Below are 56,014 nucleotides of genomic sequence, written 5' to 3' on the forward strand. Positions count from 1 at the left end.
GACGCAGAAGACGAAGTTGCCAAGGCCGAGGCGCGCGCCGAGGCGGCTCGGCAACGCCTTTTACGGCTGCGCGGGGCAGCCGAAACCGGGGACGCGGACGACGACGCCCAAGATGTAGAGCAGCGCCCGGCGAAGTGGACACGGAAACGGCTACGGTTGCGGCGTCCTGAGCGACCACGGTGGCTTCGCCGCCCCGGGCGGAAAACAGTAGCCGCCGGCGTCGGCATCGTGCTCTTCTCCGCTTCCATCGGAGCCACCGGTTACATGCTGTGGCAGCACCACACCGCCGTGCACAATCGCCAACTCGCCACGGAGTTCAGTGCAGCCGCCCGACAAGCGGTCACGGCGCTGATGTCGATCGATCCCGATCATGCCAAGGAGGATGTCCAGCGCTCGATCGATGCCTCCACGGGCGACCAGAAGAACCAGCTATCCGTGCTGTCGACCCTGATAGTCAACAAAGCCGAGGAGACGAAGGTCGGCAACAAGGTCACCATCGAAGCCGTCGCCGTCGAGTCGTTGAGCGACAATTCGGGAGTCGTGCTCGTGGCGGCCAAAACCGATCCCTTTGGGCCGGATAACGCCAAACCGCCACCCGCCCTGTTTCGGCTCAGCGTCAATATGGACCGCGACGGCGGCCAGCTCAAGATGTCGAAAGTTGATTTCCTGCAATGACTGTCGAGCATGGCTCGTCACCGGACGGCACGGAAAAGGGGATTGACGACGTGGAGACTTCACCCGCCGACGAGGACGGGAGGCCACCCGCTACCGAGGGACCGGCACGCTTGCGCCGGCTGGCAGCGATTCGGCGTCGGGGCCGCCGGTATTCGGCAAGGTGGCGTTCGATCGTCGCGACCACGTTGGTTATCGTCGCCGTCGGAGTCGTTGCCGGCGTGTACTTCATCCTGTATCGGCCGGATCAGCAGGTCGGCGACGCGGCGGCGCAGCGGGCGATCCGGGCGGCGTCAGATGGAGCCGTGGCGACGTTGTCGTATTCCTATGTCCATTTAAACCGCGATTTCGACACCGCGAGATCACATCTCACCGGCGACTTTCTGGCCTATTACAGCAAATTCTCCGACGAGGTCGTCGCGCCGGTGGCGCAGAAGGGACAACTGACGGCATCCGCCAAGGTGATTCGGGCCGCAGTCTCGCAATTGCATCCCGATTCGGCCGTCGTGCTGGTTTTCGTCGACCAGACCACGGCAAGCGTGCAAAAGAAAGATCCGGAGAAGACGCAGAGCAGCATCCTGGTCACGCTGAAAAAAGTCAACGGTTCCTGGCTGATCGCGAAATTCGACCCATCCGGATGAGCGTGGCAGATCTTGTCCCAACCATTACCTGGCGGGCCGAAGCGGTGTAACGTCATCGCTCGAGAACGCCGCAATCGACGGCGAAAAGGTGCCATAGGCACCCTCGGATTACGCGCTTCGAGGAGCACCTGATGCGTTCAGTCAAAATACTCACCACCGCAACGCTGGTGGCTGCCACCGCATTCGGCGGTTTGAGCACAGCATCCACGGCCCAGGCGATAACCAAGGAAGACGTGGCACTCAACGGGACTTTCCGCGCCACGTCCATTGGCGATTGGGCCCAGAGAAATGATCAGTACTTCGGCGAACCGACGGTCTACCAAGTATGGACCATCAGCTCGTCGTGCGACTCGACCTTGGAATGCCATGGCACGGTGACGAGCGACCAGGGATGGAGCGCACCCCTATACATGAATGATGGGGAGATGTGGAAGGTGAGACGCGAAGTGCCGAACTGGGAGCGGTGTGAGGACGGTACTGCGTTCCCGGGGCAGCAGCAATTCTTTTTCTACCCGGTGAACGACAATGGTGGGTTTCAAACCGGGTCGCGGGTCCTCTCGGGCAAGGACAAGACAGTCGGCCCGAGCGGTGCCTGCGGGCAAAACAATTGGCTCGATATCACGATGCCGTTGCGCCTGGACCAGCTCTCCTGACCGGGCGGCCATAGCTTCATTGACCCGTCCCCCGGCCAGCTACGGCCCAGGGCGAATTCAGGTGGGAAGCATGTCCTTCCACGTCCTGTGCGCCTTCGGGGCGACGAGATCCGACTGCTGATACAACTTCCCGTCCGGACCGACATAACGACCGGTACGCGGATCGTACTTTGCCACCACGACCGACGGCGCGGGCTTAGATGCGTTGGCTCCGAACGAGCTTGGCGCCGCCTGCGGTCCGCCGCCGCCGGCCGGGTCGGCCGGTGCAGGGTCGACCGGTGCAGGCCCGGCCGGTGCGGGATCGGGAGGAACGAGCGGGGCTAACGGCAGCGCTGGCGGCGCGGCGGGCGGCGGGGGAAGTTCACCCGCCACAGGGACGTCGAGCGGCGCTATGGGCGGCAGGTCCGCCGACATTCTCGACATCGGCGCCAGCGCTGGTCCCGACGATGGCGCGGGAGGCACAGCGGCTCCAGGCGTGCCAAATGGTGGATTCTCTCCCCGGGGGCCCGCCGGTGAGCCGCGTGGCACCGCTCCCGGCGGCAGCGGCGTCCCCTGCACCGGGCCGAAGATCCTGTCATTGGTGGTGATCCGGTCATCGGGCGGCACACCCTGGGCTAGCAGATTCGGATCCAGTGGGTAGGGACCGAGGGTGTGCTGGCGCATCGCCAGCGGCATGTACGGCTTATCGCTGTTGCAGATTTCGACGGTCGGCGCGCGCTTACCCGGGTGACCCATGCAGGGATAGTTGCGGGCACCGCGAACCGCGATCGGTGAATCCTGCGGGAGTTTGCAATACAACCCGTCCGGTGTGTCGATGTCGCTGAGGTCGTCCGGGGATCGCCAGGTGTTAGGTGGCATGAAGCCGACCGTACAAATAGGCGGATCGTCGACCGTGGCTGCGAAGTCGCCGTAAGCCTTACCGTCGGGATGGTTTTCACCCTGAGCGGCCTGCTCGATAGCAACCCCCGACGGCAGCAACACCAGCAGCTGCTCGATCGATGGGTGGTAGGTGACGCCGATCTGTCCGATGGTGGTCAGGTTGGCAAGCAACACCGGCAGCGTCGGCTTGATTTGCTCGAGAAGCCGGGATGCTTCGTTCGCGGCGTCGGGACCTTTCTCCAGGATGGTGCGGAAGTGAGAGTCGTTGTTCACCAACGTATCCGAGATGCCGGCGAAGCTGTGTGCCCATGTTCTGATCGAATCGGTGGTGCGCGCCTGGGTATCCAGCAGCGGCCCGGTGTCTTCGGTGAGGGCTCGGGTGCGATCGACGACGCCGTTTGCGTCGCGGGACAGCGTCTTCGAGGAATCGATCAGTGACCCCAGGTCGTATCCGCTGCCGTTGAAGCCCTGGAACGACTCGTCAAGCAATTGGCCGAGTTTGGTCTTCGGGATGCTTTGGACCAAGGCATTGACTTGCTCGAGCATTGGTCCGACCGGCTGCGGAATTGTCGTGTCACGCACGGCGATTACCGAGCCGTTGTGCAGATAGGGCGGCGAATTGGTCTTGGGCCGCAGGTCCACGTACTGTTCACCCACCGCGGAGACACTGAGCACCTGCGCTGTCAGGTCCGCGGGGACCTTGGGTGAAGTGCTAAGCGACAGCGTCGCTTTCGCGCCGGTCGGCGTCAAACCCACCGAGGTGACCTTGCCGAGCTGAACCCCACGGTAGGTCACATTGGAAAACTGGTACAGGCCGCCGGTGGCCGGTAGCTCCAGCGTCACCGTCATCCGGCCGATGCCCAGCAGGGTCGGCGCTTGGATGTAGAAGAGGATCATCGCGATCACGCCAATGGTTCCGGCGATCGCGAAAATCGCCAGCTGGATCCGAACGAAGCGAGTCAGCATCTATCCACCCGCTCCCGTCGAAGGCGCCTCTGCGGGCACCGGCGTTTGACCAAGACCCGCGTCAGGCACCGGGGCCGCACCAGGCGGAGGTCCGGGCAGCGGCGCCGCACCAGGCGCAGGTCCGGGCAGCGGGGCCGCATTCGGCGCAGGCCCGGGCAGCGGTCCATAATTCGCCGGGCCCGGTGCCGGCACCGCACCCGGCGGTGGTGGGGGCAGCGGCAACGCGTTGGGATCGATCCACGGTGGCCTCAGCGGGTTATGCAGAGGATCGAGTGTGTAGTTGAAGCGATATGGGTCCCCGGGCACCGGTGGAACGGGCATATCCAGCTGCCCCCAGTGGGTTCCCAGGAACAAACCCTTCTTGAGCCGCGGAATCGTCAGGTCGAAATCGAGATGCAGGTTGAAGAAGTCGCCTCGGACGGCTCGGTCGACGAAGTTCTGGGTGAACGGGAACACGAACGAGGCCGCGATGGCCGCGCCGAAGTCCGGTCCGACGTCGGCGAGCGCTTTGATGGTCGGCTCCAGGTTTTTGAGGTTCGTGACCAGGTCGGCCTGGGCGTCGTTGACCAGCCGGGTGGCGGTGTTGCTGAACACGCGAAGATGGTCCAGGGCGGCCGTCAGACGCGGCCGCTCCTTGATCAACACCTCGAGCGCCGGCGGTATCTTGCGCAGCGCTTCGGTGACCACGTCGCGTTGGTCGGCGAATGTGCCGGCAAGCCGATTCAGCGCCTGGATGGAGGCGACGAGGTTGTCCCGCTGGTCGTCCAGTGTCCCCACGAACGTGTCCAGGCGGGTAATCAGATCGCGCACCGCACCCTCACGTCCGGACAGGGCGGCCGAGAAATTGTGGATGACCTCCCCGATCTGTCCCAGCCCCCCGCCGTTGACGACGGCTCCCAACGACGACAGCGTCTGCTCCGTCGAGGGGTAGGCCGATGACCGGCTGAGCGGGATGGTGGCGCCCGGCTGCAGCCGTCCGCTTCCCTGTTGGCCCAGCGGCGTATTGAGCTCCACATGCATCGAGCCCAGCAGGCTGGTCTGACCGACGGTGGCTACCACGTTGGCCGGGACCACCACATCGCGCTTCACCGAGATGTCGACGTCGGCGTGCCAGCCTTTCACCCGCATCGTGCCGACACTGCCGACGACGACGTCGTCGATCATCACCGGCGAATTCGACTCCATCGTGCCGACATTCGGGAGTTCGACGTGGTAGATGTTGGCCCCCGGCCCGCGTCCGACCGCACCGGGCAGGGGTAGTGAATTCAGACCGTGGAATGCGCATCCCGTCGACGTCAACACCACACAACAGCCGGTGGCGAATATCCGCTTCGCCGCAACGCGCGCGCTCATTGTTGTGGCCCTTCGTCTGGCAGCAGCATGCCCGACACGGTCGGCGCCGGTGGTGGTGGCATCGGTGTCGACGGTGGCGGCGGCAGCGGCATCGCCGCGCCCGGTATCCGCTCCGGCGGCACCGCCCCCGGCGGTCCCACCGGGTCACCCGGCAGGCCGGTGTAGGCCGACACTGCGGGCGGGATCTCGGGCGCTCCGGGCTTCGGGCCCTCGCCGCCGGGCGCAAGACGCGGTTCGGTGTAGAGAATCTTGGACGGGTCAACCGACTTGGCTATGAACAGGTTGATCGGAATTGGCGAGTTATTCCAGCTTGTCTGCCGCAGCCCGGGTCCGAGGAACAGAGAGCACAGCTTGCCCGATTCGACCGCGGTGATGTTCTCGATGGCGCCGATCTGCGTGCAGCCCGGAGTGGACAGCAGAACCTGACCGCCCCACGTGGGATTCGCCATATTCATCAGCCCGAACCCTCCGACGATGGTTCCGGTGTCGGCGTTGTAGTCGTTGAAGAAGTTGCCGAAGGCATTCGGCGCACCGTGCAGAATGTTCTCCAGGGCCATGTGGTGATCGACCAGGTTCTGCGTGACATCGGCCAACCGGGCGATCTGCTCGCTGGTCTGGTTGCGAGTCTCGGCGATGAACCGCCGCACCTCGCCGACCGCCGTCGACAGATCGGTCAGGGCCGCGTCCAGATCGGATTTGCTGTCGTTGACCACGCTGGTGAGCGTGGCCAGGCGACCGTTGAACTGCTCGATCTGCACGTTGCTGTCGCGCAGCGCGCCGACGAAGGTCTGCAGGTTTTTGATGATGTCGACGATGTTGCCGCTGCCGTTGGCGAGGATCCGGCCCACCCCTGACAATTGGCCGAGTGTTTGCCGCAGCTTGTCGCCGTTGCCGTCGAGCGCGTTGGCGGCGCTGTCGATGAACCGGCCCACCGACGTGCCCGATACACCGCTCTTGGGTCCCAAATCCGTTGCCAGCCGCATCAACTGCGTCTTGACCTCGTCCCACTCGACCGGCACCGCGGTGCGCTCAACCGGAATGACTGCCCCGTCTCGCATGACCGGCCCACTGTCGCGGTAGGCGGGTGAGAGCTGGACGTAGCGGGCGGCCACCAGATTCGGGGCGACGATAACCGCTTTCGCGTCGGCCGGAATGGGCACGTCGCGGTCGACCTTGAAGACCATCTTGGCCTGTGTGCCCTGCGGCTGAATGGATTTGATGCTGCCGACTTTGACGCCCGATACCCGCACCTCGTCATGGGGATAGATCGCGGTGGCGGTTGTGAAATAGGCGGTAATCGTCCGTGGGCCGAAGAACGTGTTGCGGACGACCATGGCGGCGCCGGCAACGATCAGCCCGACCAGGACGACCGCCGTCACTGCCGTCAGCCGCTTGCGGGGAATCCGGGAGATCATTGTGACCCTCCGATCCGTCCGCCCAACGTGCAGCCAGGGCACTGGGGAATGGCGTTGTAGGGCCAGGGGGTCAGCGCCCGCGGTACCGGCGACGGGAAGCCGGGACCCTTAGAAGTATCGAAGGTGCGGAAGCCCCAGAGGTAGTCGAACAATTCCTGGAAGAGTTGCGGGAGAAGGAAGTTCGGGGCGAACGCCTGGTAGGCGTACATACCGGAGATGGCCTCACCGACCGTGATCTGGAATTTGGCGAGACCCGGCAGCGCTTTGCCGATGTTGTCGCGGTTCTTCTCCAAGACCCCGAGGACCCTGTTCAGCCTCTCCAGCGTTGGCGCCAATGTGGCTTCGTTGTCATGCACCAAGCCCGTCAACTGCTTGGCCACCACCGAGGTGTTGGCCAGCAGGTCCACGATCTCTTGTCGCCGCGCCACCAGCACTTCGAGCAGAGAATCGGAGTTGAGGATGAGCTTGTTGACCTGCATGCTGCGTTCGGAAAGTATCCCGGTGACATCGCCGGCGCTCTTGAACAACTCGCCCAGGTTCTTGTTGCGACTGTTGAGGGTTCGCGATAACCGGGTGAGCGCGTCGAAGGCCGGCCCCATCTGGGGTGCGATCTGGTCGAGCGTCGCCGCCAGCGTGTCCAACGACTGATTCAGCGCCGTGGTGTTGGTGCCGGCCGTGTCCGACGTCAGATCACTGACCGCCTCGGTCAACGAATAAGGCGAAGACGTGCGCGAGACGGGTATCAGAGTCATCGGATGCATCGTGCCGCTGCCGGCTGACTCCACCGTCAGCATCCGCTCGCCCAGCAGCGTGCCGGTGCGGATGTGCGCGGAAGTCTCCGAGCCGAGCAGGATGTTGCCCTTCATCGCGAACGTCACCAGAGCATCGCCGTGGCTCAGCTTCACATCCGACACGGTGCCGACCTTCATCCCCGACACGACCACGGGGTTGCCGGTCGCGAGGCCGCCGGCCTCCGTGAACAGCGCCTGGTAGCGGACCATCGTCGCCCACGTGATGAATCGGTCGGGCGACAGGCCCACCAGGATGACCATCACCGCCAGGACGACGCCGATGAGTCCGGCCTTGACCAGCCCAGCTCCGCGATACTTGAGCATTAGGGTTCCGTGCACCTTCCTGCATCTGACCTGTAGATGTTGGCGCGCACGGTCTTGCCTGAAAGATCCGTGCCGCGGATCCCGAACTGGCAGATGTAGTACGGGATGGTGGCGCCGTTCACGCCGAGTCGGACCAGCTTGCGGTAGTTCCTCGGTGCCCTTTGGAGGGCGGCGTCCAGGCGGTCCTTATCGCCATCGAGTAACGGCGCCAGCCGATTCAACTGAGCTATGGTGCCCGACAGCGGCGGGCGGGCCTCGGCCAGCAGATCCGCCAGCGAGGCGGTTCCCTTGTCCAGGGCGTCAATGGCGGATCCGATTGTGTCGCGGTCACCCGACAGGCCGCTGACAAGCTGCTCGAGGCGATCGATCGCGCCGGAGAACTGTTTGCCGTCCTTGGCCACCGTCCCGATCACGATGTTGAGGTTGTCGATCAGTTGCTGCACGGTTTGGTCATTGTCGGCCAAGGCATTTGAAAACGAGGTCGTCTTGGCGAAGAGCGATTCGAGCGTCCCGCCCTGACCCTGAAAGACCTGCAACAACCCGGAAGTCAGTTCGTTGACATCGCGCGCATTCAGGCCCTGGGTAACGGGTTTCAGCCCGCCGAGCAGCAGATCGAGGTCAAGCGCAGGCGCGGTGCGGCTGACCGGAATTTGAGCGCCGGCCGGCAGCCGCTTGGGCGAGCCCGGACCGTCGACGAGTTCAAGGTAGCGATCGCCCACCAGGTTGAGATAGCGGACCGCCGCCCTGCTGCCCTCGGTGAGCACGACGTTGCGGTCCGCGTCGAACTTCACCACAACCTTCTTGTCCGGCTGCAGCGAAACACTATTGACCGTGCCCACCCGGATCCCGGCGACCCGCACCGACTGGCCCGGCTTGAGACGCGACACGTCGGTGAACACCGCCGAATAGTCGCTCGTCGAACCCGTCCGGTATTGGCCGAAGATGAAGAACAGGAAGGCGGTAAGCATCGCCATCACGACCGCGAAGATGCCGAACTTGACCAGCGTTGCGCGCGTCCTCATCCGGGTTGTCCGATCTGCGCGGAGTTGCGTGGTGGGCCGGCGATCGGCCCGTACAACAGCTGTTTGAGGAGATCGGAGTTGATCAGCACCTGTGGGTTTCCGTAGTTCACGGGGTTCGCGCCGGTATCGGCAATCAGCTGCGGTGGGGCCGTGTTGAACGGCAGCTTCGGCAGACCCACGCACTGCGGGCCGCCCGTCGCCGCGACCTTGGGCAGGTTCGTCGGGTATCGATAACGCTCGGCGCCCCACGTGAGGCTCGCCGCGATGTTGATGCTCGGTTCCGACAACGGCGCCCCGTGCGTTATCTGTACAAGCCCGGCCAAAGCGCAGTTGAGCGCCGGTGCGTAAACATTGGTCAGATCGGTCGTCGGCACCAGCAGATGCAATACATTCGTCAGCGGTTGGCGGTTCGTCGACAGGACGTCGTTGCCGATGTCGGCCAAGCCGATCGCGCTGATCAGCAACGCATCCAGGTTGTGCTGCTCATCGACAAGTGTCTTGCTGATCCGGGTCGCGTTGGCCGCGGTCTTCACCAAGTCGGGTGCCGCGTCGGCATAAGCGTTGGACACCGCCGGCAGGACCGCGAGGTCATGCCGGAATGCGGGGAGGCTCGGCTCCAGCCTGGCCAGGAACGAATCCAGATCGCTCAGCGACTGGCCGAGCTGTGGGCCCCGCCCACTGAACGCCTGTGCCAGCGCACCCAGTGACTCGTTGAGCTTCGGCGGATCGATGTGGCTCAGAACCGACACCAATTGCTGGAATACCGTGTTGATTTCGACCATGACGTGCTGGCCCTGCAGCGTCTGGCCGGCGTGGAGCCGCTGCGCCGAGGGTTGGTCGGGTTCGACCAGCAGGACGGATTTGGCGCCGAACACCGTCGATGATGCGATGTCGACGAGCACGTTGCCGGGGATGAAGTGCAACTGCGACGGGTCCATCGCCAAGTGAATTGCCGCCTGACCGTTCGGCAGCGGTTCGATCGAGTCGACCTTGCCCACCTGCACGCCGCGCATCTTGACCTTGGCGTCCGGGTTCATGACCAGGCCGGCTCGTTGCGAAATCACGGTCACCGGCACGGTTTTGGTGAAGGAGCCCTGAAACAGACCCACCGCCACGGCGAAAATCAGACAAATGATGAGCACGGTGGCCAGTCCGAGGAGGGGTGGCAGGTAATTCCGCTCGGGCGGCCGCGCATGGCCGGTGCGCGCGGGTCGGCCGGCGACCGCGCCGCGACCCGCTGGAACATTCTGCGTCATTGCTGTTTCACCTCCTGAAGCTAACCGGACAGGTTGAAGTTGCCGTTCGTACCGTAAATAGAAAGCGAGACCAACAACGTCACGGACACCACGACGATGAGCGATGTGCGCACCGCGTTGCCGGTGGCGTTGCCGACACCGGCCGGCCCGCCCGAGGCGAAATAGCCGTAGTAGGTATGGATCAGCAGGATGGTGAGCGCCATCAGAAGGGCCTGCAGGAAAGACCACAACAAGTCGATCGGGTTCAGGAACGTGTTGAAGTAGTGCTGGTACAGACCCTGCGACTGTCCGAGCAGGAACGTCGTGGTGAACTGGCTGGCCACGAACGACAGGATCACGGCGATGCTGTACAACGGCGTGATCGCCATCATTCCCGCCAAAATCCTGGTGCTCACCAAATAGGCAACCGGCCGAATGGCCATGCTCTCCAATGCATCGACTTCTTCGTTGATCCGCATGGCACCCAGCTGAGCGGTCACCCCGGCGCCGAAGGTGGCCGCCAGGCCGATGCCGGCGACCACCGGTGCCGCGATACGCACGTTGATGAACGCGGACAGGAAGCCCGTCAGCGCCTCGATGCCGATATTGCCCAACGAGGTGTAGCCCTGGATGGCCAGTGTGCCGCCCGCCGCCAGCGTCAGGAAGCCGACGATCACAACGGTTCCGCCGATCATCGCCAGAGTGCCCGCGCCCATGCTGATCTCGGCGATCAATCGAACCACTTCGCGGGTGTAATGGGTGGCCGCAAACGGCACCCCGGCGAGCGCCTTACCGTAAAACATTGTGTGGTCGCCGATCCGCCCCATCAGGGCGACCGGCCTCTCGAGTTGGCGGGTTAATCGCGGATATGCAGCCCTCAGCGCCATTGTTGTCCTACTTCGCCGTCATCTTGATGCCGATCGCGGTGACGACCACGTTGACGACGAACAGGGACATGAAGGCATAAACCACGGTTTCGTTCACCGCGTTGCCGACAGCCTTGGCGCCACCACCGGTGATCGACAGGCCCCGATAGCAGGCGACCAGGCCGGCGATGAGGCCGAAAAGGGCTGCCTTGACACAGGAAATGACCACCTCGGGCACCCCGGTGAGCAAGGTGATGCCCGCGGCGAACGCGCCGGGATTGACGTCTTGTACAAACACCGAAAAGACGTAGCCGCCAAGGACGCCGATGATGACGACGAGGCTGTTGAGCAGGAAGGCGACCAATCCGGAGGCCAGCATGCGTGGGGTGACCAACCGCTGGACCGGGTTGATGCCCAGGACCTCCATCGCGTCGATCTCCTCGCGAATCGTTCGCGACCCGAGGTCCGCACACATAGCCGTGGCACCCGCACCCGCCACGATCAACACCGTGACCAGAGGACCGAGCTGGGTGACCGCACCGAACGCGGCACCGGCACCGGATAGGTCCGCCGCGCCCAGTTCACGCAAGAGGATGTTGAGCGTGAAACTGACCAGGACGGTGAACGGGATCGCGACCAACAAAGTTGGAGCCAGCGACACCCGCGCGACGAACCAGGACTGCTCCAAGAACTCCCGCCATTGGAACGGCCGGCGGAACACGAATTTGACCGCGTCAGCCGACATTGCGAATAAGGCTCCGACGGCCTGCATCGGGCCCGAGAGGTCGAACTTGAGCCTGAGCGCGGGCAATCCCGTCGACCAGTGGTCAGCTCCCTTGGTTGCCATCGGCGGCAGCCCCTTCCCAAGCTACGAGACCGACAGTCTTGTTGTGGCGCAACGAGTGCGGTACATTCGACATATTTGACAGCTGTAAAGGCGCGCTGACGAGCACGAAATGCTCAGCGGGCAGCCATTTTCCGGCGTCGCTGTGCGATGTGACAGTCGCTAGTCCGCGCACGCCGGTCCTCCGTTCGGTCGCGTGACTGGGCGCTGCGAAACGAGGTGCTCCCCGTCTTGAAGCGTCCGGCGATTATGACTCATGCCGCGCCCAGGCGGAGCGAAAAATGCATAACCGTTATCGCGCAGTTCGCGGCCGGTGCAAAGGCGCAAGGTAACTGCGTCCCAACGAAAGCGGCGATCGGCTCAAGCATGTCAGGGCTGACTCCGGTCCCAGTAGTACTCACGTGACGGCGCCGGCCGTCTTGAGTTCGATGATGCGGTCCCAGTCGAGGCCGAGCTCCATCAGGATCTCATCGGTCTGCTCGGCGAATCCGGGGGCCGGCCCGGTCTGTGGCGCTGCGACGTCGAACTGTACCGGGTTGGCCACCAGTTCGAGTTCGCCCGCCTTGACCATGTACTCGTTCGAGCGGATCTGCGCGTCGTCGGCGGCCTGCAGGGTGTCCTGCACGGGAGCCCACGGCCCGGAGAGCGTGGCGAAACGTTCGCTCCACTCGGCCAGCGTGCGGGTGGCGATGGCTTTGGTCAGCAATTCCACCGCATCGGCCGTATTGGCCGCGATGTTCTCCACCGTGTCGAAGCGCGGGTCATCGGCCAACTCCGGCAGATCGACATGGCGGCACACGTCGGCCCAGAACTTGGTGGGCTGCATCATCACGAACGAGATGTAACGGCCGTCGGATGTCGTGTACAGCCCCACCAATGGGTTGTTGGGAGCGCCGTGCACGCCGGGCGGCGGCGCTTCCAGCCGCTGGTTCAAGTGCTTCGTCAGCGCGACGGTGTGTCCCATCGACCACAGGCCACTGCCCAGCAGCGACACGTCGACGACGGATGGCTCGCCGGTGCGCTCGCGCTTGAGCAACGCCGCCGCGATGCCACCCGCGAGGTTGGTGCCCGAGATGGTGTCGCCGTACGCCGGCCCAGGCGGCGCGATCATGCCCGGCATGCCGGCGGGCGTGATGGTGGCCGCGGTACCGGCCCGGCACCAGAAGGCCGTCATGTCGTAGCCGCCCTTGGTCGACTCCTCGCCGCGCGGGCCGAGCGCGCTCCCCCGCGCGTAGACGATCTTGGGGTTCACCGCCCGGATGTCGTCGACGTCGATGCCGAACTTCTGCCGGTGGCCGGGCAGAAAGCTGGTCAGGAAGACATCGGCGCGACGGGCCAGCTCGTACAGCACTTCCTTGCCCTCGGGCACCGACATGTCCAGCCCGATGCTGCGCTTGCCGCGGTTAGCGTGTTCGATGTTGGGGTTGGGGTCGCCCTCGACGCGCAGCATCCCGGTCTGCCGCAGCCCGCGCTGCGGATCACCGGTCACCGCGTGCTCGACCTTGACCACGTCGGCGCCCCATTCGGCGAGCACCGCACCCGCGGACGGAACGAATCCGTACATGGCGACTTCGAGCACGCGGATGCCTTCGAGCGGCCTCATGCGCCGGCTCCTTTCGCTGAGACGGCCGGCACGGCAAAGGTCTTGCTCTCCAGGAACTCCTCGAGCCCGGCCGTCCCCATCTCGCGGCCCACGCCGGACTGCTTGAAACCCCCGAACGGGGTGTCGGCGCCGAAGTAGTTGCCACCGTTGATGGAGAACGACCCGGTCCGGATGCGGCGCGCCACGGCGAGCGCCCGGTCCTGATCGCGGCTGAACACCGCGCCCGCCAGCCCGTAGATCGAGTTGTTGGCGATGCCCACGGCGTCGTCGTCATCGTCGAACGCGATCACCACGAGCACCGGCCCGAAGACCTCGTCCTGCGCGATCTCGCTGTCGGGGTCGACGTTGGTCAGCAGCGTCGGCGCATAGAAGTAGCCCGGATTCAGTCGCTTGCCGCCGGTGACCAGGGTGGCCCCGGCGGCCACGGCGCGCTGGACCATAGCGTCGACCTTCTCCCGCTGCTGCTCGTTGATCAGCGGCCCCATATAAGTTGTCGGGTCGGCCGGGTCGCCGTGTCGCACCTTGGCGAAGTTCTGCGCGACCAGTTCGACGATTTCGTCGTGGTGCGACTTGGGCACCAGCAGCCGGGACGTGAGCGCACAACCCTGGCCGGCGTGGGTGACCATGCTGAAGGCCGCGAACAGCGCGGCGTTGGCGAAGTCCGCGTCATCGAGCATGATCGCCGCCGACTTACCGCCCAGCTCCAAGAAGACGCGCATAACGGTGTCGCTCGCGGCGGCCATGATCTTGCGCCCGACCGCAGTCGATCCGGTGAAGGTGATGACGTCGACGTCCGGGCTGGTGGTCAGCGCGACTCCCGACGCGGGATCCGACGAACTCAGCACGTTCACCACCCCGGCCGGGATGTCGGTGTGGTTGGCGATCAGCTCGCCGAGCGCCAAGGTGACCAGTGGTGTGTCCGGTGCTCCCTTGAGCACGACGGTGCATCCGGCGGCCAGCGCGGGCGCGAGCTTGGCCAGCGCGAGCTGGTTCGGATAGTTATAGGCGATGATGGCGCCGACCACGCCGGCGGCCTCCTTCTCGACCCAGCGGTGGTGGCGCATGCCCCGCACTTCTCGTTCGCCGAGGTCTTCGGAGAACTCATAGGTGCGCAGCAGGTCCGCGTAGAAGCGCACGATGCCGATCGGCTCGTCGAGCTGAGCCCCCTGGGTAAGCGCGCGGGTGGCGCCGACTTCCGCGATGGTGAGTTCCCGCAACTCGTCGGCATGCTCGAGGAGCGCCCGGTGCAACTGGTCGAGGCAGCGGATCCGCAACTCGACGTCGGTGGGCCAGCTGGTGGTGTCGAACGCACGCCGGGCCGCCGCGATCGCGGTTTGGGCCTCGGCGCTGCCGGCGTCCGGCGCGTGCCCGATGACGGCACCCGTCGCCGGATTGATCGAGGGGAATGTCCTGTCGGCGCTGACCAGCCGGCCGTCGATCAGCAGACGGCGGTCGACGTGCGACTCAGACGCGGCATCCGCGATGGTCACCGTGGTTCCGGTGGCGGGCTCTGCCGTGTTCTGGGCAGGCATTCCGTACTCCCTAGTGTGGTGGCGATCACGATAATTTCATTCTCTTCCCCGGCGAATCTTACATTCGAGTTTCGATAATTCAAGAAAGTCTCAGGAACGGGATCGAGGTGCTGACCAGCGCCGCAAAGAGCCGTACTCTGTCGGCCTGGGCCTCTCCATGCAGGCTGGACGCGGTGTTGTGCGCGTGTTGCACGGCGCTCCGCGTGGAGAGTAAGGTTCTCATAATTGTAAGGGAGATTCTTTGTGACTGAAATGGCCCCCTTTGGAGTCGAGGCCTCAACATGAAGACCGCGGTAGTCACCGGTGGCGGGTCCGGCATCGGTCTCGCCGTCGCGCAACGGCTGCGCGCCGACGGTCTGAACGTCGCTTCTGTCGACCTGCGTCCGTCAGAAGCCGATTTCGCTTTCACCGCCGACGTCACCGACCGGGCGCAAGTAGATGCGGCGCTGTCGGCCATCCGCGCCCAGCTCGGGCCGGTGACGGTCCTGGTCAATGCCGCCGGCCTCGACGGGTTCAAGAAGTTCAACAACATCAGCTTCGAGGACTGGCACCGCGTGATCGACGTCAACCTCAATGGCGTCTTCCATACCGTCCAAGCGGTGCTGCCCGACATGGTCGAGGCGGGGTGGGGACGCATCGTCAACATCTCGTCGTCGAGCACGCATTCGGGTGCGCCGTACATGAGTCACTACGTGGCGGCCAAATCGGCGGTCAACGGCCTGACGAAGTCGCTCGCACTCGAGTACGGGCCCAAGGGAATCACGGTCAACGCGGTGCCGCCCGGCTTCATCGACACCCCGATGCTGCGCGCGGCCGAGAAGAACGGATTCCTCGGCGACATCGACGAGACCATCGCGCGAACCCCGGTACGCCGCATGGGCACCCCCGAGGACATCGCGGCGGCATGCGCTTTTCTGGTGTCCGAGGAGGCCGGCTACATCACCGGTCAGATCTTGGGCGTCAACGGCGGTCGAAACACCTGAGCGGTGGCGATTCGTCAGCGGCGCCCGGCAACCAGTGTGAGAGGAGAAAGCCCGTGAAGGTCTGGGTGGATTCAGAACGGTGCCAGGGCCACACCCTGTGCGCGATGATCGCTCCGGAATCGTTCCAGCTCAGCGACATCGACGGTAGTTCGTCGGCGATCGACGAGGTGGTGCCCGCCGACCGCGAGGACCAGGTGCGTGAAGCCGCGCAGTCCTGTCCGGAGCAGGCCATCATGATCACCGACGACGCCTGAGCCGGCACAATCCTCAGCCAACGAAACACGTAGGGAGACCAGAGCGTTGAGTGCTGACGACGTCGTCAATGACAGCGACCGCAAGAAGAACCGGTACCACTTCGACCGCCATTCTTCCGAGTACCGGTCGAATTTCAAGACGATCACCGAAGAGATGCACGCCAAGTGCCCCATGGCCTGGACGGAAACCTATGGCGGGCACTGGGTTGCGGCCGGCAGCCACGAGGTCTTCGAGCTGGCCCGCTGCCCCGCAGTCTCCAACGATCACGACATCCACGGCGAACGCCGCGGCTACAAAGGCATCTCGATCCCCACGGCCAGCCGGGTCAGCGCGGTGCGGGGCGGCATCCTGGAGATGGACGACCCCGAGCACCGCACCTACCGAACCGTGCTCAACCCCTATCTGTCACCGGCGGCGATCAAGCGTTGGGAACCGTTCATCGACGACGTGACGCGCGCCTGCCTCGACGAGAAGATCGAGAGCGGCTGCATCGACTTCGTCGACGACCTGGCCAACATCGTGCCCGCCGTCTTCACGCTGGCAATGCTGGGCATCCCGCTGAAGAAGTGGAACATGTACAGCGAGCCGGTGCACGCCGCGGTGTACACGCCCGAGCACTCCCCCGACATCGAGCGCGTCACCGCGATGCACCGGGAGATGGGCCTCGACATGGTCAACAACATGCTGGAGGTCCGCGAGAACCCACGGCCGGGAATCATTAATGGTCTGCTGCAGATGCGCATTGACGGCGAGCCCGCTCCGGATCTGGAAATCCTCGGCAACCTGGGCCTGGTGATCGGCGGTGGCTTCGACACCACGACCGCGCTGACCGCCCATTCGCTGGAATGGCTTTCCGAACACCCCGAGCAGCGCCAGCTGCTCAGCAATGAGCGCAAAACCCTGCTCGACCCCGCGACCGAAGAGTTCCTGCGCTACTTCACCCCGGCGCCCGGGGATGGCAGGACCTTTGCCGACGACACCGAGCTCGACGGCACCCAGTTCAAAGAGGGTGAGCGGCTCTGGATTTCGTGGGCGATGGCCAACCGCGACCCCTCGGTGTTCCATGACCCGGACCAGATCATCCTCGACCGTAAAGGTAACCGGCACTTCAGCTTCGGGCTGGGCGTTCACCGGTGCATCGGCTCGAACGTGGCGCGCACCGTGTTCAAGTCCATGTTGACCGCGGTCCTCGACCGGATGCCCGACTATCAGTGCGACCCGGAGGGCACCGTCCACTACGAGACCATCGGCGTCATCCAGGGCATGCGTAAGCTGCCGGCCACGTTCACGCCCGGCCGCAAGGTCGGGGCGGGCCTGGAGCAGACCCTGGACAAGCTGCAGCGCATCTGCGACGAGCAGGAACTCGCCAGGCCGATCACGGAACGCAAGGAAGCCGCGGTCATCGACTGACCGTCGCAATTTCTACGACTGGACCTGTTCAGGGTCACAGCGCCCTATATTTGGGGCAATAGTGCGAGCAGAGATGGGAGACGCAACGGTGAAGACTTTCGCAATGAGCCTTGCGCTTGCCTTGGCCGCACTGACTGTCACGCCGAGCGCCCACGCGGACATGCTCTTTGCCAACTATCACGTGGACACCAACCGGGATCCCGGCCACTTCTGGCTTTGGTCGATTAACCCGTGCGTCCAGCCAACGCCGGGATGCTTGCAGGTGTACGCAACTCCGCAGCCCAACGGGCAAGCGGCGCCGTGGAGGGGAGAGGCCCACCTGGCCGACGGCCGCTACACCATGGCCGCTGACGACCCCTTCGGTGTGCGCTGCGTGGTCCAGTTCTTTCCCTCGCATGACGTCTACTCGTGGGATGCGGTGACGCTGGCGGGTCAGGTCGACTCGACGTTCGACACGGGCTGCGGTGGCGGACCGGGGGGCAGCAACAGTTACCCGTTCTCGCTCGTGCGATTCTAGCCGCGTGAGACGTACCGGGGTCAGTCGATCATTGAAAGTGATAGGCAGTAAGCACGATGACTGACGCAAAGAAGCCGCAGGATTCGGCCACCTCCAAAGCCGACATGCAGGCCTTGCTCGAAGAAGCAGAAGCGGAAGCCGCCGAAGCCGAAGCGCTGGCCGCCGCGGCGCGCGCCCGCGCCCGTGCGGCTCGCCTCCGGCGTGAAGCGCTGGCCCAGGCAGAGGCTGAGGCAGAGGCCGCGACCGAGACCGAGACCGTGACCGTGACCGCCGAAGAAGACACCGCCGAGGACGGAACCGACACCGCGGAGCCGGAGACTGACGACGAGATAGACGACGTCAGCGACACCTCCGAGGCGACCGTCGAAGGCGAGACAAAGGCCGAAGAAGACTCCGACGAAACCGCCGAAGAGGCGCAAGCGGAAGACGAGTCAGCTCGCTCCCGGCGACGCCTGCGGCTGCCCTCGTGGTCCGTGGCATGGAAAGCGGCTGTCATCGTCCTCATCTGTGCGTTCATCGGGGCCAGCGGATACATGATGTGGCAGCGCCATGAAACCGTCGAGCGCAACCAGCGTGCCGCGAACTTCATCGCGGGAGCCAGACAAGGCGTCGTCAATCTGACTTCCATGGACTTCAATAAGGCCAAGGAGGACGTCCAGCGGGTGATCGACAGCTCGACCGGCCAGTTCCGGGACGACTTCCAGGCGCGTGCAAAAGATTTCACGACCGTCGTTGAGCAGTCCAAAGTGGTCACCCAAGGAACCGTGAATGCGGCGGCCGTGCAATCCGTAAACGGGGATGCCGCGTTGGTTCTCGTCGCGGCGACGTCGCACATCACCAACGCCGCGGGCGCCAAAGACGAACCACGCAATTGGCGGCTCAAGGTGACCGTCAAAAACGACGGCGGGCAATACAAGATGTCCAACGTGGAGTTCATTCCATGAGCGAGGACAAGCCCGGCATCGACACGGCCGACGACTCTGCCGAATTAACCGACCGCAGTGAAAGTAGCGCTCCACCTGCGCGGCGCACGGTGAAACTCGTGCCCTTGATTCTGATTGTGCTGCTGCTGCTTTCCGGTGGCGCGGCGACATGGCTGTACTTCACGCAGTACCGGCCGGACAAACAGACCGACCCCCGCGTCGCGAGCGCGGTCGCCAATGCGGCGTCCGACGGAACGGTCGCGTTGCTGTCGTACTCGCCCGACTCACTCGACAAAGACTTCGCCAACGCCAAGACTCACCTGTCCGGCGACTTCTTGTCCTACTACAACCAGTTCACCGAACAGATCGTGGCTCCGGCAGCCAAACAGAAGTCACTGAAAACCAACGCCCGGGTGCTGGGGGCCGCGGTTCAGGAGTTACATCCGAATTCCGCCGTCGTGCTGGTGCTGGTCGACCAGAGCACCACGAGCAAGGACAATCCCGACCCGGCGATGGCATCCAGCAGCGTGCTGGTGAGTCTGACCCGGGTCAACGGCGCCTGGCTGATCACCAAATTCGACCCGGTCTAGGCCGTTTCAGCTGTTCTCGAGTGTGAACCCTCGGCATTGATTGTGAACTCAGGGCGACGACCCACCGACGGCGGCCTCCGTGGCTTCACACTCGACGCCGTGGATTCACACGCGACGTTGGGGCCCTGCGCCGACCAGCAAGACCACGCCCAAGAATCCACCAAGAATTCGCCGAGGTCGGCATTCGATCCTTTGTTCATGCAGCTGGCTCGCCGGCAGCTGAGAGGAGGAATCGCCATGTCGCTTCTGGGCAACCACATATCTCTTATCCACGGCTGGGTGCCGATCACGGCCCAGATCGTCACACCGATCACGCTGGGGCTCGCCGCCGGGTGGCGCTCGCGGCGTTGGCGTCTGCTGTGGCTGCCCGCCGCCGCGGTCGCCGGAGTAATGACGGCCCTCGGGGCGCATTCCTACATCGCCGACGGCGCCAGCAAGTCGGCACCGGACGCACTGTACGTGTGGATCGCGCTGGTCGGCATGGCCACGGCGGTGCTGATGCTCGGCTGGCGCGGCGCGCGGTGGTGGCGGCGCGCACTATCGATCCTGGCGGTGCCGCTGTGCCTGCTCTGCTCGCTGCTCGAGCTCAACCAATGGGTCGGCTACTTCCAGACCGTGCAGAGCGCGTGGAATCAGTTCACCTCGGTTCCGCTGCCCGACCAGGCCGACAAGGCCACCGTCACCACGCTGGCGGCGAAGGGCTCCAAGCCGCCGCACGGCAGCCTGGTGCCGGTCGTGATCCCCGAAGACGCATCGCAATTCAAGCACCGCGAGGAACTCGTCTACCTGCCCCCGGCCTGGTTCGCCAGCTACCCGCCGCCGCAGCTGCCGACGGTGATGATGATCGGCGGCATGGTCAACACGCCCGCCGACTGGGTGCGCGCCGGCGGCGCGGTGGACACCGTCGACGCGTTCGCGGCCGCGCACGGCGGCAACGCTCCGGTGCTGGTGTTCGTGGACCCGGGCGGGGCGTTCGACAACGACACCGAATGCGTCAATGGAAGCCACGGCAACGCCGCCGACCACCTGACCAAAGACGTTGTGCCCTACATGGTCTCGAACTTCGGGGTGAGCCCCAACCCGTCCCGCTGGGGCATCGTCGGCTGGTCGATGGGCGGAACGTGCGCGGTGGACCTGACCGTCATGCACCCCAACATGTTCAGCTCGTTCGTCGACATCGAGGGCGACCTGACCCCCAACACCGGAACCAAGGAACAAACCATCGCCAACCTCTTCGACGGCGACGCCGGCGCGTGGGCGCAATTCGACCCGACCACGGTGATCAACCGTCACGGCCGATACACCGGAGTATCCGGCTGGTTCGCCATCTCGTCGGGTGGTGCGCCGCGTCGCGACATCACGACCGTCGATACCGCCGCGATGGCTGTCGCCGGCCGCGCCGCCGCCGCCGACCCCGGTAACCAGGCCGCGGCCGCCTCGTCCCTGTGCGGGCTGGGCCGGGCGAACGGCATCGACTGCGCGGTAATCGCCCAGACCGGAAAGCACGATTGGCCGACCGCCGGCATGGCCTTTTCCACCGCACTGCCGTGGCTGGCCGGCCAGGTACACACCCCGGGCGTGCCGCGGATCACGTTGCCCAGCAACGTGTCTCAGCAGGCCCTCTGATCGCGCTAGCCGCGCGGCAGGCCGAGCACCCGCTGGGCGATGATGTTGCGCTGGATCTCGGAGGTGCCGCCGGCGATGGTCCCGGAGAAGCTGCGGGCGTAGCGCTCGAACCAGCTGGCGAAGTAATGGTCGAGGTTCATGTGCGCATACGGCCCCGTCAGCCCGGGGTGCACGAGCCCCTCGGATCCCGCGGACGTCAACGCCAATTCCATGCCCCGCAACTCCGCTTCGGAACCGAGCAGCTTGAGCACCGAGATCGCGGCCACGTCATCTTCGCCGCGCGCGGCGCGGGCCAGCGCCGCCGAACCCAGCAGGCGCAGCGCCTGTCGGTCCATGATCGTGCTGGCATATTGGTCGCGCTCGACCTCGGTGCTGGGATGGAAGTCGTCGATCATGTTCTCGAGACGATCGGCGAAACCCAGCCACATCATCGTGCGTTCGTGCCCCAACGATCCGTTGGCTACCCGCCAACCCTGGTCGAGCTCGCCGACCAGGTTCTCGGCCGGCACCCGCACGTCGGTGAAGAACACCTCGTTGAAATCCAAATCGTCGACGCCACAGATCGACGGGAACGGCCGCCGCACCAGGCCCGGGGTGTCGGTGGGGATGACGAGCGCACTGATTCCCTTGTGCTTCGGCGCATCTGGATTGGTACGGACGAACGTCAACAGGACGTCCGCGTCGTGGGCACCCGAAGTCCACACCTTCTGCCCATTGACCACGAAGTGATCGCCGTCGAGCACCGCGCGGGTCCGCAGCGACGCCAGGTCGGAACCGGCACTGGGTTCGCTCATTCCGAGTGACGCGGTGATCTCGGCCCGCAGGATCGGCACCGCCCAGCGCCGCTTCTGTTCGTCGCTGCCGAACGACAACAGCGACGCCCCAACGATGTTCACACCTTGCGGGTTGAAGCTGTGGTAGATCCGGCGTCGACTGAGTTCCTCGAGGTAGACGAACTGCTGAATGACCGTCGCGTTGCGGCCACCGAATTCCGGTGGCTGGCTGGGCAGCAGCCAGCCGTTGTCGAACAACGTCCGCTGCCAGTCGCGCGCCCACTGCGGCATGTGCGAGACCGACCGGGGCCGCTCGAGCGTTTCGCTTGCGGGGGGCAGGTTTTCGTCGAGGAACGCCGAGAACTCCGCGCGGAACTCCTCGACGTCGGAATCAAAAGTCAGCTGCACGGTATTCCTCCGCGATCCGCGCCCGGTGCTCCGCCGCGCCGCCGAGCATCAGCTCACCCGCCTTGGCTCGTTTCAGCGCGAACTGCAAGTCGTTCTCCCACGTGAATCCCATTGCGCCGTGCAACTGCAGGCCGTGCCGGAACACCAGCGACTGGCACTCCCCCGCCGATGCCTTGGCCATCGCGGCCGCCAGCCGGCGGCGCGGATCGTCCGCCGCGATCGTCAACGCGGCGAAATACGCCAGCGCCCGCGCCCGCTGCACGGCGACGTGCATGTCGGCGGCCTTGTGCTGGACGGCCTGGAACGAACCGATCGCCACACCGAACTGCTGGCGGCTGCTCACGTGCTCGAGAACCAGGTCGAGGATGCGTTGGCAGGCACCGACCATCGTGATCGCCATGCCGGTCAGCGCGAAATGGTGGGCGCGCTCGGCGTCGACCGTCAGCCGCTCGCTGTCGGGCACCCGGACCTCCGCGAACGACAGGTCGGCGACGTGCAGCACCGGGTCGAACACCGCCGATCGCCGGGCCGACACCTGATCGGATCCCACGAGGAACACCCCCGCGTCGGTCACCACGGCCAGCCGATCCGCGCGATCACCGTCGAGCACATGGCGGGCCGTGCCGTGCAGCACCCAGCCCTCGGCGTCGCGGTGCGCCGCGACCCCGCCGTAGACCGCGGTGCCCGATTGGTGCGGGTCGAATCGGTCGCCGGCGAGCGGTGCGAACTGGCTCATCGTCGCCAGGAACGGGGTGGGGTCGGTGGCGCGGCCGAGCTCCTCGAGCACGATGGCCAGCTCGACTGCGCTGTCCGCATCGCTGAGCTCGGTCCAGCCCTGGTCTACATACGATTTCCACAACGGGCTCGGGTCGACGCCCTCTTCGGCCACGCTGCGCACCAGCGACGGCGGGCACTGCTTCGCGACGGCGTCGCGCACGGTGTCCTGCCACAGTCGCTGATCAGCATCGAACTCCAACAGCATCCGCGCCGCCTCTCGTCGTGACTGTCAGGCGAGAATAACATTCTCGGTTGCGGAAGTAATAATCTCTGAATCCGGGCATGAGGTCACCGGATGGCCGCTGACGAGCGGAATTCCTCCAGTGACCTAACTGCTGGTCACGAGGCCGTCGGCGGCGTTGTCCCAGCGGTCGAGGTTCACGAATTCGGCAAGCGGGCGCCGGCGCAGCGGCCCGTGATTGCCCTTCGGCCACCCGACCACGATGTGGCCGGCGACTATCCAGCCCTCCGGTATGCCGACGGCTTCCCTCAGCAGCCGTTCACCGCCATACGACGCCCAGCTGGTCAGGCAGGCGCCCAACCCCTGGGCGCGGGCGGCCAGCAGAAAATTCTGCATGGCGGGAAAAATCGAACCACCGAGCAGCAGTTCCGATGCGGTCGGGTAGTGCGCCTGGGCGAACAGCACCGAGGTGAATTCACCGGCCCGGTCGTGCAATTCGTACGTCGCACGGTACGTGCGGGCCCGGCGGCTGTTGTCGTCGGCGGCGGGCCGGCTCATTCCGTAGACCGGCTCGATCACTTCCAGCGCGTGGGCCGCGGCCTTGGCCACCACGGCCCGCTGCTCGGGCGACCGCAACACCACGAAACGCCAGCCCTGCGCGTTGGCGCCCGAGGGGGCCCACCTGGCCGCCTCGAGGCAGCGCGCCAGAGTCGCGTCGTCCACCGGTTCGTCGGTGAAGCGCCGGATCGTTCGGGCCGTCGACATCACTTCCCAGATGTCCGCGCTTGCTCCGGTCACTGCCTCTCCTCTACGTCCAGAGTCGCCTAGACCTGCACCGCACCTCGTATTACCAACCGCTGCAGGATGATTGGGCGGCGACCGAGTTCCGGCGTCCTCGCAACGAAAACGAGGCACTAGCGGCCAGGTCCATTTGAACTTCGACTGTAGACCCCGCCCAGCGGCCACGGTGCAAGACTGCGCTCAGGCGATCGGCACCTCGGCAGCACACGCACGACAAAATCGAGGGCCGCTGCCCCCGAACCGAAGGGAGAAGTGCATTGGATCGCGAAACCTACCAGCGAGGGCTCCACATCCGCTCCGAAGTGCTGGGCGAGGAGTACGTCAATCGCGCATTGGCCAACGCGGACGACTTCACCGGGCCATTGCAAGACCTCGTCACCGAATATTGCTGGGGTGCCGTCTGGGGCCGTGAGGAATTGCCGCGAAAAACCCGCAGCATGCTCAACCTGGCGATGATCTCGGTGCTCAACCGGCCCAACGAATTACGCACACACGTCAAGGCGGCACTGACCAACGGTGTCACCCGGGAGGAGATCCGCGAGGTTTTCCTGCAGGTGGCCATCTACGCCGGCGTGCCTGCCGCCGTCGACAGCTTTCGCATCGCCAATGAGGCGTTCGCCGAACTGGACCGGGACTAGGGGCGCAACGTGGACGTCGGGTTCATCGGGCTGGGAAACATGGGCTTTCCCATGGCATGTCGCCTCATTGCGGAAAAACATGATGTCGTCGCCTTCGACACGCGCAGCGAGGCCCTCGAGCGCGTCGTCGCCTTGGGGGCACGTCGGGTTTCATCGCCCAAAGAGGTAGCCGATCGCGCCGACACGGTGCTGGCCAGCCTGCCCACACCGGGCGCGTCGCGCGAGGTGGCCACCGGTCCGGCGGGAGTGATCGAAGGCGCGAGGGTGAAGCGCTATGTCGACTTGTCCACTGTCGGTAGCCAAATGGCGGTGCAGATCCACGCCATGCTGGCCGGGCAAGACATCGTGGCGATGGACAGCCCGGTCAGCGGCGGTGTCGGCGGGGCCGAGAAGGGCACTCTGGCGCTGATGGTGTCCGGTCCGCGCCGCGAATTCGACGCTGTGCGAACCGCGCTCGAGGCGCTGGGCCGGCCGGTGTATGTCGGCGACAAGCCCGGCTCGGCGCAGACGATGAAGCTGGCGAACAACATTCTCGCGGCGAACGTCTTGACCGCGACAGCGGAAGTCGTCGTGATGGGCGTCAAAGCCGGCCTGGATCCCGCCGTGATGATCGAGGTGCTCAATGCGGGGTCGGGTGCGACGAGCGCGAGCCGCGACAAGTTCCCCCGGGCGATCCTGCCGCGCACCTTCGACTACGGCTTTACCACCGGGCTGATGCTCAAAGATGTGCGCCTTTATCTCGACGAAGCCAGAGCGCTTGGTGTGCCCGCCGAGGTTGCCGAGACGGTCGGCCGGCTGTGGGAGGAGCTCGCCCGCGTTGAAGGGCCCGACTCCGATTTCACGTCGGTGATCAAACCGTTCGAGCGAGCCGCCGGTGTCACGGTGGGCGGGTCTTCGGACTAACCCGTCGCGGCAGGCCGTCGCGGTGACCAAACCGCCGGGATCACATCCGTCCCGCAACCCGGAGAATGGTATTATCCGGAAAGAAGAACCCGACTTGCCCAAGGGGTCGTAAAAAGCCCGCTACCAGGGATGATGATTAAACGAAATGCTTACCGGAAACCCATTGATGGACCGTGGGAGAAAATGTTAGATTGGCTATCATATGACCTCGCACGGCCGGCTTCGGCCGCCGGAGTCGAAGGGTGGCTCTCGTGATCAAACACGCTGACGGAACCAGCACCCCGTTGATCGACGCGAGCGTGCACATCTTCTTCCCCTCCAACAAAGCGCTCCGGAATACCCTCCGCGAGCCGTTCAAGAGCCGCGGGTTCCCCGACTACGAGATGGACTGGTACGGCGCCCCCGGCGGTGAGTACGCCCCCAACACCGAGGGCCCAGACCGCCAGTATCCGGGTTCGGATCCGGATTTCGTTGCCAATGAACTGTTTTCGAAGCGCGGCGTCGATGTTGCGGTCCTGCATCCGATGGCGCGTGGCATCATGCCGGACCGGCACCTGGGCAGCGCCCTGCACGCCGCGCACAACGAGATGATGGTGTCGAACTGGCTGGAGTCCAGCGAGTTCGGCGAGCGATTCCGCGGCACCATCCGGGTCAACCCCGACGACATCCCCGGCGCGCTGCGCGAGATCGAGAGATGGCGTGGGCACCCGCGGGTGGTCCAGATCGGTGTCCCGCTGCAATCCCGCGAGCTCTACGGCAAACCGCAGTTCTGGCCGATCTGGGAGGCCGCTGTCGACGCCGGGCTGCCCGTTGCCGCGCACATCGAAGTGGGCTCGGGTATTGCGTTTCCGCCGACGCCGAACGGGAACACCCGCACCTACGAGCAGTACGTGAGTTTCATGGCGCTGAACTACCTGTACCACCAGATGAACATGATCGCCGAGGGAGTGTTCGAGCGGTTCGACGGCCTCAAGTTCGTGTGGGGCGACGGTGCCGCCGACTTCATCACGCCGTTCATCTGGCGGATGGACACCTTCGGCCGGCCGCACCTGGAGCAGACGCCATGGGCCCCGCGGATTCCGAGCGACTACCTGCCCGGTCACGTGTATTTCGTCCAGGGCAGTCTCGACGGCCCCGGCGATGTCGAGTTCGCCGGCGAATGGTTCGGCTTCACCGGAAAAGACGACATGGTGATGTTCGGATCGAGCTATCCACACTGGCAGTGCGGGGACATCACGAAGTTGCCCAGAGCGTTGTCCGCCAAGCAGCGCGAGAAGCTGTGCTGGCGCAACGCGGCGCAGCTCTACGGCATAGACATTGCCGCCGGGGTGGGCGCAGAGTAGAAGTATCGCGAAAGACTGAGGAGAGCCAGATGACGTTGACCCATTCGCAGGAGCGGGTTCCCGCTACCGAGCGCATAGCCGTCCACTGCGTCGACTCGGATGTCCACCCGGCGCCCAAGCGCGGAGAGCTACTCCCGTACATCCCCGAGCCGTGGCGCAGCAAGTACTTCCTGACTCGCTCCGTTGGCGAGCAAATCTACTACGACGCCCCGGACTACGCACACTCCTACGCCATGCGCGTGGACTCCTTCCCCGCCAACGGCGAGTTTCCCTGCAGCGACCCCGATTTGGCGTTCCGCCAGCTGATCATGGAGGCCGGCTCAGACATCGCGATCCTGGAACCCGCCGCCTATCCGGCGCGCATTGCCGAAGCGCAGCATGCGATGTCGGCCGCCCTGAACGACTGGCAGGCCAATCACTGGCTGGACAGCCACAACAACTGGCACGAACGGTGGCGCGGGTCGATCTGCATCGCCATCGAGGAGCCGGAAGAGTCGGTGCGCGAGATCGAACGCTGGGCCGGACACCCCTTCATGGCGCAGATTCTGATCAAGGCCGAGCCCCGGCCGTCCTGGGGCCACCCGAAATATGACCCGATCTGGGCGGCGGCCACCAAGCACGACATCACCGTGAGCTGCCACCTGTCACGCAGCCAATACGATGAGCTGCCGATCCCGCCGGTGGGCTTCCCCAGCTACAACCACGACTTCATGGTGACCTACTCCCTGCTGGCGGCCAATCAGGTGATGAGCCTGATCTTCGACGGTGTCTTCGACCGGTTCCCGACGCTGCGGATCGTCTTCGTCGAACACGCATTCAGCTGGATCCTGCCGCTGATGTGGCGCATGGACGCCATCTACGACGCACGCAAGTCCTGGCTCGACATCAAGCGCAAGCCGTCCGAGTACGTCAAGGACCACATCAAATTCACCACCCAGCCGCTGGACTACCCGGAGGACAAGACCCAACTGACCCGCGCGCTGGAATGGATGGAGTGCGAAAAGATTCTGCTGTTCTCCTCGGACTACCCGCACTGGACGTTCGATGACCCACGCTGGTTGGTCAAGCACCTGCCCAAGCACGCCCGCGACGCGGTCATGTACAAGAACGGCATCGCGACCTATCACCTGCCCGAGACCGTTCCGGTCCTCGAGGGTCAGACCCGGGTGCTCTGAGTTGACGGAGGAAACCAAACGGCCCGAGCCACGTCTTGCCCAGGGCCGCGAGCATGTAGTCGCAACCGTAGACGAAATCCCGCCGGGCACACACAAACTGGTACCGATCGGGCGGCACGGGGTCGGCGTCTACAACGTCAACGGCACCTTCTACGCCATTGCGAACTACTGCCCCCACCAAGGCGGACCGCTGTGTTCGGGACGAGCCCGGGGACGCACGATCGTGGACGAGAGCGCGCCGGGTGACTCCGTGATGGTGCGCGATCTGGAATACATCTACTGCCCATGGCACCAATGGGGTTTCGAGCTGGCGACGGGCACCACCGCGGTCAAGCCCGAATGGAGTATCCGTACCTACCCGGTGCGCGTCGTCGGCAACGACGTTTTGGTTCAGGCCTAACTACAGGAGATTCGGGTGCCTTCTATCGAGATCAACGGGGGAAATGTTGTCTACGAAATCCTCGGTGACTCTGGCGATCTCATTGCCCTGACTCCGGGCGGCCGGTTCAGCAAGGAGATCCCCGGCCTACGTCCGCTGGCCGATGCGCTGGCCGCCGGTGGCTACCGGGTGCTGCTGTGGGACCGGCCCAACTGTGGCGCCTCCGATGTGCAGTTCTACGGGCAGAGCGAGTCGCACATGCGCGCCGAGACGCTGCACAAGCTGGTGACCGGCCTTGGCTTCGAGCGGTGCATTCTGGCCGGAGGCTCCGGCGGGGCAAGGGATTCCATGCTGACCACGATGCTCTACCCCGAGATGGTCACCAAGCTCGTGGTGTGGAACATCGTCGGCGGCACCTACGGCACCTTCGTGCTCGGCTCCTTCTACATCATCCCCAGCATCCTCGCGGTACGCGGCACCGGCATGGACGGCGTGATGAAGGTGGCCGAATGGCGCGAGCGCATCGAGGAGAACCCGAACAACAAGCAGCGCTTCCTCGACTTCGACTCCGGCGAGTTCCTCAAGCTGATGTTGCGCTGGCTCAACGCCTTCGTCTCCAAGCCGGGGCAGACGATTCCGGGCGTCGAGGACGAGATGTTCGACCGGATCACGGTTCCCACGTTGATCATTCGCGGCGGCGAGAACGACATGGACCACCCGAAGCGGACGTCGCTGGAAGTCAGCTGCCTGATCAAGGGATCAAAGCTCATCGATCCGCCGTGGCCCGAGGACGCCTGGGAGCGCGCGTCCGAAGACCGCGCCGCGGGCCGAGTGCAACACTTCAACATGTTCGACACCTGGGTGCAGGCGGCACCCGCGATTCTCGAATTCCTGGGCTCGTGATGGCGCTACACGGTGTGAATGTGAACCTCACAGTTGAGCGACGCCTCCAGCGCCGTGTGTACCCGGCTCTCCGGAATCCGCTCGAGGTCGGACTCCCGCAGCGTCACATGGACGACGTCGAATCCGTCATCGCCGGGCGTGCGCTCGATGTCACCGGTCAACCCGAATGCGGACAAGACCCCGTGCGCGTCGTCGTCGGTCCCCCTGCTGACAAACGTGATCACGCCCGGAACGGGAGCACCGCCGAACGCGCTGGCGCACAATCCGATCGCCGTGTCTTTGGCCGTGTCGCCGTCGTCGGCCGCGATGAGCAGTTCGACTTCGCGGCGGCTTGCGGGCATGGACACCAAGTCGTTCTCGACCACGTCCGCACCTGCCGGCGCCACGAGTTCGAGGAGAGCCGCCATGCCGTCACGTAGTTGTGCGGGCGTGAGCACGCTGTCCGGGTCGACGTTCACACGCACCACCGCAGTTCGCATGGGCGCAAGCTTAACTAAGACGATGACAGGCCAGCTTTGAACACCACCGAGTCCACAACCATCACCACCGCGACCATCCCCGGATGCACGCCGCGGCTGTTGACTGAGCACACCGGCAACGCCCGGGAAGATCTGGCAACCTATCGCAAGCTCGGCGGCTACCGGCCGCTGGCCGACCCCGACGAATTCCTGAGAGAAATCGATTCCAGTGGCCTGGTCGGGCGCGGAGGTGCGGCGTTTCCCCTTGCGGTGAAGCTGCGGACGGTGCGCGACAACGGACGCTCGCTAGGCGTTCCCGTCGTCGTCGCGAATGGTGAAGAGGGAGAGCCGGCTTCGGTCAAAGACCGCTGGCTGCTGCGCAATCGCCCACACCTGGTCCTGGACGGACTGCGGCTCGCCGCGACGATCGTCGCCGCTGACCGCGCCTTCATCTACGTGTCCGACCCGGAATCGGCGCACAGCGTCCAATCCGCGCTCGGCGAGCCGGATCCCGACGCGCTCGGCGTCACGATCGACATGCTCACCGTGCAGCCCGGATACGTCGCCGGCGAGGAGACCGCCGCCGTTCGGGCGATCAACGGCGGCCCGGCCAAGCCGACCGACAAACCGCCGCGGCCCTTCGAAGCGGGAGTCGACGACCGGCCCACCCTGGTGAGCAATGTCGAGACGCTGGCGAACCTGCCCTACCTGCAGGGCCACGGCACGGCCGATTACCGGTCGCAAGGCACGACGTTGTCGCCCGGCACCTTCCTGGCCACCATCACCGGGGCCGGTAAGCCGCCGGTCCTCTACGAACTCCCCCACGGCTTGGCGTTCACCGATTTGCTTGCTTTGCACGGTGTTTCAGCCGACCAGGTGCGCGGGGCGTTGATGGGCGGCTACTTCGCCGGTCTGCTCAACCGCTCCGTGTTGGAGACAACCCTGGACCACGAGACGATGCGACGTATCGGCAGCGGTTTGGGCTGCGGCGCGATCTCGGTGATCACCGACGACTGCCCCGTTGCGGTGGCGGCATCGGTGCTCGCATACTTCGACCGCGAAAACGCCGGGCAATGCGGATCGTGCTTCAACGGAACGGCGGCCATGGCCGCGGCCGCTGGGGCGCTGCGCGACGGCGTCGCGACGATCGAAGATGTCGAACGGTTGCGCCGTTGGTCGGTGCTGCTGCGTGGACGCGGCGCGTGCGCGACGCTCGATGCCGCCACCAACGTTGCCGCCAGCCTGCTCGATCAGTTCCCGGACGAAGTCGGTGCGCATCTCGACGGCACGTGCCCGGACTGCACGCCGGGCCCGTTCCGCGCGGACCGTCCCTATGAGGCGGAACCTGTGAGGCAAGCATGAAAATCCGTCTAGACCGCACCATTTGCGACGGCTTCGGCATCTGCGCCAAGCACGCGCCGGGATACTTCTCGCTGGATGACTGGGGCTACGCATCCCTCATCGGGGACGGCACGGTGGCCGAGCCTGATCACGACGCGGTCATGCGGGCGCTGCTCGACTGCCCCGTGCACGCCATCACCGAAATCGGTCAGCGCACCTCGCGCGCGTCCGCGCCGCCACTCGCCGACACCGAGGATCCGGCCGAGCACCTCAAAACCGAAGAGAACGAGGCGGAGTGGGGATTCACGCGCTGAGCGCGTCCTCGCCCGGAAAAGCAGCGCCGTGCAACTCACCTTTGACAGCGACGTAGAGGCATTCCGCGCGGAGTTCGTCAGCTTCCTCACCGAACACCTGCCGACGCAAGCTCAAGCCGCGGAGCGTCCTTCGTCGACCTCGCACGTTCCCGAGTGGTCGCGCCGGTGGCAGCGGCTTCAGTTCGACCACGGGTGGCTACTGCCGGGTAACCCACCGGAATTCGGCGGCCGCAACGCTAACATCTTGCAGCAGTTCGTGCATCGCGAGGAGCTGTCACGGCGCCGGATCTATCACTGCTTCAATCCCCAAGGTGTCGGCATCATCGCGGCGTCGCTGCTGTCCTTCGGCACCGAGGAGCAAAAGCGGCGTTGGGCCGTCCCGATCCTGCGAGCCGAGAAGACCGCATCGCTGGGAATGAGCGAACCCGGAGCCGGCTCCGACCTCGCCGGGCTGCGCACGAAGGCGGAGTTGGTCGGCGATGAGTTCGTGGTCAACGGGCAGAAGGTATGGACTTCCGGCGCCCATGACGCCGACGTCATTCTGACCTTCGTTCGGACGGACCCAAACGTGCCTCGGCACAAGGGAATCAGCGCGCTCCTCATTCCGACCGACACTCCCGGGGTGGTGCGTCGCCCCTTCCCCTCGGTCTATGACCGCGACGAGCTGGACTTCAACGAGGTGTTCTTCACCGATGTCCGGGTGCCCGCGGGGAATCTGGTCGGCCCGCTCAATGGCGGGTGGCAGGTAGCCAACGGTTCGCTCGGCCACGAGCGCACCCTGATGTGGATGACCTTCGCGAACCGGCTAGAGCAATTGCTCGAGGACTACCGGCCGGCCGATGAGGTGAACGCGGACCATTACGCCACCATCGTGATGGACTACTACGCGCTGCGGCTGCTCGGCTCGGCCGCGCTGGGCCGAGCGGCCCGCGGTGAAGTAGACGTGGCCGCGTTGTCCGTGCTGAAGGTATTCGGTTCGGAGGCCGAGCAGAGCGCGCTGCGGCACGCGCTGGACGCGGCCGGGGTCGACGGATTACCCGACAATATGCTCACGGCCCGGCATAACCCTTACGCGCCTGACCTTTTCACCGCCAGTTGGTTCGCGCGCTATATCAGCAGCTACGCGGGCACCATCGCGGGCGGCACGTCGGAGATCCAGCGCAACATCATCGCCCAGCGTGTGCTGGGGCTTCCCTCGCGCTGATCACAGAGCGGGACACAGGGACGACAGGAACTCCTGGGTCCGGCGTCGCGATTTGGTCCGCTCGCTGATGTCGTTGCCCAGCGGCACGATTCGCACCGCCAGGTCGGTGACGCCCGCGTCGCGATACCGGCTCAGCCGCGCCAGGACGGCCGTCTCGTCGCCGGCCGCCATGGTGTCGCCGACGTCTTCGGCGTCACCGTGCTGCAGCAGCCGCACATAGTTCGGCGAGAAGTCCGCGTGGCCGAGCACCTCATTGGCGTAGCCGCGAACATCGTCTGTCTCGCCGTTCGAGCAGAGCGCAACGGGAACGCCGGCGACGATCTGCGGCGCGGGCCGCTCGGCCCGGTCGGCCGCCGCAGTGATGCGCGGAACGACGTGGTCTCCGATTGCACGCTCGTCCGCCATCCAGAGAATGGTGCCCCCGCATCGCTCGCCCGCGAGTTGCAGCATTGTCGGCCCGAGCGCCGACAACAGCACCGGCATTTCGAAGGAGTCCGTGACGTCGACGGGTGAATGAACACAATAGTTTTCGTTGTCGACGTCGACATTCCCCGGCCCGGCGAAGGCCGCGTCGAGCACCGCGAGGTAGTCACCCATCAGGCGTGCCGGACGATCATAGGGCAATCCCAGTTGCGAGTTGACGATCCAGTGATGCGAGGGTCCGATGCCGAGCGTGAACCGTCCGCCGCACACCACTTGGGTGGTCAAGGCTTGTTGCGCCATGATCATCGGATGGCGAGTCTGAATCGGAACGACGGCCGTTCCGATCTCGATGTGACCGGTCGCCTGCCCGATCAGGGCCACCGCGGTCATGGCGTCGAGGTAGCCGGGGACCTGCGGCATCCAGAACGCGGTGAATCCGTCGCCTTCGGCGGCGACACCGTCGTCGATCAGCCCGGCAAGCCGATCGGCGCGCGAGCGCTCCTTATCGGAACCAACCATCAAGCCGATGCGCACGCGACCCCTTCCCTATGGCACATATCGATCCCACTCGTATGGCACGACCGCGAAAAACGGTGCGGCGAATAATGCTTCGATGTCCGGCTCGGCCCAGCGGGCCTTGAGCACCGGGCGCAGCCGTTCGGCGGTGGCGATGGGATCGTCATCGAGGAAGCAATAGGTGATCGTCTGGTTCTCTCGGGCACTCGCCAGGCTGGCGTCGACCCGGCGCGACAACGCGGACCAGACACCGGCGACACCGTCGACCTCCAGCAGCGGGTTCGGCGACGCCGATCCCCGCTCGACCAATACGAACGCGCCCCGCACGGGCAGCCAGGGCAAGACGTCCGACCCGACCCGCACGCGCGGCGCGGCGGCTTTGCGTTGCACCTCGTACACGCCACGCTCCACCGGTGGCAGCAGCGGGAGTTTACGGTCGGCATTCCCCAATGCCGTTGACAGTTCATTGAAGTCCTGCAATCCGGCCGTGCCGGTGAAGAAGTACGTCATCACGTGGTCGACCGCGTCCAACGGCCCGTCGCTGAGCGCGCGTGCGGCACGGCAGGCCGGGGTGGACACCAGGCGCAAGGAGGCGCGCACCGCTGCCAGCCGGTGTTGCTCCGGGCGGTGGTCCAGGCTGTGCCAGCGCAGGTACTCGACGTCCTTCCCGTCGGGGTGGCGGAGCGCCATGGAGACGAACAGCGTGGTGATCTGGCCACCCCCGGTGGCAAGAATCTCGGGGACCTCGTCCGATGGCGTGCCGGGAAGATGCATAGTGTTGGTCCTCAGGATCTCGTCGAATCGTGCTCGGGCAGAGCGATTTCGGGATGGCGGGCCGCGACCATGCGCCGGAATCCCTCACGCCAGGGCACCTTTGTCCGGCCGAGCACGTCGTGCATGTGGGTGACGTCCGGCCACAGCGGGGTGTGCGCCTGGGGCGTGTACTCGAAGATCGGCTCGACACCGACCAGCTCACCCATGAAGGCGCAGTACTCCTCCACGCTGACGGTTTCGCTGCCCGCCCAGTTCACCACGACGGGCGGTGTCGTGGCGACTTCCATCGCGCGGATGCCCAGCTCCACATAGTCGTCTTCATAGATGGGGTTGTAATTGTTCGGCTTGTCGGGATGCAGCCGAATGGGCTTGCCCGCCAACATCGCATCGAGACGGTCGGCGGGCGCACCGCCCTGGGGGCCGTACGTCGAACAGATCCGGATGATGGTCAGCGGAACCCGGTAGCGCCTGGCGACCCAGGTACACACCGCTTCCGCGGCAACCTTGGAGAAGCTGTAGTTCGCCCGCAGCGGCGCCCCCGGCGGATCGGTCTCGGTCAGCGGTCGCCGGCCCTGGTAAGCGTAAATCGAGCCGGTGGAGCAGAAGACGAAACCCCTTGCGGCGCGGCAATGGTAGAGCAATTCGCCGGATGCCTGCGCGTTCGTTTCAACGCAGCGGCTCCAGTCGTCGGTGCCCGGGTCTACGGCCGCATGGAAGACGTAGGTGAAATCGTCCGGGAGGGCTGAGAAGTCGCCGGCGCCGACGTCCAGCGCCACGGGCGTGATCCCGGCGTCCACAAGTTTTTCCCGGCCTGCGGGATCTTTCAGGCGAGCGGCGCCCCACACCTCGTTTCCCGCTGCCAGCGCACGCGCGATGGGAAATGCGATCTTGCCCGTCGCCCCGGTGATCAGGATCTTCTCCGCGTCGAGCAACCAGCCCTCCGAATGTTAAGTACTTGATACCGCCCATGGAGCATAACTCCCGCTTGCAGGGGAATGCCACGAAGCCAGACGCCGTGCGGCGTCGCTTCTGGATGTTCGTCACTAGTCGTGGCGGTAGCAGCGGAATAAGCTGAGACAGCCAAGGTCACGATGGCCCCAACGGGAGGCCCACCATGAGGTGGTTTGTACGTCGTCTGACAGTCGTCATCGGGTGTGCCTTCGTTGGGATGGCGACGGCGGTGATCTCCACGCCGGGAATCAGCTCGGCGGAATGCGATCGCAACATGTCGTGGAATGTGTCGACGTTTGAATGCAAACCACGACCGGCGCCGCCGCCGTGGTACACCGCTCCACCGGCATACGCCCCGCCATTCGCCGCACAGGACGTGCCGCCGCCGCCTCCGCCGCGGCCTTGGTGGTCACCGAACGAACCGATGTGGAATGCCGGCTTTCACCAATGGGGTACCTATATCGTCGGCACCTGGGTGCCGTACTGACGGCGCTCGCACGGCAGGCGCGGTCTAGATCGCGCCTGCTCGAAAGTGATAACGTGATTCTCCGATTCGTATAACGGCCCTACCGTATTGGCCGCGCGACGCACCGGAGGTGACGTGTCAGCAGCACCCGGCCGCCCATTGCCCCTGGTCACGCAGGAGAACGAATTCTTCTGGACTTCGGGTGCCGACGGAAAACTACGGCTGCAGGAATGTAAATCCTGCGAATCCCTGATCCATCCGCCGGCGCCCGTGTGTCGATACTGCCGGTCCCGCGGCATCGGTGTGCGCGCCGTCTCGGGCCGGGCGACGCTCGCCGGATTCACCATCAACGAGCGATTCAGCCTGCCGGGGCTGCCGGCGCCCTACGTGATCGCGCAGGTGGCGATCGCCGAGGACCCCCGGGTTCGGTTGACCACCAACATCGTCGAAAGCGATCCCGATCAGCTCGAACTCGGCCAACAGGTCGAAGTCGTCTTCGAGCACGTCGAGGACGTGTGGTTTCCGCTGTTTCGGCCCGTCCCGGACGCCGAGCCCGCCGCTCTGCCTGCCGACGAGATCGCGCCGGAACGGTTCGGCGAGCACGTGCGACCCATGCTGACCGTCGAGAAATTCGAGGACAAGGTCGCCCTGACCGGGATCGGCGCGTCGCCGATCGGTCGCCGGTTGATGCAGCTGCCGCTGGCGCTGACGGTGCAGGCGTGCGAAGCGGCCATCGCCGACGCCGGCCTGACCTACGCCGACATCGACGGCCTGTCCACCTACCCCGGCGCGATCAATGTCGGCGGCTTCGGGGAGGGCGGCACCACCGCCCTCGAGGGCGCGCTCGGCATTCGGCCGACTTGGCACAACGGCGCCATGGAGACGTTCGGCCCGGGCGGCTCGGTGATCGCCGCGATGCTCGCGGTCGCCTGCGGGCTGGCGCGTCACGTGCTGTGCTTCCGCACGCTGTGGGAAGCCACCAACGGCGAGCTGATGAAGCAGGGCAAGATCACCCCGTCGATGGGCCGAATGTCGGGCTGGCAGATGCCATTCGGCGCGACGTCAGCGGCACACACGTTGGCGATGAACGCGCAGCGGCACTTTCACCGGTACGGCACCACCAAGGAAACGTTGGGCTGGATCGCGTTGAACCAGCGCGCCAACGCCGAACTCAACCCGACCGCCATCTACCGGACGCCGATGACGATGGAGGACTACCTCAACGCGCGGCCCATCACCACGCCGTTCGGGCTGTACGACTGCGACGTGCCGTGCGACGGCGCCATCGCCGTCATCGTCTCGGCCGTCGACGCCGCCCGCGACCTGGCCAAGCCGCCGGTGCTGGTGGAAGCGGTGGGCACCCAGATCGTCGAGCGACTCGACTGGGACCAAAGCACTCTCACCCACGAGCCGCAGGTGCTGGGCCAAGCGGCACATGTGTGGACGCGCACCTCGCTGCGGCCGGCGGATGTCGACGTGGCCGAGCTCTATGACGGCTTTTCCTTCAACTGCCTGTCCTGGATCGAGGCGCTGGGTTTCTGCGGAATCGGTGAGGCCAAGGAATTCCTGGACGGCGGCAAGAACATTGCGCGCGACGGCCTGTTGCCCCTCAACACCCACGGCGGCCAACTCTCGCACGGCCGCACCCACGGCATGGGACTGCTGCACGAGGCGATCACCCAGCTGCGCGGCGAAGCCGGTGACCGCCAGGTCGCCGACGCCCGCGTCGGTGTGGTCAGCAGCGGCGGCCTCACTCCCAGCGGCGTGCTCCTGCTGCGGGCTCCGGAATGAGGCAAGGATGAGCAGTGCGGCACCCCGCCCCCGGCTGGTGATCGTGGACGGGGTACCGATGTCGGCGTTGGTCGCCGAAGCCGAAGACCCCAAGGCCGTCATCGTGGCGATTCACGGGGGCGGCACCACCGCAATGTATTTCGACTGCCCCGGCCATCCGTCGTATTCCCTCGCCCGGACCGGCGCGGCGGCCGGATTCAGCGTGGTGGCCCTGGATCGGCCCGGCTATGGCAGCTCGGCGCCCTATCCGGAAGCCATGGCCTCCGGCGAGCAGCGCGTCAACCTGGCTTACGGTGCTGTCGACCGCATCCTCGGCGAACGACCCCGTGGTGCAGGCATATTCGTGTGGGGCCATTCGGGTGGTTGTGAGCTGACGATACGGTTGGCCGCCGATGCTCGGGGTGCCGACCTGCTCGGCATCGAACTCGCGGGCACCGGCCGGCACTACCATCCCGCGGCCAAGGAAATACTGAAAACCGCTACTCGCGAACGCCGCCCGTCGGGCATGCGCGAATTGCTGTGGAGCCCAGAGGAGCTCTATCCGCCCGAGGTCCTCGGCGGTGCTACGGTGTCGCCTTCGGCTCCGTCTTACGAAGACCAGATGGTCTCGGACTGGGCGCGACAGACTTTTCCGGAGCTCGCGCCCACCGTGCGCGTCCCAGTGCACTTCAGCATCGCAGAGCACGAAAAGGTCTGGCAGACCGACGATGCGGCGGTGAGCGAGATCGGCGCCCTATTCACCGGGGCGCCGCGGTTCGTCGTACATCGACAACCGGACGCCGGGCACAACATCAGCCTCAGCCACGCCGCCCCCGACTACCACTCGAAAGTTCTTGAGTTCGTACAGGAATGCGTGGCTGAGCGCGCAGCGAACGCAGAATCCGATCTGGAGGCAGGGTAATGCGCGTCGGATTCATCGGGTTGGGCAGCCAGGGCGGGCCCATGGCGCGGCGAATCGCCGAGGGCGGGTACCCCACCACGCTGTGGGCGCGCAGACCGGAGGCCCTCGACGCGTTCGCCGACACCCCGGCGAAAGTCGCCGGGTCTCTGGCCGAACTGGCCGCGGCCAGTGATCTGGTCTGCCTCTGCGTGATCGGCGATGCCGACATCGACGATCTCGCCTGCGGCGAAAACGGATTATTGACGACGATGCAAACCGGCAGCGTCATCGCCGTGCACAGCACGGTGCACCCGAGCACCTGCCGAGAGCTTGCGAACAAGGCCGCCCCGCAAGGCGTTTCCGTCATCGACGCGCCGGTCAGCGGAGGGGGAGTCGCGGCGGCCGAGGGCCGGCTACTAGTGATGGTCGGCGGTGATACCGACGTCGTCGAGCGCTGCCGGCCGGTCTTTGAAACCTATGCCGATCCGGTCGTTCACCTGGGTGAGCTGGGTTCCGGACAAACCACGAAGCTGCTCAACAACTTGTTGTTCACCGCCAACGTGGCCACGGCGGCCGCCGCCTTGTCGTTGGCCAAGGAGCTGGGCGTCGAGCCGGACCGTCTCACCGAGGTGGTCTCGCGCAGTAGTGGAAACAGCTTCGCGCTCAACGCCCTCGGCGGTATCGGCGGGCTGGATCGGCTGGCCGGTGTCGCGGGAGGGCTGCTGCAGAAGGATGTCCGGCTGGTGGTCGACCTCGCCAGTCAGGTCGGGGCGAGCGGCGGCGCCGTGCTCGAAGCGGCCGACGCGGCGCTGGCCATGATGGACCATCCCCGATGAGAGTCCGGTGAGGGTCGGATTCATCGGCGCGGGGCGGATGGGTCGCCCCATGGTGGGCCGTCTGGTGGCGGCCGGTCACGACGTCCACGTGTTGGGCCGGACCGTCGAAAAGCGCCGCGAACTCGAGCAACTGGGCGCGCGGGCGGTCGACGACGCGGCCGAGGCCGGTGCGTACGCCGATGTGGTGGTGCTCTGTGTCTTCACCGACCAGCAGCTGCGGCAAGTCTGTCTGGACAGCGGATTGCTGCCGACCATGCCACCCGGTTCGGTACTGGTGGTACACACCACCGCGAATCCGAACACCATCGAGGCCATCGCCGAGCGCGCCGACGGCGTTGACGTCGTCGACGCCGCGGTCAGCGGCGGCCCACACGACATCGAGGCCGGCCGGCTCACGCTGTTCGTGGGCGGCACCGACCAAGCGGTTGACCGGTTGCGACCGCTGCTGGGTTGCTACGGAGATCCCGTCCTGCACGTCGGGCCGACCGGCGCCGGCCAGAAGGTCAAGCTCGTCAACAATGCGCTGTTCGCCGCGCAGATCGGGATGCTTGCCGAGTCAATCCGACTGGGAGAGCGGCTCGGCGTTCCGGAATCGACATTGCTGACCGCCCTGCAGCACGGCAGCGCGACCAGCCGCGTGCTGGCCCTCGTCGCGGCAGGCGGTTCCGTCGCGTCGTTCATCGAGGTCGCCGGCGACTTCGTCGGTAAAGACGTGGCCGTCGTCCGCGGTATCGCCGCGGAGCTGGGCGGCGGCCTGGGTGCGCTGGATGAGGCCATCGAGAAGATCGACATCGCGAAGAGGGTTTGAAATACCAGCGTTTTGGTCTTTCCGGTTCGTCACGAAGGTATTACCGTTACCGTTACAGTCAGGGACTCCGCTGTAAAGGTTTCAGCCCGACCTCGCCGCTGAGGAGGATTCAGTGACAAAACCGAAGGTCGTCTTCGATCCGTACTCCGAGGACTTCTTCAACAATCCGTTCGACATCTATCGACGGATGCGCGAGGACGCGCCCCTGTATTACGACGAGAAGGAGGACTTTTACGCGCTGACCCGTCACGAAGACGTGGCGGCCGCGTTCAAGGATTTCGAGACATATTCGTCGGCGCGCGGCTGCGACCTGGCGATGGTGCGCCGGGGCCTCGCCCCCGAGCAGAAGTCGATCATCTTCATGGACCCGCCGGAGCACCGCCACATGCGCAGCCTGCTCAACAAAGCGTTCACTCCACGGGCCATTCAATCGCAGCGCGAGACGATCATCGAGGTGATCGACAAGTACCTCGGCGCCGTCGACTCGAACAATTTCGACGTCGTGCAGGACTTCTCCGGGCCGTTCCCGGTAGAGGTCATCACCCGGATGGCCGGCGTGCCGGAGGAATACCGCCAGCAGGTTCGCCATTGGATCGACACCAGCCTGCATCACGAGCCGGGGCAGATCGAGGTCAGCGAAGCCGGCGCCCAGGCCAACATCGACACGGCGATGTACTACTTCAGCCTGGTCCAGGAGCGGCGCCAGGAGCCGCAGGAAGACATGATCAGCCGGCTGATCGCGGCCGAGATCCCCGGCGAAAACGGCGAGCTGCGCAAGCTCGACGATATCGAGATCTGTGGATTCGCAACGCTTCTGGGCGGCGCGGGCGCCGAGACCGTCACCAAACTGATGGGCAACGCGGCGGTCATCTTCGCCAACCACCCTGACCAGTGGCAGAAGCTGCAGGAGGACCGCGACAAGATTCCCGGGGCCGTCGAAGAGCTACTGCGCTACGAGGGTCCGGTGCAGTACAACGTCCGCTACACCCTGAAAGAGGCCCACGTCAGTGGTGGCGTGATCCCGGCGGGCAAGCCCGTATTCCTCTGCGGCGCCGCGGCCAACCGCGACCCGGAGGCGTTCACCGACGCCGAGACATTCGACATCGAACGTGACCAGACCGAGGCGCAGCACCTCGGACTCGGGTATGGGATCCACAGCTGTCTCGGCGCCGCGTTGGCCCGCCTGGAAAGCCGGATCGCGCTGGAGAGGCTGCTCGACTTCATGCCGCGCTACGAGGTGGACTGGGCGGGATGCGAACGGGTGAAGATGCAGAACGTCGCGGGCTGGAAGAACGTGCCCGTCAAGGTGCTTCGGTAAGGGGGTCACGGTGACGAAGAAGATCGAAGTCGATTGGGGACTCTGCGAGAGCAACGGCGTCTGCATGGGCATCAACCCGGACATATTCGAGCTCGGCGACGACGACATGCTGACGGTCCACCAGGAAGAGGTCACCCCGGAGAACGAGGCCGACGTGCGCGAGGCCGTCCGTCAATGCCCTCGGCAGGCGATCTCCATTGTCGGAGAGTAGCGATCAGAATCCGGAGAGGATGACCGCGTTGCAGTCGGCCGCCGACTGCCGCAGTTTCGCTGCCTTTTGGTAGCCCTCGGACTCGTACCACGCCCGGGCTGCATCCACCGACTCGAATTCCAGGACGACGGTCTGGTCGCCGTGCCAGTCGCCCTCAATGACTTTGGGTGCGGTGTCGACCGCAAGAATGGTCGCGCCACTCATCGCCGATCCGGCGGCTTGGGCGTACGCCTTCATGCCTTCCGGGTCTTTGATCGCCTCGGTGAGGATTACATAGCCCTTAGCCACTGCGGAATCTCCCTACTCGCCCGTGTATTTGATTACTTCTCACTGATCGCCTGCTCGGGACAGCATTCGATTGCCTCCTGGGCCGCTGCCTCCAATTCCGTTGGAACGTCGGAATCTATGGCCTCGGCGTAACCGTCCTCGGTCAGGCTGAACACGTGGGGGCACAGCGTGAGACACATGCCGTGACCGCGACACTTCTGGTCGTCTACCCAAACTTTCATGGCAGTGTGAACTCCAAGTGCAGTTCGGTCAGGCCACGCAGGATGTACGTCGGAACATATTGGTAGCGGCGATCATTCGCCGGCCCGTGAACCTTCTCATCGATCCTGATGTCCGTCGTGCGGTCGAGCAACCGCTCAATCGCCACCCGGGTTTCGGCCCGCGCCAGCGGCGCGCCCGGGCAGCTGTGGATGCCGCGCCCGAACGAGATGTGTTGGCGGGCGTTCTTGCGGGCCGGATCGAACGTGGCGGGATCCTCGAACCGGCGCGGATCACGGTTGGCGGCGGCCTGCACGATCATCACCGTGGTGCCGGCGGGCAGGTCGACGCCACCGACGTTGACGGGTACCCGGTTCATCCGGAAGTCACCTTTGACCGGGCTCTCGTGGCGCAGCGACTCCTCGATGAAGTTCGGGATCAGACTGCGATCCTTGCGCAACTGCGCCTGGATGTCGGGGCGCTCCCCCAGCGTCTGCAAAGACGCACCCAGCAGCCGAACGGTGGTCTCCTGGCCCGCGGAGAAGACGTTGGCGGCGACGCGAGCCACGTCTTCGACGTCGGGAATCGAGCCATCGGGATACGTCGCGGTGGCCAACCCGGTCAGGACATCATCGCGGGGTTCGTTGCGGCGGTCGCGGACGTAGTCGGAGAACAGGCCGTAAAGGAATTCCAGTGGGCTGTGGGACAGGGATCCCTTGGTGCCCCCGATGCCGCCGCCTGCGTGCTCAGCGATGCCCTTGACGAACTTGTCGCGGTCCTCCATCGGCACTCCGAGCAGGTCGGCGATGACCAGCAGCGTGAACGGGCCCGCGAAGCCCTTGATCCACTCGCCGTGCCCCGGCGCGAGAAAGTCGTCGAGCGCCTGGTCGGCGAGCACCCACATGGCGTCCTCGTTCTCCTTGAGGCGCTTGGGGGTGATCAGTCGCATCATCAGGGAGCGGTGATTGGTGTGGGTCGGCGGATCGAGCGTGGGCAGCTGGTCACTGAACGGCAGCTCGTCGCGATGTTGCTCGATGAGCTCGGTGATGTCGTCACCCTCGATCGGCACCGGAAAACCCGGAAAGGGGCCGGTGACCGAGATGCACGACGACCACGTCTCGGCGTCGTTGAGCACCGCGCACGCTTCGTCCCAACCGGTGATCATGGTGACGTCGTGATGGCTCTCCCGCGTGACGGGGCAGCGCTCGCGCAGCGCCTCGTAGTAGGGGTACGGGTTCTCGATGAGCTCGCTGCCGCGGAAGAAGTCCAACTCGGAGAATTCGTTCGCCATCTCCTGCTCCTTGAATCTCGGCTAGTGAGAACGCGCCTCTCGCGGTTGAGTATTACATTTTCACACGCCATGGTGGCCGTCAACGACGGGACCCCTGCCCGACGTCAAAACGCGCCCGGGCGTTGTGGTCGCGCGGTTCCCGGCCCCGCCGGCTAGCTGGCGGGGACGAGGTCCGCGGCGACCGAGGGCCACGCCAACAGCCCGCTGCGGAAGGTCTCCACGTGACCGATCGGGGCGTGCGGTGCGGCCGCGGCCGCCAAAGCCTGGGACTTGAACGTCTGCGCCGCCATGCTCAGCTGGTGTTGCACCAGGCCGACGCTGTCATCGAGCTCGGACGGCCAGCTCTCGCCCCACAGCGTGACCTCCGTGACGCCGTGATCGAGGGCCTGCAGCACGCCCTGGCGCACTCGCGCGTCGCAGCCGAACAGGTCCGCCGCGGCGGCCAGGGCCTGCGGACGGGGCCGCGATTGCACCGACGCCAACGCCTCTTCGAGGTCGAGCACCTGGGCGCCGACGATCTGCAGCGGCCGGTCGTCCGGGTGGTCGGCCACCAGCACGGTCACGTCCCACCCCGCCATAGACCGGTCGAAGATCCAGCCGCCGGCGAATCTCACCACGTCGAGGACGGTGGCGGCGACGACGTCCAGCCGGTACCTCGTGTCGTCTCGGACTTCTTCGGGGGCGCGAAATCCCGCGCCAGTGTCTCGGCGTACTGCTTGAACGCGTCGGCGAGCGGTATCGAAGGATCGAGTAACCATGTCGTTTCCATTCCGTGGACGAAGGCGAGGATTTCTATTGCCTTGACGGCGGGGTCTATGTCTTCGCGGTACCGGCCGTCCGCCTGACCGCGACGGATGAGATCGGCGACGATATCGGTCGCGGCCCGGTGCCTGGCCAGCATGCGGTCGTGCAGCGGGGCCTCGGGAAGGATGTTCTCGACCAGCAGCACGGTGAACGTGCCCACCAGTTCGGGCGCCCGGTGAAAACGGTCCGCGACCGCGGCGATCTGGTCGAACAGGTCACCGGTCCGATCGGCGTGAGTGTCGTCATCGAGGTCGCGGGCGTCGAGCACCGCGTGTAGCAGCTGCTCTTTCGATTCGAAGTGATGCAGCAGCCCCGCGGGAGTGACCCCGGCTTCCCCGGCGATCTGGGCGAGCGTCGTGCTGCGCCAGCCGTTGCGGGTGAGCAGCCGTTGCGCGACGTCGAGAATCCGCTGTTTGCGGTCCTCACCCTTGGCGAGGAGCGTGTCGTATCGCCGTGCGACGGGCACCAAACCCCCTCAATTCACGTTGCAGCGACGCCGGAGAACTAACCTAGTGAACACACAGTAGGTTAGTTTGGCCGCTGTGACAAGGGTCACGTGGTGCACGTTTTTTGGGCGCGTCAGGCCGCTGCCGCTAGCTCACCAGCTCCACCAGCGTGGCGTTGGCGGTCCCACCGCCCTCGCACATGGTTTGCAGACCATAACGAATCCCGTTGTCGCGCATGTGATGCGCCATGCGTGTCATCAGCACCGCGCCGGATGCGCCCAGCGGGTGCCCCAGCGCGATGGCGCCGCCCAGCGGATTCATCCGGGCCGGGTCCGCCCCGGTCTCCGCCAGCCACGCCAGCGGCACCGGCGCGAAGGCCTCGTTGACCTCGAAGACGCCCACGTCGGACAGCGCGACGCCGGCCTTGCTCAGCACCTTTTCGGTGGCCGGGATGGGGCCGGTGAGCATCAGCACCGGGTCCGCCCCGGTCACCGCGCCGGCCAGGTACCGCACTATCGGCGTCAGGCCCAGCTCGACGGCGATCTCGGCGGTGGTCACCAGCAGCGCGGCCGCCCCGTCGGAGATCTGGGAGGAGTTGCCCGCGTGGATCACGCCGTCTTCGGCGAACGCCGGCTTGAGCGTGCCGAGCTTCTCGACGGTGCTGCCGCGCCGCACCCCCTCGTCGGCGGTGAAGACGTTGTTGTCGGCACCATCGACGAAGACCGGCACGATCTGTTCGGTGAATGCGCCGCGATCCAGCGCCGCGGCGGCCCGCTCGTGGGATTCGACGGAGAAATCGTCGAGCCGGGTGCGTGAGAATCCCCACTTCTTGGCGATCATTTCCGCCGACAGGCCTTGGTTGAAGGAGAAATCGTCATAGCGGGCAAGGACTTTCGGGCCATACGGCATACCGGTGGCCCGGGCCGAACCGAGCGGAACGCGGCTCATCACCTCGACCCCACCGGCCACGACGACGTCCTGCTGTCCGGACATGACCGCCTGCACGGCGAAGTCCAGCGCCTGCTGGCTGGACCCGCAGGCGCGGTTGACGGTGGTTCCGGGGATGGTCTCGGGCCAACCGGCGGCCAGGACGGCGTAGCGGCCGATGTTGCTGGACTGGTCGCCCACCTGGGACACGCAGCCCCAGACCACGTCGTCGATGACGTCGGGACCGATGCCGGTGCGTTCGATGAGTTCGGTGAGGACGACCGCGGAGAGGTCGGCGGCATGCATGCCGGACAGCGCACCGTTGCGCTTCCCGACCGCTGTACGCACGGCCTCGACGATGACTGTTTCACGCATATCTCTACTCCGATTGCTTCTCGCCCGAACTTGGGTCCACACCAGATTTTGATAGAGCCCACCGACCAGTAAACGATGGCTCCCGCCGCTGCGCGAAAGCGGCATAGGCCGCGGCGGTGTCTGCCGTCGCGAAGTTGACTCCCTGCGCGCGGGCCTCGTTGGCCAGCGCGTCACGCAGGGTGCGGTCGGCGCCCTCGTTCAACAACGCCTTGGTGTGGGCCAGCGCGATCGGCGGACCGGCGGCCAACCGGTGGGCGAGATCCGCGACGAAGGCGTCGATTTCCACGGCCGACACCATCCAGGTCACCAGGTTCAGGGCACAAGCCTCCTCGGCATCTATCGTGTCCGCCAGCAACGCGAGCCGCTTGGCCTGTTGCAGGCCAACGATTTTGGGCAACAGCCAGGAACCGCCGAGGTCGATCGACAGGCCGCGCTTCGAAAAGATCTGGCAGAACGTCGATTCCGGCGTGGCCACCACCAGGTCGCAGCCCAGCGCCAGGTTCCACCCCGCCCCGACGGCCACCCCGGTCACCTTGGCGATCGTGGGGACCGACAGCTCGTGCAGTGCCAGCGCCACGTCGGTCAACCGCTGCAACTTGTACTTCGGGTGAATGTCCTCGGGAGCCGAGATGTCCGCGCCGGAGCAGAAACTGCCCGCGGAACCGGTGATCACCAGAGCGCGCACGCCCGGATCGTGACCGGCGGCATCGAGCGCGTCTCGCAGGGCGAGCCACAGTTCCGGATTGATTGCATTCTTGCGACGTGGCCGGTTGAGCGTGAGCGTGCGCACCCCGTCGCGGTCTTCCGAGAGCAGCACGGGGTCATCGGTTGTGGTCATCGGCGTCGAACGAGCGTCAGATCGCCAGGACGCCGTCCACCGGCGGTGGCCATCAGTAGCTTCTCGGCAACTTCAGGACGTTGGCTCCCAGGAAGTTCAAAATCATCTCCTGGCTGACCGGCGCGATCTTCATCAGCCGGGCCTCGCGGAAGTATCGCGTGATGTGGTACTCCTCGGCGTACCCCATGCCGCCGTGGGTTTGCAGCGCCCGGTCCGCGGCGGCGAAGCCGGCGTCGGCGCAGAGATACTTAGCCGTATTGGCCTCGCGCCCACAGGGTTTGCCGTTGTCGTAAAGCCAGGTGGCCTTGCGCAGCATCAGTTCGGCGGCGTCGAGGCGGGCCAGTGAATCGGCGAGCGGGAACTGCAGGCCCTGGTTCATGCCGATGGGCCGGCCGAAGACCTCGCGCTCGTTGCCGTACTTCACCGCCTTTTCCAGCGCCACCCGCCCGATGCCGAGAGCCTCGGCCGCGATCAGCATCCGCTCCGGGTTCAGGCCGTCGAGGATGTACTGGAAGCCCCTGCCCTCCTCGCCAATTCGGTCCTCGACCGGCACCTCGAGATTGTCGATGAACAATTCATTGGAGCTGACGGCATTGCGGCCCATCTTGCGGATCGGGCGGATGTCGATGCGGCTCCGATCGAGATCGGTGAGGAACAGCGTCATCCCGTCGGTCTTCTTGGTGACCTCGTCGTAGCTCTGTGTCCGGGTGAGCAACAGGATCTTGTCGGATTCCAGTGCCTTGGAGATCCAGACCTTGCGACCGTTGACGATGTAGCGATCGCCGTCGCGCTTGGCGAACGTGGTGATACGCGAAGTGTCAAGCCCGGCACCGGGTTCGGTGACACCGAAGCAGACGTGCACCTCGCCGGTCGCGACGGCGGGCAACGTACGGGCCTTGAGCTCATCGGAGCCATGCACCACGACCGGCTGCATGCCGAAGATGGACAGGTGAATCGAGCTGGCGGCGTTCATGGCGCCGCCGGACTTGGCGACCTCCTCGAGCAGGATCGTCGCCTCGGTGATCCCGAGTCCGTGACCGCCGTATTGGGTCGGGATGGTCATCCCCAGCCAGCCCCCATCGGCGATGGCGCGGTAGAACTCGGTCGGGAACTCGTGCGCCTGGTCTTTTTCCATCCAGTACTGGTCGTCGAATTTCCGCGCCAGCTCCGCCACTGACCGACGAATCAGTTCCTGGTCATCGGTCAGCTCAAAGTTCATTCCAGCGCCGGGCACTGCTCAGTCTCCTTCGATCGAAATGCAGCAGCTTTGGGTGCCGGCCCGTGGCGCCCGGCTCCCGCGCTTGCGACCGCCACCGGCGCACTTGCATTCCGGCGACGTGTCTTCTAGTCCTTGTTGCCGGTAAGGGCTTTCGCGTTGGCCGCAAAATCGGCAAAGGACGAGCCGCCTCGGCTGTCCTTATCGTGGCCCGCCGCCTTGATGGACACGTCGTGCCCCTCGGCAGCCTTGCGCAGCGCACCGACGGTCGCCTGTTCGCGCGAGATGTGCGTGAACGGGTCGAACGAATACCAGCGCATGGCGTTCTCGTAGGTCATCTTGTTGATCTCGTCGTCGGGAACGTCGTTGAGGGACAACACATCCCACAGCTCTTCGGGCGCACCCGGCCACATCGAGTCGCTGTGCGGGTAGTCGGCTTCCCAGCAGATGTTGTCGATGCCGATCATGTTGCGCAGCGCCACTCCGACCTTGTCGCTGATGAAGCAGGTCAGGAAGTGGTCGCGGAAGACCTCGCTGGGCAGCTTGCCCTTGAAGTCTTGGTGCGTCCAGGCGGAGTGCATCTCGAAGGTCCGATCGGCGCGCTCCAGGAAATACGGAATCCAGCCGGTTCCGCCCTCGGACAGGGCGATCTTGAGGTCCGGGTACTCCTTGATCGGCCGCGACCACAACAAGTCGGCGGCGGCCTGCACGATGTTCATCGGCTGCAGCGTGATCATCACGTCCATCGGAGCATCCGGCGCGGTGATGGCCAGCCGGCCCGACGATCCGATGTGCACGTTCATCACGGTGTCGGTGTCCACCAAGGCTTTCCACAACGGGTTCCAGTAGTCGTTGTGGAAGCTGGGATACCCCATCGCGGCCGGGTTTTCGGTGAAGGTCAGCGCGTGCACGCCCTTCTTCGACACCCGACGCACTTCGGCGGCGCACGCCTCGGCGTCCCAGATCACTGGTATCGCCATCGGGATGAACCGCGCCGGGTAGGCGCCGCACCATTCGTCGATGTGCCAGTCGTTATAGGCCTGCACCAGCGCGATCGAGAAGTCGTTGTCGTCGGTGGCGAACAGGCGACCCGCGAAACCCGGGAAGGAGGGGAAGCAGATCGAGGCCAGGATGCCGCCTGCGTTCATGTCCTTGACGCGCTCGTCCACGTTGTAACAACCCGGCCGGATCTCGTCGAGCCCCGTCGGCTCGATGCCGTACTCCTCCTTGGGTCGTCCGGCCACCGCGTTGAGCGCCACGTTGGGGATGACGGTGTCGCGGAACTTCCACATGTCCGAACCGTCGGCGTTGTGCACCAACCGGGGTGCGTCGTCCTGGTACTTTTTCGACAGATGGTTCTTGAACATGTCAGGCGGCTCGACGGTGTGGTCGTCGACGCTGATCAGGATCATGTCTTCTTTGTTCATGGCCGTCCCTTCCATCGGATCCACCGGATCGATCACAGCCTCCGCGAATCGCTGTCCCGTGCCAAGATCACTAAAATGAAAACTATCTTCTCGCCAGACGAGAATCAACATCCATAAATTGCTGGGCCCGTCCGCACCCGCCTGACCAGCAGCCGAGCGCGGAGACGACTTACCAGGTCGCCGCGCGGCAATGCTGTGAGGTAGGACCCGACCGGGCGTATCAGTATGACGGCGGCACCGCGTTGATGCGCATGACAGCTATCCCGGCAGCCGGGTGAGCCAGGCCGTGACCGGAGTCGCGCCCGCCCGACACGCCGGCATTGACCCGACGCGCGTTTCGTGCCAGTCTGTTAGTTGCAAATGAGAATCCGATTCTCTTTCACCGAGAGGACTGCTAATGCGTTTGCAGCCGCTGCCCGCTGGCCAGTGGGACGAGGCGACCCAGCAGGCACTCTCGGCCATGCGTGGCGCGGCCACCAACAACGCGCTCTCCACGCTGGCTCACCACCCGGCGCTGGCCAAGTCGTTTCTGCGATTCAACGTCCATCTGTTGATGACCTCCACGCTGCCGCCACGCATCCGCGAGCTGGCCATCCTGCGCGTCGCCCATCGCCGGCAGTGCGCCTACGAGTGGTCGCACCACGTCAGGATGGCCAAGGACGAAGGGATCACCGACGACCAGATCGTGGCCCTGAAACGAGGTGCGGCCGCCGATGAGTTCGACCAGGCCGTGATCACCGGGGTGGACGAGCTCGACGAGAAATCGGAGCTGTCCGACCAGACCTGGGTGGCACTCGGCGAGCGCCTCGATGACCAGCAACGCATGGATTTCGTCTTCACGGTCGGCTGCTACGCGCTGCTGGCCATGGCCTTCAACACTTTTGGCATCCAGCTCGAACACGCCGAACAGCACTAACAAGAGGAGTAAGAACGTTGCCGCACTTCCCGAAGCCAGCCGCCGGCAGCTGGACAGAAAACTACCCCGACCTGGGGACCGAGCCGGTCGACTACACCGACTCGATCGATCCGGCGTTCTTCGAGGCCGAGCGCGACGCCGTCTTCAAGAAGACCTGGCTCAACGTCGGCCGGGTCGAGCGGCTCCCCCGCACCGGCAGCTACTTCACCAGGGAACTGCCGGCCGCCGGCAAGGGCACGTCGGTGATCATCACCAAGACCAAGGACGGGACCGTCAAGGCGTACCACAACGTCTGCCGACACCGCGGAAACAAGTTGGTGTGGAACGACTTTCCCAACGAGGAAACCTCCGGCACCTGCCGGCAGTTCACCTGCAAGTACCACGCCTGGCGCTACAGCCTCGACGGTGACCTGACCTTCGTCCAACAGGAAGAAGAATTCTTCAACGTCGACAAGAGCGACTACGGTCTGGCGGCCGTCCGCTGCGAGGTGTGGGAAGGCTTCATCTTCATCAACTTCGACGACAACGCGGCGCCGCTGATCGACTACCTCGGACCGCTGGCCAAGAGCATCGAGGGCTATCCCTTCGGCGAGATGACGGAGACCTACTCCTACCGGGCCGAGGTCGGCAGCAACTGGAAGCTGTTCATCGACGCGTTCATCGAGTTCTACCACGCGCCGATCCTGCACCAGGGGCAGTACACCAAGGAAGAGGCCGCCAAGATCCAGAAGTTCGGCTACGAGGCGCTGCACTACGAACTGGCCGGCCCGCACAACCTGCAATCGACCTGGGGTGGCCAGGCGCCGCCGGTGGACATGTCCATGGTGAAGCCGATGGACCGGGTGCTGCGCAGCGGTCTGTTCGGTCCGTGGGACAAGCCGGAGATCATCGAGAACCTCGAGCTGCCACCGGGTGTCAACGTGAAGCGGGTGCCGCAGTGGGGCATCGACTCGTGGCTCTTCTACCCGAACTTCATGCTGCTGATCTGGGAGCCGGGCTGGTACCTGACCTACCACTACTGGCCCTCCGCGGTGGACAAGCACACCTTCGAGTCCACGCTGTATTTCGTGCCGCCGCGCAATGCGCGGGAACGTCTGGCCCAAGAGTTGGCTGCGGTGACGTTCAAGGAGTACGCGCTGCAGGACGCCAACACCCTGGAAGCGACGCAGACCATGATCGGCACCCGGGCCGTCAAGGAGTTCCTGCTCTGCGACCAGGAAGTCTTGATCCGCCACCTGCACAAGACGACCAGTGACTACGTGAAGGAGCACCAGCGCAATGGCGCTACCGTCTGAATTCGCCGCCCTCGAGCCCTATTTGGATTGGGACCTGGCCACCGAACCCGAGCGCTACGCCAAGCGGCTGGCCTCGACGATGCACCAGATGCAGGAGTTCTACGACGTCGCGTTCCCGTTGCTGAACGACGTCATCGCCTACTGCGACAAGTTCCCCCTGAACGACCTGCCCGACGACGCAAAGACATTGATGCACATGATGCAATCACTGGTCATGGTGTCGTTCCCCATCGAGGCGTGGAAACAGCCACGCGTTCCCGACAGCGGCGCGGCGTGGGTTGAAGTACTCCGGGAACCGGTGATCTAGCCGGTGCTGACGCTCAAGGCCGCGGGGCTGCTCGACGTTGATAGCGGCGAGATCATTCGGCCCGGCATCCTGAAGATCGAGGACGATCGGATCGTCGTCGTCGGGGGCGACCCCGAAGGCGAAATCATCGATCTCGGCGACCAGATTCTGTTGCCGGGCCTGATGGACATGGAGGTCAACCTGCTGATGGGCGGACGCGGCGAGACGCCCGGGCTGTCCCAGGTGCAGGACGACCCGCCGACGCGGGTGCTGCGCGCGGTCGGCAACGCCCGACGCACGCTGCGCGCCGGTTTCACCACGGTGCGCAACCTCGGCCTGTTCGTCAAGACCGGCGGCTACCTGCTGGATGTCGCGCTGGGCAAGGCGATTGACGCGGGCTGGATCGACGGGCCCCGTATCGTCCCTGCCGGGCACGCCATCACGCCCACCGGCGGGCACCTGGACCCGACGATGTTCGCCGCATTCATGCCGGGCGCACTCGAGCTCACGGTCGAAGAGGGCATCGCCAATGGGGTCGACGAGATCCGCAAGGCGGTGCGATACCAGATCAAGCACGGCGCTCAGTTGATCAAGGTGTGCGTGTCCGGCGGTGTGATGTCGTTGACCGGCGAGGCTGGGGCACAACATTATTCCGATGAGGAACTGCGGGCGATTGTCGACGAGGCGCACCGGCGCGGGCTGCGTGTCGCCGCGCACACGCACGGGGCGGAAGCGGTCAAGCACGCAGTCGCGTGCGGCATCGACTGCATCGAGCACGGCTTCCTGATGGACGACGAGGCCATCCAGATGCTGGTTGACAACGACCGGTTCCTGGTGACCACCCGCAGGCTCGCCCAGGCGATGGACGTCTCCCGCGCCCCAAAAGAATTGCAGGACAAGGCCGCCGAGATGTTCCCCAAGGCGGAGACGTCGATCAAGGCCGCCTACGAAGCCGGGGTTAAGATCGCGGTTGGCACCGACGCACCGGCCATCCCGCACGGCAAGAATGCCGACGAGCTCGTCACGCTGGTGGAATGGGGGATGCCGCCGCTGGCGGTGCTGCGGGCGGCCACGACCACCGCGGCCGAGTTGATCAATGTCACCGACCGCGGCCGCCTCGTCGAGGGGCAACTCGCCGACATCATCGCGGTGCCCGGAAACCCGTTGGAAGACATCACCGTTACCCGGAATGTCAGCTTTGTGATGAAAGGCGGCAAGGTCTATGTCGACGCCCGATCAGCCTAAGAGCGGCCCCACCAGAACTGACGACCTGGTCGAAATCCAGCAGCTGCTCGGCCGCTACGCGGTCACCATCACCCAGGCGGACATCGAGGGCCTCGTCGCCGTGTTCACCCCCGACGGCACCTACAGCGCTTTCGGTGAAACCTACAGCCTGAGCCGATTCCCGGAACTGGTGGCCGCGGCCCCAAAGGGCTTGTTCCTCACCGGAACCGCGGTGGTTGACCTGGATGGGGATGCGGCCAGCGGCACCCAACCGCTGTGCTTCATCGATCACGCCACTCACGACATGCGGATCGGGTACTACCGCGACACCTATCTGCGGACGGCCGACGGGTGGCGATTGAAGACCCGCTCCATGACCTTCATCCGCCGCAGCGGTGTGCACGACTCCGGACGCCCGCACGCCATCGGGCGCCCTTCCGGTGACTCTGCGGCCCAGGCAACGACTTAAGGAGCCGACCAATCGAAGTGAATGTCGAGCAGTTCCGGGCCGACCTGCGCGCGTGGCTCGACGACAACGATCTGACCCCCGAGCCCGACCACTCGCTGCAGGGGCACATGCGGCAGTTCGCCCGGGTCAGCCGTGCGCTCTACGACGCCGATTGGATGCGGTTCGGCTGGCCGGTGGAGGTCGGTGGATTGGGCGGACCGGCCTTGCTGCGCGCGATCGTCGGTGAAGAGGTGGTGGGCCGTCGACTGGCCGAACCCGGTCCCTACTCGATGCTCGAGGTGCTCGCGCCCACGATGATCGACTACGCGCCGGCAGAGCTCGCCAAGGAGATGGTTCCCCGCCTGCTCAGCGGCGAAGAGCAATGGTGCCAAGGCTTTTCCGAGCCAGGGTCGGGCAGTGACCTGGCATCGCTGACGACCCGCGCGGTCCAGGATGGCGACAACTGGATCGTCAACGGCCAAAAGGTCTGGACCAGCTTCGCGCAGTTCTCCACCCGCTGCGTGTTGCTCACCCGCACCGCGCCCGGGCATGACGGCATCACCGCATTCTTCGTCGACCTCGATACACCGGGCATCACCATCCGTCCGCTGCGGACGATGCACGGGGTCGACGAATTCTGCGAGGTGTACTACGACGACGTGGTGATTCCGGCCAGCCGGATGCTTGGCAAGCCCGGGGACGGCTGGCGGCTGGCCATGGACCTGCTGCCCTACGAGCGTTCCGCATGCTTCTGGCAGCGAATCGCGTACCTCTATTCGCGTTTCGACGACCTGATCACCGCGGCATCCGAAGCCGGCCAGCCCGACGAATCCGCGCTCGGCGGAGCCTATCTCGCGCTGCACACGTTGCGCTGCCGGTCGCGTGCCACTCAGCACCGGATGCGCGACGGGGCCCGACTGGGACCCGATACCTCGATCGACAAGGTGCTGCTGGCCTCGGCGGAGCAGCGGCTCTATGACACCGTTCGCGATGTGTTGCCGGGGACGCTCGAGCTCGAGGACACTCCGTGGCGTTCGGAATACCTGTACTCGCGCGCGGCGACGATCTACGGCGGCACCGCCGAGATCCAGCGCAATATCATCGCCCGCCGGCTGCTCGACCTCGGGAAGGAGTGAACAGTGACCCCTTCGCCAGACATCGAGTCCGACACCGAATCGCTGCGCCTGCTGGCGGACTCGTTGCGGACGACGATGAGCGCCGCCTCGGGCGCCAAGCTTGACGCAGCGCTGACGGACCTCGGCTGGCGCGACATGCTCGACGAAATGCCAGCCATCGCAATCCCTCTGGTGTTCAAGCTGCTCGGTGAGACCGGCGCGCACGCCCCCGTGCTCAACGATGTGGTGCTGGGCGCGGCGGGTGACGCGCCCGGGGGCACGCTGCCGCTGCCGTTCGCCGGCGGCTCGTGGGTGCTGTGGGAGCGCCGCGACCATCTCGACTCGGCGATCGACGAGCTGCTGCCGATACACCCTGTGCCGCAGCAGGATCCCTTGCCGGCAGCCGCACTGCAAGCGGGTTGGCGAGCACTGGGCTGGTGGCTGGTCGGCACCAGCCGCGCCATGCTGTCGCTGGCCCGTCAGCACGCCGTGGACCGCGTTCAATTCGGCCGGCACATCAGCTCGTTCCAGGCGATCCGGCACCGGCTGGCCGAGACACTCGTCGCGATCGAGGGCGCCGAGGCCACACTGCAGGCCGCCACGGAGTGCGACGACCAGCAGGGACTGGCTTCCCTGCTGGCCAAGGCCGCGGCCGGCCAGGCGGCACTGACCGCCGCACGACACTGCCAGCAGGTGCTGGGCGGTATCGGCTTCACCGCCGAGCATCCGCTGCACCACCACGTCAAGCGGTCGCTGATTCTTGACGGACTACTGGGTAGCTCTCGAGAACTGACGCGTGCCGCCGGAAAAGCGGTGGTGGCGGCCGGATCTGCGCCACGGCTCGCGCAGCTGTAACGCAACGCCCCCGCAGGCCGTCGGTTACCACGCGTCGGCCATCAGGCCGCGGTACGCCACATTGCTTGTCCCGCGGGTGCAGCTCGGAGCAGACTGGGCGCGGCGGCCAACCGGCGCCGGTCGTCAGCCCGAGGAGGTTGGGACGTGATGAGTCACCCCGACGCACCACAGAACCAGGTCGGCGTCGCCGCGGTGCTGCTGGGTCTGGTCGGCCTCCTCACCTGCTGGTTGCTGCTCGGGGTGCCCTTCGGCATCGCGGCGGTGGTGACGGGCGACATCGCCCGCCGACGGGTCGCCCGCGGGGAGGCGGACAATCCCCGAACTGCGGTGGCCGGCATGGTTTTAGGGGCGATCGCGATAGTGGCGGGGCTCGTCGCCATCGGCTACTACGCT

Annotated in this window: 60 protein-coding genes (2 of these 60 only partly in view); 34 read left to right on the forward strand and 26 right to left on the reverse strand. The window is 65.4% G+C overall.

Annotated elements, in window-relative coordinates; translation table 11 throughout:
- From ACZYVJ_RS10425 to ACZYVJ_RS10435, 3 genes are all read left to right on the forward strand, one after another.
- A protein-coding gene (locus ACZYVJ_RS10425; RefSeq protein ID WP_463830928.1) for a hypothetical protein crosses the window boundary here: on the forward strand, nucleotides 1-675 show its 3' portion. The gene continues 72 nt to the left of window position 1, outside the view; 675 of the gene's 747 nt are visible here — the last part of the coding sequence; its start codon lies off the left edge, out of view; the stop codon is at nucleotides 673-675.
- Nucleotides 672-1,313 (forward strand): hypothetical protein, encoded by a 642-nt coding sequence (locus tag ACZYVJ_RS10430; protein ID WP_463830929.1) that lies wholly within the window; start codon nucleotides 672-674, stop codon nucleotides 1,311-1,313. The genes ACZYVJ_RS10425 and ACZYVJ_RS10430 overlap by 4 nt, the downstream gene beginning before the upstream one ends.
- Before the next feature lie 131 nt (nucleotides 1,314-1,444).
- The gene (locus ACZYVJ_RS10435) at nucleotides 1,445-1,966 is read left to right on the forward strand and encodes an Rv2253/PknI dimerization domain-containing protein (protein ID WP_463830930.1); all 522 of its coding nucleotides are present in this window, start codon (nucleotides 1,445-1,447) and stop codon (nucleotides 1,964-1,966) included.
- A 57-nt stretch (nucleotides 1,967-2,023) separates the two neighbouring features.
- Here ACZYVJ_RS10435 and ACZYVJ_RS10440 read toward each other — a convergent pair whose 3' ends face one another.
- The 10 genes from ACZYVJ_RS10440 to ACZYVJ_RS10485 all read right to left on the reverse strand — a co-directional run bounded on the left by ACZYVJ_RS10440 (nucleotide 2,024) and on the right by ACZYVJ_RS10485 (nucleotide 14,796).
- A complete protein-coding gene (locus ACZYVJ_RS10440) occupies nucleotides 2,024-3,811 on the reverse strand; it encodes an MCE family protein (RefSeq protein ID WP_463830931.1) in 1,788 nt (595 codons plus the stop codon).
- Entirely contained in the window at nucleotides 3,812-5,164 is a 1,353-nt protein-coding gene (locus tag ACZYVJ_RS10445; protein WP_463830932.1) for an MCE family protein, read from the reverse strand.
- A complete protein-coding gene (locus ACZYVJ_RS10450; protein ID WP_463830933.1) occupies nucleotides 5,161-6,579 on the reverse strand; it encodes an MCE family protein in 1,419 nt (472 codons plus the stop codon). The genes ACZYVJ_RS10445 and ACZYVJ_RS10450 overlap by 4 nt, the downstream gene beginning before the upstream one ends.
- A complete protein-coding gene (locus ACZYVJ_RS10455; RefSeq protein ID WP_463830934.1) occupies nucleotides 6,576-7,694 on the reverse strand; it encodes an MCE family protein in 1,119 nt (372 codons plus the stop codon). Before ACZYVJ_RS10455 ends, ACZYVJ_RS10450 begins: the two co-directional genes overlap by 4 nt.
- Nucleotides 7,694-8,716 (reverse strand): MCE family protein, encoded by a 1,023-nt coding sequence (locus tag ACZYVJ_RS10460; RefSeq protein WP_463830935.1) that lies wholly within the window; start codon nucleotides 8,714-8,716, stop codon nucleotides 7,694-7,696. The genes ACZYVJ_RS10455 and ACZYVJ_RS10460 overlap by 1 nt, the downstream gene beginning before the upstream one ends.
- On the reverse strand, nucleotides 8,713-9,972 hold the full coding sequence (locus tag ACZYVJ_RS10465) for an MCE family protein (RefSeq protein ID WP_463830936.1): 1,260 nt from the start codon (nucleotides 9,970-9,972) through the stop codon (nucleotides 8,713-8,715). Before ACZYVJ_RS10465 ends, ACZYVJ_RS10460 begins: the two co-directional genes overlap by 4 nt.
- A 20-nt stretch (nucleotides 9,973-9,992) precedes the next feature.
- Nucleotides 9,993-10,838, reverse strand: a complete 846-nt coding sequence (locus ACZYVJ_RS10470) for an ABC transporter permease (protein ID WP_463830937.1) — start codon at nucleotides 10,836-10,838, stop codon at nucleotides 9,993-9,995.
- A 7-nt stretch (nucleotides 10,839-10,845) separates the two neighbouring features.
- Entirely contained in the window at nucleotides 10,846-11,664 is an 819-nt protein-coding gene (locus ACZYVJ_RS10475; RefSeq protein ID WP_463830938.1) for an MlaE family ABC transporter permease, read from the reverse strand.
- 394 nt (nucleotides 11,665-12,058) lie between these two features.
- Entirely contained in the window at nucleotides 12,059-13,264 is a 1,206-nt protein-coding gene (locus ACZYVJ_RS10480; RefSeq protein WP_463830939.1) for a CaiB/BaiF CoA transferase family protein, read from the reverse strand.
- Nucleotides 13,261-14,796: an aldehyde dehydrogenase family protein gene (locus tag ACZYVJ_RS10485; protein ID WP_463830940.1), complete on the reverse strand. Its 1,536-nt coding sequence runs from the start codon at nucleotides 14,794-14,796 to the stop codon at nucleotides 13,261-13,263. The genes ACZYVJ_RS10480 and ACZYVJ_RS10485 overlap by 4 nt, the downstream gene beginning before the upstream one ends.
- Before the next feature lie 281 nt (nucleotides 14,797-15,077).
- On the opposite strand from ACZYVJ_RS10485, the gene ACZYVJ_RS10490 reads away from it, so the two are divergent.
- From ACZYVJ_RS10490 to ACZYVJ_RS10520, 7 genes are all read left to right on the forward strand, one after another.
- Nucleotides 15,078-15,779 carry an SDR family NAD(P)-dependent oxidoreductase gene (locus tag ACZYVJ_RS10490; protein WP_463830941.1) on the forward strand — a complete coding sequence of 234 codons (702 nt, stop codon included), beginning with the start codon at nucleotides 15,078-15,080 and terminating at the stop codon, nucleotides 15,777-15,779.
- A gap of 53 nt (nucleotides 15,780-15,832) precedes the next feature.
- On the forward strand, nucleotides 15,833-16,033 hold the full coding sequence (locus ACZYVJ_RS10495; RefSeq protein WP_008253744.1) for a ferredoxin: 201 nt from the start codon (nucleotides 15,833-15,835) through the stop codon (nucleotides 16,031-16,033).
- 46 nt (nucleotides 16,034-16,079) lie between these two features.
- Nucleotides 16,080-17,444 carry a cytochrome P450 gene (locus ACZYVJ_RS10500; RefSeq protein ID WP_463830942.1) on the forward strand — a complete coding sequence of 455 codons (1,365 nt, stop codon included), beginning with the start codon at nucleotides 16,080-16,082 and terminating at the stop codon, nucleotides 17,442-17,444.
- Between the two features lie 73 nt (nucleotides 17,445-17,517).
- Nucleotides 17,518-17,961: a hypothetical protein gene (locus ACZYVJ_RS10505; protein WP_463830943.1), complete on the forward strand. Its 444-nt coding sequence runs from the start codon at nucleotides 17,518-17,520 to the stop codon at nucleotides 17,959-17,961.
- Nucleotides 17,962-18,017: 56 nt separating this feature from the next.
- On the forward strand, nucleotides 18,018-18,905 hold the full coding sequence (locus tag ACZYVJ_RS10510) for a hypothetical protein (protein WP_463830944.1): 888 nt from the start codon (nucleotides 18,018-18,020) through the stop codon (nucleotides 18,903-18,905).
- On the forward strand, nucleotides 18,902-19,474 hold the full coding sequence (locus ACZYVJ_RS10515; RefSeq protein ID WP_463830945.1) for a hypothetical protein: 573 nt from the start codon (nucleotides 18,902-18,904) through the stop codon (nucleotides 19,472-19,474). The genes ACZYVJ_RS10510 and ACZYVJ_RS10515 overlap by 4 nt, the downstream gene beginning before the upstream one ends.
- A 237-nt stretch (nucleotides 19,475-19,711) precedes the next feature.
- On the forward strand, nucleotides 19,712-21,100 hold the full coding sequence (locus ACZYVJ_RS10520; RefSeq protein ID WP_463830946.1) for an alpha/beta hydrolase: 1,389 nt from the start codon (nucleotides 19,712-19,714) through the stop codon (nucleotides 21,098-21,100).
- Nucleotides 21,101-21,105: 5 nt separating this feature from the next.
- On the opposite strand, the gene ACZYVJ_RS10525 is transcribed toward ACZYVJ_RS10520, so the two are convergent.
- From ACZYVJ_RS10525 to ACZYVJ_RS10535, 3 genes are all read right to left on the reverse strand, one after another.
- Nucleotides 21,106-22,281: an acyl-CoA dehydrogenase family protein gene (locus tag ACZYVJ_RS10525; RefSeq protein WP_463830947.1), complete on the reverse strand. Its 1,176-nt coding sequence runs from the start codon at nucleotides 22,279-22,281 to the stop codon at nucleotides 21,106-21,108.
- Nucleotides 22,265-23,263: an acyl-CoA dehydrogenase family protein gene (locus ACZYVJ_RS10530; RefSeq protein WP_463830948.1), complete on the reverse strand. Its 999-nt coding sequence runs from the start codon at nucleotides 23,261-23,263 to the stop codon at nucleotides 22,265-22,267. Before ACZYVJ_RS10530 ends, ACZYVJ_RS10525 begins: the two co-directional genes overlap by 17 nt.
- 123 nt (nucleotides 23,264-23,386) lie before the next feature.
- Complete coding sequence (locus ACZYVJ_RS10535; protein ID WP_463832938.1) at nucleotides 23,387-24,004, reverse strand: nitroreductase family protein; 618 nt, start codon at nucleotides 24,002-24,004, stop codon at nucleotides 23,387-23,389.
- Nucleotides 24,005-24,297: 293 nt separating this feature from the next.
- Here ACZYVJ_RS10535 and ACZYVJ_RS10540 point away from each other — a divergent pair, with 293 nt between their 5' ends.
- The 6 genes from ACZYVJ_RS10540 (at nucleotide 24,298) to ACZYVJ_RS10565 (ending at nucleotide 29,381) form a co-directional block, all read left to right on the forward strand.
- Nucleotides 24,298-24,678, forward strand: coding sequence for a carboxymuconolactone decarboxylase family protein (locus ACZYVJ_RS10540; protein ID WP_463830949.1), 381 nt, complete (start codon nucleotides 24,298-24,300; stop codon nucleotides 24,676-24,678).
- 9 nt (nucleotides 24,679-24,687) lie between these two features.
- Nucleotides 24,688-25,581 carry an NAD(P)-dependent oxidoreductase gene (locus ACZYVJ_RS10545; protein ID WP_463830950.1) on the forward strand — a complete coding sequence of 298 codons (894 nt, stop codon included), beginning with the start codon at nucleotides 24,688-24,690 and terminating at the stop codon, nucleotides 25,579-25,581.
- 251 nt (nucleotides 25,582-25,832) lie between these two features.
- Entirely contained in the window at nucleotides 25,833-26,924 is a 1,092-nt protein-coding gene (locus tag ACZYVJ_RS10550; protein WP_463830951.1) for an amidohydrolase family protein, read from the forward strand.
- A 29-nt stretch (nucleotides 26,925-26,953) separates the two neighbouring features.
- Nucleotides 26,954-28,099: an amidohydrolase family protein gene (locus tag ACZYVJ_RS10555; protein WP_463830952.1), complete on the forward strand. Its 1,146-nt coding sequence runs from the start codon at nucleotides 26,954-26,956 to the stop codon at nucleotides 28,097-28,099.
- A gap of 1 nt (nucleotide 28,100) precedes the next feature.
- Nucleotides 28,101-28,499 (forward strand): Rieske (2Fe-2S) protein, encoded by a 399-nt coding sequence (locus ACZYVJ_RS10560; protein WP_064951195.1) that lies wholly within the window; start codon nucleotides 28,101-28,103, stop codon nucleotides 28,497-28,499.
- Nucleotides 28,500-28,514: 15 nt separating this feature from the next.
- Entirely contained in the window at nucleotides 28,515-29,381 is an 867-nt protein-coding gene (locus ACZYVJ_RS10565) for an alpha/beta fold hydrolase (RefSeq protein ID WP_463830953.1), read from the forward strand.
- Between the two features lie 5 nt (nucleotides 29,382-29,386).
- On the opposite strand, the gene ACZYVJ_RS10570 is transcribed toward ACZYVJ_RS10565, so the two are convergent.
- A complete protein-coding gene (locus ACZYVJ_RS10570; protein WP_463830954.1) occupies nucleotides 29,387-29,860 on the reverse strand; it encodes a hypothetical protein in 474 nt (157 codons plus the stop codon).
- A gap of 36 nt (nucleotides 29,861-29,896) precedes the next feature.
- On the opposite strand from ACZYVJ_RS10570, the gene ACZYVJ_RS10575 reads away from it, so the two are divergent.
- From ACZYVJ_RS10575 to ACZYVJ_RS10585, 3 genes are read left to right on the forward strand one after another with little or no spacing between them, the layout of a single operon-like run.
- Nucleotides 29,897-31,201 (forward strand): NADH-ubiquinone oxidoreductase-F iron-sulfur binding region domain-containing protein, encoded by a 1,305-nt coding sequence (locus ACZYVJ_RS10575; protein WP_463830955.1) that lies wholly within the window; start codon nucleotides 29,897-29,899, stop codon nucleotides 31,199-31,201.
- Complete coding sequence (locus ACZYVJ_RS10580; RefSeq protein WP_463830956.1) at nucleotides 31,198-31,494, forward strand: ferredoxin; 297 nt, start codon at nucleotides 31,198-31,200, stop codon at nucleotides 31,492-31,494. Before ACZYVJ_RS10575 ends, ACZYVJ_RS10580 begins: the two co-directional genes overlap by 4 nt.
- A gap of 28 nt (nucleotides 31,495-31,522) precedes the next feature.
- The gene (locus tag ACZYVJ_RS10585) at nucleotides 31,523-32,698 is read left to right on the forward strand and encodes an acyl-CoA dehydrogenase family protein (protein WP_463830957.1); all 1,176 of its coding nucleotides are present in this window, start codon (nucleotides 31,523-31,525) and stop codon (nucleotides 32,696-32,698) included.
- Here the strand turns inward: ACZYVJ_RS10585 and ACZYVJ_RS10590 are convergent, their stop codons facing one another.
- Genes ACZYVJ_RS10590 through ACZYVJ_RS10600 form a run of 3 tightly spaced genes read right to left on the reverse strand, consistent with a single transcriptional unit; the run spans nucleotide 32,699 to nucleotide 35,343 of the window.
- Complete coding sequence (locus ACZYVJ_RS10590; protein ID WP_463830958.1) at nucleotides 32,699-33,655, reverse strand: LLM class F420-dependent oxidoreductase; 957 nt, start codon at nucleotides 33,653-33,655, stop codon at nucleotides 32,699-32,701.
- Between the two features lie 12 nt (nucleotides 33,656-33,667).
- Nucleotides 33,668-34,411: a hypothetical protein gene (locus tag ACZYVJ_RS10595; protein WP_463830959.1), complete on the reverse strand. Its 744-nt coding sequence runs from the start codon at nucleotides 34,409-34,411 to the stop codon at nucleotides 33,668-33,670.
- Nucleotides 34,412-34,422: 11 nt separating this feature from the next.
- Nucleotides 34,423-35,343, reverse strand: coding sequence for an NAD-dependent epimerase/dehydratase family protein (locus ACZYVJ_RS10600; RefSeq protein WP_463830960.1), 921 nt, complete (start codon nucleotides 35,341-35,343; stop codon nucleotides 34,423-34,425).
- 182 nt (nucleotides 35,344-35,525) lie between these two features.
- On the opposite strand from ACZYVJ_RS10600, the gene ACZYVJ_RS10605 reads away from it, so the two are divergent.
- From ACZYVJ_RS10605 to ACZYVJ_RS10635, 7 genes are all read left to right on the forward strand, one after another.
- Nucleotides 35,526-35,849, forward strand: a complete 324-nt coding sequence (locus ACZYVJ_RS10605) for a hypothetical protein (protein WP_463830961.1) — start codon at nucleotides 35,526-35,528, stop codon at nucleotides 35,847-35,849.
- 114 nt (nucleotides 35,850-35,963) lie between these two features.
- Nucleotides 35,964-37,619, forward strand: a complete 1,656-nt coding sequence (locus ACZYVJ_RS10610) for a thiolase C-terminal domain-containing protein (RefSeq protein ID WP_463830962.1) — start codon at nucleotides 35,964-35,966, stop codon at nucleotides 37,617-37,619.
- A gap of 7 nt (nucleotides 37,620-37,626) precedes the next feature.
- The gene (locus ACZYVJ_RS10615; protein ID WP_463830963.1) at nucleotides 37,627-38,520 is read left to right on the forward strand and encodes an alpha/beta hydrolase; all 894 of its coding nucleotides are present in this window, start codon (nucleotides 37,627-37,629) and stop codon (nucleotides 38,518-38,520) included.
- A complete protein-coding gene (locus ACZYVJ_RS10620) occupies nucleotides 38,520-39,335 on the forward strand; it encodes an NAD(P)-dependent oxidoreductase (RefSeq protein WP_463830964.1) in 816 nt (271 codons plus the stop codon). Before ACZYVJ_RS10615 ends, ACZYVJ_RS10620 begins: the two co-directional genes overlap by 1 nt.
- 7 nt (nucleotides 39,336-39,342) lie before the next feature.
- Nucleotides 39,343-40,143 (forward strand): NAD(P)-dependent oxidoreductase, encoded by an 801-nt coding sequence (locus tag ACZYVJ_RS10625; RefSeq protein WP_463830965.1) that lies wholly within the window; start codon nucleotides 39,343-39,345, stop codon nucleotides 40,141-40,143.
- Nucleotides 40,144-40,255: 112 nt separating this feature from the next.
- Nucleotides 40,256-41,461, forward strand: coding sequence for a cytochrome P450 (locus ACZYVJ_RS10630; RefSeq protein WP_463830966.1), 1,206 nt, complete (start codon nucleotides 40,256-40,258; stop codon nucleotides 41,459-41,461).
- A gap of 10 nt (nucleotides 41,462-41,471) precedes the next feature.
- On the forward strand, nucleotides 41,472-41,672 hold the full coding sequence (locus ACZYVJ_RS10635; protein WP_007777398.1) for a ferredoxin: 201 nt from the start codon (nucleotides 41,472-41,474) through the stop codon (nucleotides 41,670-41,672).
- A 3-nt stretch (nucleotides 41,673-41,675) separates the two neighbouring features.
- Here ACZYVJ_RS10635 and ACZYVJ_RS10640 read toward each other — a convergent pair whose 3' ends face one another.
- The 9 genes from ACZYVJ_RS10640 to ACZYVJ_RS10680 all read right to left on the reverse strand — a co-directional run bounded on the left by ACZYVJ_RS10640 (nucleotide 41,676) and on the right by ACZYVJ_RS10680 (nucleotide 49,482).
- Complete coding sequence (locus ACZYVJ_RS10640; RefSeq protein WP_067165397.1) at nucleotides 41,676-41,960, reverse strand: DUF1330 domain-containing protein; 285 nt, start codon at nucleotides 41,958-41,960, stop codon at nucleotides 41,676-41,678.
- Between the two features lie 32 nt (nucleotides 41,961-41,992).
- Nucleotides 41,993-42,181 carry a ferredoxin gene (locus ACZYVJ_RS10645; RefSeq protein ID WP_463830967.1) on the reverse strand — a complete coding sequence of 63 codons (189 nt, stop codon included), beginning with the start codon at nucleotides 42,179-42,181 and terminating at the stop codon, nucleotides 41,993-41,995.
- On the reverse strand, nucleotides 42,178-43,449 hold the full coding sequence (locus ACZYVJ_RS10650; protein ID WP_463830968.1) for a cytochrome P450: 1,272 nt from the start codon (nucleotides 43,447-43,449) through the stop codon (nucleotides 42,178-42,180). Before ACZYVJ_RS10650 ends, ACZYVJ_RS10645 begins: the two co-directional genes overlap by 4 nt.
- Before the next feature lie 152 nt (nucleotides 43,450-43,601).
- Complete coding sequence (locus tag ACZYVJ_RS10655) at nucleotides 43,602-44,096, reverse strand: hypothetical protein (protein WP_463832939.1); 495 nt, start codon at nucleotides 44,094-44,096, stop codon at nucleotides 43,602-43,604.
- A complete protein-coding gene (locus ACZYVJ_RS10660) occupies nucleotides 44,060-44,719 on the reverse strand; it encodes a TetR/AcrR family transcriptional regulator (RefSeq protein WP_463830969.1) in 660 nt (219 codons plus the stop codon). Before ACZYVJ_RS10660 ends, ACZYVJ_RS10655 begins: the two co-directional genes overlap by 37 nt.
- A gap of 127 nt (nucleotides 44,720-44,846) precedes the next feature.
- Complete coding sequence (locus ACZYVJ_RS10665) at nucleotides 44,847-46,001, reverse strand: thiolase family protein (protein WP_463830970.1); 1,155 nt, start codon at nucleotides 45,999-46,001, stop codon at nucleotides 44,847-44,849.
- A 4-nt stretch (nucleotides 46,002-46,005) separates the two neighbouring features.
- A complete protein-coding gene (locus ACZYVJ_RS10670) occupies nucleotides 46,006-46,839 on the reverse strand; it encodes an enoyl-CoA hydratase/isomerase family protein (RefSeq protein WP_463830971.1) in 834 nt (277 codons plus the stop codon).
- A 52-nt stretch (nucleotides 46,840-46,891) separates the two neighbouring features.
- Entirely contained in the window at nucleotides 46,892-48,058 is a 1,167-nt protein-coding gene (locus ACZYVJ_RS10675) for an acyl-CoA dehydrogenase family protein (protein WP_463832940.1), read from the reverse strand.
- A gap of 125 nt (nucleotides 48,059-48,183) precedes the next feature.
- Entirely contained in the window at nucleotides 48,184-49,482 is a 1,299-nt protein-coding gene (locus ACZYVJ_RS10680) for an amidohydrolase family protein (protein ID WP_463830972.1), read from the reverse strand.
- A gap of 397 nt (nucleotides 49,483-49,879) precedes the next feature.
- On the opposite strand from ACZYVJ_RS10680, the gene ACZYVJ_RS10685 reads away from it, so the two are divergent.
- The 8 genes from ACZYVJ_RS10685 to ACZYVJ_RS10720 all read left to right on the forward strand — a co-directional run.
- Complete coding sequence (locus ACZYVJ_RS10685) at nucleotides 49,880-50,398, forward strand: carboxymuconolactone decarboxylase family protein (RefSeq protein ID WP_463830973.1); 519 nt, start codon at nucleotides 49,880-49,882, stop codon at nucleotides 50,396-50,398.
- Nucleotides 50,399-50,415: 17 nt separating this feature from the next.
- Complete coding sequence (locus tag ACZYVJ_RS10690; protein WP_463830974.1) at nucleotides 50,416-51,693, forward strand: aromatic ring-hydroxylating oxygenase subunit alpha; 1,278 nt, start codon at nucleotides 50,416-50,418, stop codon at nucleotides 51,691-51,693.
- Nucleotides 51,677-52,000: a hypothetical protein gene (locus ACZYVJ_RS10695; protein WP_463830975.1), complete on the forward strand. Its 324-nt coding sequence runs from the start codon at nucleotides 51,677-51,679 to the stop codon at nucleotides 51,998-52,000. The genes ACZYVJ_RS10690 and ACZYVJ_RS10695 overlap by 17 nt, the downstream gene beginning before the upstream one ends.
- A 3-nt stretch (nucleotides 52,001-52,003) precedes the next feature.
- Complete coding sequence (locus ACZYVJ_RS10700) at nucleotides 52,004-53,224, forward strand: metal-dependent hydrolase family protein (RefSeq protein ID WP_463830976.1); 1,221 nt, start codon at nucleotides 52,004-52,006, stop codon at nucleotides 53,222-53,224.
- Nucleotides 53,202-53,672, forward strand: coding sequence for a nuclear transport factor 2 family protein (locus ACZYVJ_RS10705; protein ID WP_463830977.1), 471 nt, complete (start codon nucleotides 53,202-53,204; stop codon nucleotides 53,670-53,672). The genes ACZYVJ_RS10700 and ACZYVJ_RS10705 overlap by 23 nt, the downstream gene beginning before the upstream one ends.
- A 17-nt stretch (nucleotides 53,673-53,689) precedes the next feature.
- Nucleotides 53,690-54,787 carry an acyl-CoA dehydrogenase family protein gene (locus tag ACZYVJ_RS10710; protein ID WP_463830978.1) on the forward strand — a complete coding sequence of 366 codons (1,098 nt, stop codon included), beginning with the start codon at nucleotides 53,690-53,692 and terminating at the stop codon, nucleotides 54,785-54,787.
- A gap of 75 nt (nucleotides 54,788-54,862) precedes the next feature.
- Nucleotides 54,863-55,621 carry an acyl-CoA dehydrogenase family protein gene (locus ACZYVJ_RS10715; protein ID WP_463832941.1) on the forward strand — a complete coding sequence of 253 codons (759 nt, stop codon included), beginning with the start codon at nucleotides 54,863-54,865 and terminating at the stop codon, nucleotides 55,619-55,621.
- A gap of 147 nt (nucleotides 55,622-55,768) precedes the next feature.
- Nucleotides 55,769-56,014 carry the 5' portion of a DUF4190 domain-containing protein gene (locus ACZYVJ_RS10720; protein WP_463830979.1) on the forward strand. It continues 24 nt past the right edge of the window, so only the first 246 of its 270 coding nucleotides appear in the window; it begins with the start codon at nucleotides 55,769-55,771; the stop codon falls past the right edge of the window.

The organism is Mycobacterium sp. IDUB_3 (genome assembly GCF_055419585.1).

Bases quoted from the DNA above. Each gene is read 5' to 3' on its own strand.
- ACZYVJ_RS10715 (WP_463832941.1), top strand. From the start codon at position 54,863: ATGAGCGCCGCCTCGGGCGCCAAGCTTGACGCAGCGCTGACGGACCTC.
- ACZYVJ_RS10670 (WP_463830971.1), bottom strand. From the start codon at position 46,839: ATGACCACAACCGATGACCCCGTGCTGCTCTCGGAAGACCGCGACGGG.
- ACZYVJ_RS10650 (WP_463830968.1), bottom strand. From the start codon at position 43,449: ATGGCGAACGAATTCTCCGAGTTGGACTTCTTCCGCGGCAGCGAGCTC.
- ACZYVJ_RS10520 (WP_463830946.1), top strand. From the start codon at position 19,712: ATGTCGCTTCTGGGCAACCACATATCTCTTATCCACGGCTGGGTGCCG.
- ACZYVJ_RS10615 (WP_463830963.1), top strand. From the start codon at position 37,627: ATGAGCAGTGCGGCACCCCGCCCCCGGCTGGTGATCGTGGACGGGGTA.
- ACZYVJ_RS10675 (WP_463832940.1), bottom strand. From the start codon at position 48,058: ATGAACTTTGAGCTGACCGATGACCAGGAACTGATTCGTCGGTCAGTG.
- ACZYVJ_RS10485 (WP_463830940.1), bottom strand. From the start codon at position 14,796: ATGCCTGCCCAGAACACGGCAGAGCCCGCCACCGGAACCACGGTGACC.
- ACZYVJ_RS10530 (WP_463830948.1), bottom strand. From the start codon at position 23,263: ATGCTGTTGGAGTTCGATGCTGATCAGCGACTGTGGCAGGACACCGTG.
- ACZYVJ_RS10695 (WP_463830975.1), top strand. From the start codon at position 51,677: ATGGCGCTACCGTCTGAATTCGCCGCCCTCGAGCCCTATTTGGATTGG.
- ACZYVJ_RS10680 (WP_463830972.1), bottom strand. From the start codon at position 49,482: ATGAACAAAGAAGACATGATCCTGATCAGCGTCGACGACCACACCGTC.
- ACZYVJ_RS10435 (WP_463830930.1), top strand. From the start codon at position 1,445: ATGCGTTCAGTCAAAATACTCACCACCGCAACGCTGGTGGCTGCCACC.
- ACZYVJ_RS10470 (WP_463830937.1), bottom strand. From the start codon at position 10,838: ATGGCGCTGAGGGCTGCATATCCGCGATTAACCCGCCAACTCGAGAGG.
- ACZYVJ_RS10445 (WP_463830932.1), bottom strand. From the start codon at position 5,164: ATGAGCGCGCGCGTTGCGGCGAAGCGGATATTCGCCACCGGCTGTTGT.
- ACZYVJ_RS10510 (WP_463830944.1), top strand. From the start codon at position 18,018: ATGACTGACGCAAAGAAGCCGCAGGATTCGGCCACCTCCAAAGCCGAC.
- ACZYVJ_RS10645 (WP_463830967.1), bottom strand. From the start codon at position 42,181: ATGAAAGTTTGGGTAGACGACCAGAAGTGTCGCGGTCACGGCATGTGT.
- ACZYVJ_RS10620 (WP_463830964.1), top strand. From the start codon at position 38,520: ATGCGCGTCGGATTCATCGGGTTGGGCAGCCAGGGCGGGCCCATGGCG.
- ACZYVJ_RS10555 (WP_463830952.1), top strand. From the start codon at position 26,954: ATGACGTTGACCCATTCGCAGGAGCGGGTTCCCGCTACCGAGCGCATA.
- ACZYVJ_RS10685 (WP_463830973.1), top strand. From the start codon at position 49,880: ATGCGTTTGCAGCCGCTGCCCGCTGGCCAGTGGGACGAGGCGACCCAG.
- ACZYVJ_RS10605 (WP_463830961.1), top strand. From the start codon at position 35,526: ATGAGGTGGTTTGTACGTCGTCTGACAGTCGTCATCGGGTGTGCCTTC.
- ACZYVJ_RS10490 (WP_463830941.1), top strand. From the start codon at position 15,078: ATGAAGACCGCGGTAGTCACCGGTGGCGGGTCCGGCATCGGTCTCGCC.
- ACZYVJ_RS10430 (WP_463830929.1), top strand. From the start codon at position 672: ATGACTGTCGAGCATGGCTCGTCACCGGACGGCACGGAAAAGGGGATT.
- ACZYVJ_RS10475 (WP_463830938.1), bottom strand. From the start codon at position 11,664: ATGGCAACCAAGGGAGCTGACCACTGGTCGACGGGATTGCCCGCGCTC.
- ACZYVJ_RS10440 (WP_463830931.1), bottom strand. From the start codon at position 3,811: ATGCTGACTCGCTTCGTTCGGATCCAGCTGGCGATTTTCGCGATCGCC.
- ACZYVJ_RS10595 (WP_463830959.1), bottom strand. From the start codon at position 34,411: ATGCATCTTCCCGGCACGCCATCGGACGAGGTCCCCGAGATTCTTGCC.
- ACZYVJ_RS10665 (WP_463830970.1), bottom strand. From the start codon at position 46,001: ATGCGTGAAACAGTCATCGTCGAGGCCGTGCGTACAGCGGTCGGGAAG.
- ACZYVJ_RS10705 (WP_463830977.1), top strand. From the start codon at position 53,202: ATGTCGACGCCCGATCAGCCTAAGAGCGGCCCCACCAGAACTGACGAC.
- ACZYVJ_RS10480 (WP_463830939.1), bottom strand. From the start codon at position 13,264: ATGAGGCCGCTCGAAGGCATCCGCGTGCTCGAAGTCGCCATGTACGGA.
- ACZYVJ_RS10450 (WP_463830933.1), bottom strand. From the start codon at position 6,579: ATGATCTCCCGGATTCCCCGCAAGCGGCTGACGGCAGTGACGGCGGTC.
- ACZYVJ_RS10455 (WP_463830934.1), bottom strand. From the start codon at position 7,694: ATGCTCAAGTATCGCGGAGCTGGGCTGGTCAAGGCCGGACTCATCGGC.
- ACZYVJ_RS10465 (WP_463830936.1), bottom strand. From the start codon at position 9,972: ATGACGCAGAATGTTCCAGCGGGTCGCGGCGCGGTCGCCGGCCGACCC.
- ACZYVJ_RS10505 (WP_463830943.1), top strand. From the start codon at position 17,518: ATGGGAGACGCAACGGTGAAGACTTTCGCAATGAGCCTTGCGCTTGCC.
- ACZYVJ_RS10570 (WP_463830954.1), bottom strand. From the start codon at position 29,860: ATGCGAACTGCGGTGGTGCGTGTGAACGTCGACCCGGACAGCGTGCTC.
- ACZYVJ_RS10515 (WP_463830945.1), top strand. From the start codon at position 18,902: ATGAGCGAGGACAAGCCCGGCATCGACACGGCCGACGACTCTGCCGAA.
- ACZYVJ_RS10460 (WP_463830935.1), bottom strand. From the start codon at position 8,716: ATGAGGACGCGCGCAACGCTGGTCAAGTTCGGCATCTTCGCGGTCGTG.
- ACZYVJ_RS10535 (WP_463832938.1), bottom strand. From the start codon at position 24,004: ATGTCGACGGCCCGAACGATCCGGCGCTTCACCGACGAACCGGTGGAC.
- ACZYVJ_RS10580 (WP_463830956.1), top strand. From the start codon at position 31,198: ATGAAAATCCGTCTAGACCGCACCATTTGCGACGGCTTCGGCATCTGC.